This window comes from Marinobacter sp. P4B1 (assembly GCF_001447135.1).
GTDB classification, from domain to species: Bacteria; Pseudomonadota; Gammaproteobacteria; order Pseudomonadales; family Oleiphilaceae; genus Marinobacter; species Marinobacter vinifirmus.
In genome coordinates this window covers 285,519-342,780 of record NZ_LLXM01000005.1, presented here as the reverse complement: position 1 = coordinate 342,780, position 57,262 = coordinate 285,519, and the positions used below count along the sequence as shown (strand labels likewise).

51 protein-coding genes and 2 pseudogenes (2 of these 53 only partly in view) are annotated in these 57,262 nt (G+C 58.0%); 29 read left to right on the top strand and 24 right to left on the bottom strand.

From position 1 onward, the window contains the following. A protein-coding gene (locus AQ621_RS03310; RefSeq protein ID WP_058340255.1) for a YaiI/YqxD family protein crosses the window boundary here: on the bottom strand, nucleotides 1-393 show its 5' portion. The gene continues 60 nt to the left of window position 1, outside the view; only the first 393 of its 453 coding nucleotides appear in the window; its start codon is at nucleotides 391-393; the stop codon falls past the left edge of the window. A 127-nt stretch (nucleotides 394-520) separates the two neighbouring features. On the opposite strand from AQ621_RS03310, the gene AQ621_RS03305 reads away from it, so the two are divergent. Next, a complete protein-coding gene (locus AQ621_RS03305) occupies nucleotides 521-859 on the top strand; it encodes a zinc ribbon domain-containing protein YjdM (RefSeq protein ID WP_058340254.1) in 339 nt (112 codons plus the stop codon). A gap of 98 nt (nucleotides 860-957) precedes the next feature. On the opposite strand, the gene AQ621_RS03300 is transcribed toward AQ621_RS03305, so the two are convergent. Next, nucleotides 958-1,677 (bottom strand): tellurite resistance TerB family protein, encoded by a 720-nt coding sequence (locus AQ621_RS03300; RefSeq protein WP_058340253.1) that lies wholly within the window; start codon nucleotides 1,675-1,677, stop codon nucleotides 958-960. Between the two features lie 301 nt (nucleotides 1,678-1,978). On the opposite strand from AQ621_RS03300, the gene pdhA reads away from it, so the two are divergent. The 4 genes from pdhA to AQ621_RS03280 all read left to right on the top strand — a co-directional run bounded on the left by pdhA (nucleotide 1,979) and on the right by AQ621_RS03280 (nucleotide 5,821). Then, entirely contained in the window at nucleotides 1,979-3,058 is a 1,080-nt protein-coding gene (pdhA, locus tag AQ621_RS03295) for a pyruvate dehydrogenase (acetyl-transferring) E1 component subunit alpha (RefSeq protein ID WP_058340252.1), read from the top strand. Continuing rightward, nucleotides 3,055-4,059, top strand: a complete 1,005-nt coding sequence (locus AQ621_RS03290; protein ID WP_058340251.1) for an alpha-ketoacid dehydrogenase subunit beta — start codon at nucleotides 3,055-3,057, stop codon at nucleotides 4,057-4,059. Before pdhA ends, AQ621_RS03290 begins: the two co-directional genes overlap by 4 nt. Before the next feature lie 10 nt (nucleotides 4,060-4,069). Then, nucleotides 4,070-5,194: a dihydrolipoamide acetyltransferase family protein gene (locus tag AQ621_RS03285; protein WP_058340250.1), complete on the top strand. Its 1,125-nt coding sequence runs from the start codon at nucleotides 4,070-4,072 to the stop codon at nucleotides 5,192-5,194. Between the two features lie 111 nt (nucleotides 5,195-5,305). Next, complete coding sequence (locus AQ621_RS03280) at nucleotides 5,306-5,821, top strand: copper chaperone PCu(A)C (RefSeq protein ID WP_058340448.1); 516 nt, start codon at nucleotides 5,306-5,308, stop codon at nucleotides 5,819-5,821. A 32-nt stretch (nucleotides 5,822-5,853) separates the two neighbouring features. Here the strand turns inward: AQ621_RS03280 and AQ621_RS03275 are convergent, their stop codons facing one another. Further along, the gene (locus AQ621_RS03275; protein WP_058340249.1) at nucleotides 5,854-6,597 is read right to left on the bottom strand and encodes a class I SAM-dependent DNA methyltransferase; all 744 of its coding nucleotides are present in this window, start codon (nucleotides 6,595-6,597) and stop codon (nucleotides 5,854-5,856) included. Nucleotides 6,598-6,900: 303 nt separating this feature from the next. On the opposite strand from AQ621_RS03275, the gene AQ621_RS03270 reads away from it, so the two are divergent. Then, complete coding sequence (locus AQ621_RS03270; protein ID WP_058340248.1) at nucleotides 6,901-7,278, top strand: nuclear transport factor 2 family protein; 378 nt, start codon at nucleotides 6,901-6,903, stop codon at nucleotides 7,276-7,278. A gap of 70 nt (nucleotides 7,279-7,348) precedes the next feature. Here AQ621_RS03270 and AQ621_RS03265 read toward each other — a convergent pair whose 3' ends face one another. After that, nucleotides 7,349-8,101: a THxN family PEP-CTERM protein gene (locus AQ621_RS03265; protein WP_058340247.1), complete on the bottom strand. Its 753-nt coding sequence runs from the start codon at nucleotides 8,099-8,101 to the stop codon at nucleotides 7,349-7,351. A 321-nt stretch (nucleotides 8,102-8,422) separates the two neighbouring features. On the opposite strand from AQ621_RS03265, the gene AQ621_RS03260 reads away from it, so the two are divergent. Further along, a complete protein-coding gene (locus AQ621_RS03260) occupies nucleotides 8,423-9,316 on the top strand; it encodes a diacylglycerol/lipid kinase family protein (RefSeq protein ID WP_058340246.1) in 894 nt (297 codons plus the stop codon). Here the strand turns inward: AQ621_RS03260 and AQ621_RS03255 are convergent. Next, nucleotides 9,313-11,505: an OsmC domain/YcaO domain-containing protein gene (locus AQ621_RS03255; RefSeq protein ID WP_058340245.1), complete on the bottom strand. Its 2,193-nt coding sequence runs from the start codon at nucleotides 11,503-11,505 to the stop codon at nucleotides 9,313-9,315. The genes AQ621_RS03260 and AQ621_RS03255 overlap by 4 nt on opposite strands. Nucleotides 11,506-11,529: 24 nt before the next feature. Here AQ621_RS03255 and AQ621_RS03250 point away from each other — a divergent pair, with 24 nt between their 5' ends. Beyond that, nucleotides 11,530-11,757, top strand: a complete 228-nt coding sequence (locus AQ621_RS03250) for a hypothetical protein (RefSeq protein ID WP_022988633.1) — start codon at nucleotides 11,530-11,532, stop codon at nucleotides 11,755-11,757. On the opposite strand, the gene AQ621_RS03245 is transcribed toward AQ621_RS03250, so the two are convergent. After that, complete coding sequence (locus AQ621_RS03245; protein WP_058340244.1) at nucleotides 11,754-12,587, bottom strand: M90 family metallopeptidase; 834 nt, start codon at nucleotides 12,585-12,587, stop codon at nucleotides 11,754-11,756. The two genes, AQ621_RS03250 and AQ621_RS03245, sit on opposite strands and share 4 nt — an antisense overlap. 12 nt (nucleotides 12,588-12,599) lie before the next feature. Beyond that, nucleotides 12,600-13,574, bottom strand: a complete 975-nt coding sequence (locus AQ621_RS03240) for a ribonuclease Z (protein WP_058340243.1) — start codon at nucleotides 13,572-13,574, stop codon at nucleotides 12,600-12,602. Between the two features lie 71 nt (nucleotides 13,575-13,645). On the opposite strand from AQ621_RS03240, the gene AQ621_RS03235 reads away from it, so the two are divergent. The 3 genes from AQ621_RS03235 to AQ621_RS03225 all read left to right on the top strand — a co-directional run bounded on the left by AQ621_RS03235 (nucleotide 13,646) and on the right by AQ621_RS03225 (nucleotide 15,769). Continuing rightward, a complete protein-coding gene (locus tag AQ621_RS03235; protein WP_058340242.1) occupies nucleotides 13,646-14,500 on the top strand; it encodes a crotonase/enoyl-CoA hydratase family protein in 855 nt (284 codons plus the stop codon). Between the two features lie 27 nt (nucleotides 14,501-14,527). Continuing rightward, entirely contained in the window at nucleotides 14,528-15,097 is a 570-nt protein-coding gene (locus AQ621_RS03230; protein ID WP_058340241.1) for a CPBP family intramembrane glutamic endopeptidase, read from the top strand. A 66-nt stretch (nucleotides 15,098-15,163) separates the two neighbouring features. Next, nucleotides 15,164-15,769 (top strand): LysE/ArgO family amino acid transporter, encoded by a 606-nt coding sequence (locus AQ621_RS03225; RefSeq protein ID WP_058340240.1) that lies wholly within the window; start codon nucleotides 15,164-15,166, stop codon nucleotides 15,767-15,769. Here AQ621_RS03225 and AQ621_RS03220 read toward each other — a convergent pair. From AQ621_RS03220 to AQ621_RS03205, 4 genes are all read right to left on the bottom strand, one after another. Beyond that, nucleotides 15,743-16,822 (bottom strand): alpha/beta hydrolase, encoded by a 1,080-nt coding sequence (locus AQ621_RS03220; RefSeq protein ID WP_058340239.1) that lies wholly within the window; start codon nucleotides 16,820-16,822, stop codon nucleotides 15,743-15,745. The genes AQ621_RS03225 and AQ621_RS03220 overlap by 27 nt on opposite strands. A gap of 182 nt (nucleotides 16,823-17,004) precedes the next feature. Continuing rightward, complete coding sequence (locus AQ621_RS03215) at nucleotides 17,005-17,850, bottom strand: DUF6160 family protein (protein ID WP_058340238.1); 846 nt, start codon at nucleotides 17,848-17,850, stop codon at nucleotides 17,005-17,007. A gap of 98 nt (nucleotides 17,851-17,948) precedes the next feature. Next, nucleotides 17,949-19,775: a choice-of-anchor D domain-containing protein gene (locus AQ621_RS03210; protein ID WP_058340237.1), complete on the bottom strand. Its 1,827-nt coding sequence runs from the start codon at nucleotides 19,773-19,775 to the stop codon at nucleotides 17,949-17,951. 244 nt (nucleotides 19,776-20,019) lie between these two features. Further along, the gene (locus AQ621_RS03205; protein WP_058340236.1) at nucleotides 20,020-21,042 is read right to left on the bottom strand and encodes an AraC family transcriptional regulator; all 1,023 of its coding nucleotides are present in this window, start codon (nucleotides 21,040-21,042) and stop codon (nucleotides 20,020-20,022) included. Between the two features lie 132 nt (nucleotides 21,043-21,174). Here AQ621_RS03205 and AQ621_RS03200 point away from each other — a divergent pair, with 132 nt between their 5' ends. Beyond that, the gene (locus tag AQ621_RS03200; RefSeq protein WP_058340235.1) at nucleotides 21,175-21,852 is read left to right on the top strand and encodes a class I SAM-dependent methyltransferase; all 678 of its coding nucleotides are present in this window, start codon (nucleotides 21,175-21,177) and stop codon (nucleotides 21,850-21,852) included. A 6-nt stretch (nucleotides 21,853-21,858) separates the two neighbouring features. Here the strand turns inward: AQ621_RS03200 and AQ621_RS03195 are convergent, their stop codons facing one another. The 7 genes from AQ621_RS03195 to AQ621_RS03165 form a co-directional block, all read right to left on the bottom strand. Further along, nucleotides 21,859-22,854 (bottom strand): PA2778 family cysteine peptidase, encoded by a 996-nt coding sequence (locus tag AQ621_RS03195; protein ID WP_058340234.1) that lies wholly within the window; start codon nucleotides 22,852-22,854, stop codon nucleotides 21,859-21,861. A gap of 11 nt (nucleotides 22,855-22,865) precedes the next feature. After that, complete coding sequence (locus AQ621_RS03190; RefSeq protein WP_058340233.1) at nucleotides 22,866-23,267, bottom strand: PA2779 family protein; 402 nt, start codon at nucleotides 23,265-23,267, stop codon at nucleotides 22,866-22,868. A 92-nt stretch (nucleotides 23,268-23,359) separates the two neighbouring features. Then, nucleotides 23,360-24,805, bottom strand: coding sequence for a phospholipase D family protein (locus tag AQ621_RS03185; RefSeq protein WP_058340232.1), 1,446 nt, complete (start codon nucleotides 24,803-24,805; stop codon nucleotides 23,360-23,362). A 35-nt stretch (nucleotides 24,806-24,840) separates the two neighbouring features. Then, on the bottom strand, nucleotides 24,841-25,587 hold the full coding sequence (locus AQ621_RS03180) for a glutamine amidotransferase (protein WP_058340231.1): 747 nt from the start codon (nucleotides 25,585-25,587) through the stop codon (nucleotides 24,841-24,843). A gap of 33 nt (nucleotides 25,588-25,620) precedes the next feature. After that, complete coding sequence (locus AQ621_RS03175; protein WP_022988648.1) at nucleotides 25,621-26,349, bottom strand: YebC/PmpR family DNA-binding transcriptional regulator; 729 nt, start codon at nucleotides 26,347-26,349, stop codon at nucleotides 25,621-25,623. 124 nt (nucleotides 26,350-26,473) lie between these two features. Continuing rightward, nucleotides 26,474-27,274 (bottom strand): oxygen-binding di-iron domain-containing protein, encoded by an 801-nt coding sequence (locus AQ621_RS03170; protein ID WP_058340230.1) that lies wholly within the window; start codon nucleotides 27,272-27,274, stop codon nucleotides 26,474-26,476. Between the two features lie 165 nt (nucleotides 27,275-27,439). Next, entirely contained in the window at nucleotides 27,440-27,868 is a 429-nt protein-coding gene (locus tag AQ621_RS03165) for an SRPBCC family protein (RefSeq protein WP_058340229.1), read from the bottom strand. 187 nt (nucleotides 27,869-28,055) lie between these two features. On the opposite strand from AQ621_RS03165, the gene AQ621_RS03160 reads away from it, so the two are divergent. Further along, nucleotides 28,056-29,726 (top strand): AMP-binding protein, encoded by a 1,671-nt coding sequence (locus AQ621_RS03160; protein ID WP_058340228.1) that lies wholly within the window; start codon nucleotides 28,056-28,058, stop codon nucleotides 29,724-29,726. A 70-nt stretch (nucleotides 29,727-29,796) separates the two neighbouring features. Here AQ621_RS03160 and AQ621_RS03155 read toward each other — a convergent pair whose 3' ends face one another. After that, complete coding sequence (locus AQ621_RS03155) at nucleotides 29,797-32,001, bottom strand: xanthine dehydrogenase family protein molybdopterin-binding subunit (protein WP_058340227.1); 2,205 nt, start codon at nucleotides 31,999-32,001, stop codon at nucleotides 29,797-29,799. Between the two features lie 24 nt (nucleotides 32,002-32,025). Next, complete coding sequence (locus tag AQ621_RS03150; protein WP_058340226.1) at nucleotides 32,026-32,478, bottom strand: (2Fe-2S)-binding protein; 453 nt, start codon at nucleotides 32,476-32,478, stop codon at nucleotides 32,026-32,028. 266 nt (nucleotides 32,479-32,744) lie between these two features. On the opposite strand from AQ621_RS03150, the gene AQ621_RS03145 reads away from it, so the two are divergent. From AQ621_RS03145 to AQ621_RS03130, 4 genes are all read left to right on the top strand, one after another. Further along, a complete protein-coding gene (locus tag AQ621_RS03145) occupies nucleotides 32,745-35,240 on the top strand; it encodes an amidohydrolase family protein (RefSeq protein ID WP_227508209.1) in 2,496 nt (831 codons plus the stop codon). Between the two features lie 16 nt (nucleotides 35,241-35,256). Next, on the top strand, nucleotides 35,257-38,256 hold the full coding sequence (locus AQ621_RS03140; protein WP_058340225.1) for a parallel beta-helix domain-containing protein: 3,000 nt from the start codon (nucleotides 35,257-35,259) through the stop codon (nucleotides 38,254-38,256). 80 nt (nucleotides 38,257-38,336) lie between these two features. After that, complete coding sequence (locus AQ621_RS03135) at nucleotides 38,337-40,436, top strand: CocE/NonD family hydrolase (protein WP_058340224.1); 2,100 nt, start codon at nucleotides 38,337-38,339, stop codon at nucleotides 40,434-40,436. A gap of 210 nt (nucleotides 40,437-40,646) precedes the next feature. Continuing rightward, nucleotides 40,647-42,320, top strand: coding sequence for a hypothetical protein (locus AQ621_RS03130; RefSeq protein ID WP_058340223.1), 1,674 nt, complete (start codon nucleotides 40,647-40,649; stop codon nucleotides 42,318-42,320). 714 nt (nucleotides 42,321-43,034) lie between these two features. On the opposite strand, the pseudogene AQ621_RS17950 reads toward AQ621_RS03130, so the two are convergent. From AQ621_RS17950 to AQ621_RS03115, 4 genes and pseudogenes are all read right to left on the bottom strand, one after another. After that, nucleotides 43,035-43,337, bottom strand: a pseudogene (locus AQ621_RS17950) (thrombospondin type 3 repeat-containing protein); the annotation flags it as partial. Beyond that, nucleotides 43,332-43,544: pseudogene (locus AQ621_RS17945) on the bottom strand (hypothetical protein); the annotation flags it as partial. The pseudogenes AQ621_RS17945 and AQ621_RS17950, both read right to left, overlap by 6 nt. Nucleotides 43,545-43,773: 229 nt before the next feature. After that, nucleotides 43,774-44,865 carry an OmpA family protein gene (locus tag AQ621_RS03120; protein WP_058340221.1) on the bottom strand — a complete coding sequence of 364 codons (1,092 nt, stop codon included), beginning with the start codon at nucleotides 44,863-44,865 and terminating at the stop codon, nucleotides 43,774-43,776. 332 nt (nucleotides 44,866-45,197) lie between these two features. After that, nucleotides 45,198-45,815 (bottom strand): hypothetical protein, encoded by a 618-nt coding sequence (locus tag AQ621_RS03115; protein ID WP_058340220.1) that lies wholly within the window; start codon nucleotides 45,813-45,815, stop codon nucleotides 45,198-45,200. 133 nt (nucleotides 45,816-45,948) lie between these two features. Between AQ621_RS03115 and AQ621_RS03110 the strand changes: the two genes are divergently transcribed. The 12 genes from AQ621_RS03110 to AQ621_RS03055 all read left to right on the top strand — a co-directional run. After that, nucleotides 45,949-47,325 (top strand): hypothetical protein, encoded by a 1,377-nt coding sequence (locus tag AQ621_RS03110; protein WP_058340219.1) that lies wholly within the window; start codon nucleotides 45,949-45,951, stop codon nucleotides 47,323-47,325. 256 nt (nucleotides 47,326-47,581) lie between these two features. Continuing rightward, nucleotides 47,582-47,776 carry a hypothetical protein gene (locus tag AQ621_RS03105; RefSeq protein ID WP_058340218.1) on the top strand — a complete coding sequence of 65 codons (195 nt, stop codon included), beginning with the start codon at nucleotides 47,582-47,584 and terminating at the stop codon, nucleotides 47,774-47,776. 118 nt (nucleotides 47,777-47,894) lie between these two features. Then, a complete protein-coding gene (locus tag AQ621_RS03100) occupies nucleotides 47,895-48,341 on the top strand; it encodes a TadE/TadG family type IV pilus assembly protein (protein WP_158499521.1) in 447 nt (148 codons plus the stop codon). 67 nt (nucleotides 48,342-48,408) lie between these two features. Continuing rightward, nucleotides 48,409-49,338, top strand: a complete 930-nt coding sequence (gene cpaB, locus AQ621_RS03095; protein ID WP_058340216.1) for a Flp pilus assembly protein CpaB — start codon at nucleotides 48,409-48,411, stop codon at nucleotides 49,336-49,338. Beyond that, nucleotides 49,328-50,506, top strand: coding sequence for a type II and III secretion system protein family protein (locus AQ621_RS03090; protein ID WP_227508208.1), 1,179 nt, complete (start codon nucleotides 49,328-49,330; stop codon nucleotides 50,504-50,506). The genes cpaB and AQ621_RS03090 overlap by 11 nt, the downstream gene beginning before the upstream one ends. Nucleotides 50,507-50,519: 13 nt before the next feature. Next, nucleotides 50,520-51,710 carry a CpaE/TadZ family protein gene (locus AQ621_RS03085; RefSeq protein WP_058340215.1) on the top strand — a complete coding sequence of 397 codons (1,191 nt, stop codon included), beginning with the start codon at nucleotides 50,520-50,522 and terminating at the stop codon, nucleotides 51,708-51,710. 3 nt (nucleotides 51,711-51,713) lie between these two features. Next, the gene (locus AQ621_RS03080; RefSeq protein ID WP_058340214.1) at nucleotides 51,714-52,907 is read left to right on the top strand and encodes a TadA family conjugal transfer-associated ATPase; all 1,194 of its coding nucleotides are present in this window, start codon (nucleotides 51,714-51,716) and stop codon (nucleotides 52,905-52,907) included. Next, complete coding sequence (locus AQ621_RS03075) at nucleotides 52,904-53,821, top strand: type II secretion system F family protein (RefSeq protein WP_058340213.1); 918 nt, start codon at nucleotides 52,904-52,906, stop codon at nucleotides 53,819-53,821. The genes AQ621_RS03080 and AQ621_RS03075 overlap by 4 nt, the downstream gene beginning before the upstream one ends. Then, a complete protein-coding gene (locus AQ621_RS03070; RefSeq protein WP_058340212.1) occupies nucleotides 53,814-54,686 on the top strand; it encodes a type II secretion system F family protein in 873 nt (290 codons plus the stop codon). The genes AQ621_RS03075 and AQ621_RS03070 overlap by 8 nt, the downstream gene beginning before the upstream one ends. A gap of 40 nt (nucleotides 54,687-54,726) precedes the next feature. Next, nucleotides 54,727-55,437: a tetratricopeptide repeat protein gene (locus tag AQ621_RS03065; RefSeq protein ID WP_058340211.1), complete on the top strand. Its 711-nt coding sequence runs from the start codon at nucleotides 54,727-54,729 to the stop codon at nucleotides 55,435-55,437. Further along, on the top strand, nucleotides 55,434-55,703 hold the full coding sequence (locus tag AQ621_RS03060; RefSeq protein ID WP_058340210.1) for a hypothetical protein: 270 nt from the start codon (nucleotides 55,434-55,436) through the stop codon (nucleotides 55,701-55,703). Before AQ621_RS03065 ends, AQ621_RS03060 begins: the two co-directional genes overlap by 4 nt. Next, nucleotides 55,696-57,262 carry the 5' portion of a Tad domain-containing protein gene (locus tag AQ621_RS03055; protein ID WP_145840239.1) on the top strand. Its footprint extends 149 nt past the window's final position, so the window shows 1,567 of its 1,716 coding nt (coding positions 1-1,567); the start codon lies at nucleotides 55,696-55,698; its stop codon lies beyond the right edge, outside the window. The genes AQ621_RS03060 and AQ621_RS03055 overlap by 8 nt, the downstream gene beginning before the upstream one ends.

Here is a 57,262-nt window from a genome sequence, read left to right as displayed (position 1 = left end):
GGCCTGGCCCAAGGGTGCGGGGCCGCCGGTGACTTGACCGGCACTGCGCATTTCTTCCATGAAGTTACGCATGGCCAGGCGCTGGCGGATATTCTCTTTGGTAAAGGCCTGTCCCCGGGGGTTGAACACATCGGCACCTTTTTCGATCGCTTCCGCTGCCAGGGGGATGTCTTGGGTGATCACCAGGTCGCCTTTGCTCATCTGGTCCATGATTTCGTTGTCGGCGACGTCAAAGCCCTGGGGAACCTGGCGGCGGCTGATGTAGGAGCTCGGCGGCAGAGTGATGACGTGGTTGGCGATGAAGGTGGTCTGGACTTGCCAGCGGGTAGCGGCGCGGCAGAGGATTTCCCGGATGGGTACGGGGCAGGCGTCGGCGTCGACCCAGATTGGCATTTAACTTTCCTTCGGTAACTTGGTGTATTGTCAGTTTAACCGTTCAGTGCGGGTGCGGGTTAGTTTTGGCCCGCTGATTCCTGGTGGTGGTATAATTCGATACTCATTCAATTAACAGGAAATGATAATGTCTCAACTGCCCCCATGCCCCCAGTGTAATTCTGAATACACCTATGAGGACGGCGTTCAGCTGGTTTGCCCCGAATGTGGCCATGAGTGGACCGAAGCGGAACAGGCGGAGGCCGCAGCTGGCAAGGTGGTTCGCGATTCCAACGGCAACGAGCTTCAGGACGGTGATACGGTAACAGTGATCAAAGACCTGAAGGTGAAGGGTTCCAGCCTGGTGGTGAAAGTCGGCACCAAGGTGAAGAATATCCGGCTGGTAGATGGCGACCATGATATCGATTGCAAAGTGGATGGCGTGGGTGCCATGAAGCTTAAGTCAGAGTTTGTCAAAAAGGCCTGACCGCTTTGATGGCCATTGCCGCAACCACCCTGGCTTTTGTGGTTACCTGTAGGCTGTTGCGGCAAGGCCTGCCATATGAGCGGTGGGATGATTGAGTCTCAGGCCTGGCTGACGGCCCGCACTTGTTGATCAAGCTCTTTGGCCAGGCCGGGGTCGAGGTTCAGGGCCGCGGCCAGTTGGTCCAGCCACGCTCTTTCCATGGCGTTCTGATCATCAATCATAACGGCGCTGACCACATAGATTTCCCGGCTTGCCTGGGGGGAATCCGCGTTTTTGGCAAGCGCCTGGGCGTCCAGCGGGGCATCAAACTGTTGCTGAATCCAGTTGTGTAATTCGTCGTCTGGTCCCAGTTTTTCGATTTCCTGAGTGAGCAGTGCGCGTTCGTTGGCATCTACGTGGCCATCAGCCCGGGCCGCCATGATCATGGCCTGCAGTATCTCAAGGCCGCGCTTTTCCTGCTCGGCACCCTGCAGTTGTTCCAGTGGCCGGCCCTGCTGGGCTGGCGCTTGCTGAGGGGCGCCCTGTGCGTTGCTCTGGTAATTCTGGTAGGCCTTCCACGCCAGCGCGCCTACACCTGCAAGCGCGCCATATTTCAGCGCCGTGCCGCCCATCTTCCTGCCGCGTTTGGAACCCAGCATCAAGCCCAGAGCACCGCCGCCCAGCAGACTCTTGACATCAATCCCGCTGCCGCCATTCCCGCCAGAGACCTGGTTGCCAAGGCTGCCCATCAGGCTGTTTATATCCATTCCACCGCTGCTTCGGGATTGGCCACCTTGAGCCTGGCCCATGATCTGATTCAGTACCGACATAACGTTCATTGTTCAGCTCCTTCGAGGGGCGTTGCCCGTGTTTGCTCATTGAGTTTAGCCACAACAAACCACAACCAACATGAATCCGGGATGAACGTATTGTCAGGCGCTTGCCCGTAAAGTTCCTTTGATCATTTCCGAACCATCGTCTAAATATTAAACAGGGTGCCCGTTAGCACCCGGAGAAATCCCGCAGCGCGTAACCCGCGCCAACAACAAGACGAACCACCCCACCGCTGCCGTTGCCCGCCACAAGCAGGCTTTAGTGCAGCCAGGCTTTTATCGCGAAGCCGGGGGACAGGAGGATGGGATGAAAGAAGTCCACGAGTTTCATGTGGATAGCACCCGCTATCTGGATGATCACGGCAAGCCCCTGAGTGAGCTGCCGCCCCAGGCCGGGAACACCGACAGGGTTCTGGCCGCCTACCGCAACATGGTGCTGACCCGCACCTTCGATTCCAAAGCCATTGCCCTGCAACGTACCGGAAAATGCGGTACCTATCCCTCTGTGCTGGGGCACGAAGTGGTGGGCACGGCCATTGGCCAGGGCATGGCGAAGTCTGATGTGTTTGTGCCTTACTACCGGGACCAGGCTGCGCACATTCTGAGGGGCGTCAGCCTCAGGGAGTTGCTGCTGTACTGGGGCGGCGACGAGCGCGGCAGCGCCTGGCAGAATTGCCCGGAAGACCTGCCAGTCTCTGTACCCATTGCCACCCAGTGTTGCCATGCCGTAGGTGTGGCCTCTGCCATGAAAATTCGCGACCAGCAGCGGGCGGTGGTGTGCTGCATTGGCGATGGCGGTACCTCCAAGGGTGACTTTCTGGAAAGTATCAACCTGGCCGGTGCCTGGCACCTGCCGGTGGTGTTTGTGGTGATCAACAACCAGTGGGCGATTTCCACCCCGCGCAGCCTGCAAAGCGGCGCCGAAACCATCGCCCAGAAAGCCATCAGTGCAGGGTTGCCGGGCCACATTGTGGATGGCAACGACTACTTCGCGACGATTGAAGCACTGGACGCTGCTCTGGAGCGGGCCCATGGCGGCAAGGGCGCAACCGTGATTGAAGCGGTGACCTACCGGCTGGGCGACCACACCACCGCAGATGATGCCACCCGCTACCGCACCGCCGAAGATCTTAAACGCGCCTGGGAAAAGGATGGCATCAAGCGCCTGCAGAACTGGCTTCATGACTGCGGACACTGGAGCCCGGATAAGGAAAAAGCCCTGCAGGCGGACTGCAAGCAAGCCGTAGAACAGGCCGTGGAGGAATACCTGGCCACCGAGGCTGAGCCACCCACCGCTATGCTGGATTATCTGTTTGAAATCCTCCCCGCGGCGCTGCAACCCCAGCGTGATCAGATTGCCAACAAATACCGGGGAGGTGCAGCATGAATGCGGCAAAGCGTTCGAATGAAACCCGTGACGTGACCCTGGTGGAAACGGTCAACATGGCCCTGCACCGGGCCATGGCGGACGACGAAAACGTGGTAGTGCTGGGCGAAGACATCGCCACCAATGGCGGCGTGTTCCGCGCTACGGTGGGCCTGAAAGAGGCCTTCGGCTTCAAACGGGTGATGGATACACCGCTGGCGGAGAACCTGATCGCCGGCACCGCCATCGGTATGGCTACCCAGGGCCTGAGGCCGGTGGCAGAGTTCCAGTTCATGGGCTTTATCTACGCCGGTATGGAGCAGATTGTCAGCCACGCTGCGCGCATGCGTAACCGCACCCGGGGCCGGCTGCATTGCCCGCTGGTGTTCCGGGCCCCGTTCGGCGGCGGTATCCATGCGCCTGAACATCACTCCGAAAGCACCGAAGCCCTGTTTGCCCATATCCCCGGCCTGCGAGTGGTCATCCCCAGTTCGCCACAAAGAGCCTATGGCCTGCTGCTGGCGGCCATACGAAACCCGGACCCGGTGATTTTTCTGGAGCCCAAACGTATCTACCGGGCAGTGACCCAGAGCGTGGAGGACAACGGAGAGGCGCTGCCGCTGGATACCTGCTTCACCCTGCGCGAAGGCGATGACGTCACCCTGATCACCTGGGGTGCCTGCGTGATGGAAACCCTGCAAGCGGCCGATAAACTGGCAGAGCAGGGCGTGAGTTGCGAGGTGATCGATGTAGCCACCGTCAGCCCGCTGGACCGGGAAACCCTGCTGTGCTCGGTCGCCAAAACCGGCCGGGCGGTGATTGTCCATGAAGCCTGCCGAAATGGCGGAGTGGGCGCGGAGGTAGCCGCTTCCATTGCCGAAGCGGCTTTTCTGGACCTGCAGGCCCCGGTGGTGCGGGTAACCGGCTACGACACTGTGATGCCTTACTACCGGAACGAGCAGTATTACCTGCCTCAGGTGGAAGACATCGTAAACGCCGTTGAACAGGTGATCGCGCTCTAGGAGGCCAACCATGAAAAACTTCAAACTCCCGGACCTGGGCGAAGGCCTGCCGGAAGCTGAAATTGTCGAATGGCATATCAAGGTGGGCGATGCCGTAGAGGCGGACCAGATACTGGTCAGCGTAGAAACTGCCAAGGCCATCGTGGAAGTGCCGTCGCCGCAGGCCGGCACCATCGCCAAACTCTACGGCGAGTCCGGCGACATCATTCACACCGGCGAACCCCTGCTGGCCTTTGAAGGGGCGGGTGACGACACCGGTACGGTGGTAGGTGAGCTGAAATCCTCCGGCAAAGGGGATGGGCAGGGCGCGCAGAAAGACCAGTTCATCGTCGGCGCTGCTGCCTCCAGCAAGCGGGCCCGCGCCAACCGGGCCACTCCTGGAGTGCGGGCGCTGGCGGAGCGACTGGGTGTCAGCCTGGAAACCATCAAAGGCAGCGGCCCCGGCGGCCTGATTACCACAGACGACGTACACAAACAGGCCAGCCACCAGAAACAGCTGGGCGATGCCGAACCCTTGCGCGGCACCCGCCGCACCATGGCGAAGAACATGGCGTTGTCCCACGCCCAGGTAGTGCCAGTCTCCATTTTTGAGGATGTGGATATCGGCGACTGGAAAAAGGGCGCCGATACCACCATGCGCCTGGTCCAGGCCATCGGGAAAGCCTGCGATGCGGTGCCGGAGCTGAACTGCTGGTTTAATGGCGACAACCTGAGCCGCCAGTTACTGAGCGAGGTGCACGTAGGCATTGCCGTGGATACGCCCGAAGGTCTGTTTGTGCCGGTGCTGAGAGACATTACCCACCGTAACCTGAAAGACCTGCGCAAAGGGCTGGAGAACCTGCGGGAAGCGGTGGCCACCCGCAAGATTCCGCCCAAGGAGATGCAGGGAGCCACCATCACCCTGTCCAATTTCGGCACCATGACCGGCCAGTATGCCAACCCCATCGTCAGCCCGCCCCAGGTGGCTATCGTGGGCGCCGGGCGTATTCGGGAGAAGGTGGTGCCATATGATGGCGCTGCGACTATTCGTCGCATTCTGCCCCTGTCCCTGACCTTCGACCACCGGGCTGCCACCGGCGGCGAAGCCTCGCGGTTTCTGGGCGCGCTGGTCGATGCGCTGAAGAAAACCGGCTGAACGGGCGGGCCGGTGGTCGCCGGCCTGCTGTTCCGGCCACTTGCCATCCGGCGCGTTGGCGACAACACTAAGGGCCTTCAAATGCCTGAAACCATCACAGTGCGAGACACCATGAACCGATTCAATAAACTGACCTCCGCGTTGCTGTTGGCCTGTGCCACCCTTGCAACACCGGTACTGGCGGCTGATCATGGTAAACATGCTGGGCACAGCAAGGTCCAGATCGACAACCCCTGGAGCCGGCCAACCCCGCCCGGCACGCCCATGGGCGTGGGCTACCTGGCCATCACCAATAATGGTGAGCAGGCCATCACCCTGGTGGCGGCACAAAGCCCGAGAGCCGGCCATGTTTCCATCCACGAAACCTCCATGCACGAAGGCGTAATGCGCATGCAGCCGGTGAAGGGTGGCCTGGCCATTCCGGCCGGCGAAACCGTGGAACTGAAACCCCGCAGTTATCACCTGATGTTGGAGCAGTTACCCCAGCCCCTGGTTGAAGGCGAGAAAATTCCGGTGCAGCTGGACTTCGACGGTGCGGACGACATGGATATTGAGCTGGTGGTTCAGCCGTTGGATGGCATGCCTGTGGACCACTCGAAGATGGATCATTCCAAAATGAAACACTGAGGCGGCCTGAGGGTGTTCTGGTCCGGAAACGCTTAACGCTTCACGCAGGCAAAGATCGCGTTTCCGGACTCTCCATCCCAGGGCAAAATGCGTTCGTAGTCGTGCTCGAAGATGTGTACCTCGAACCACGGCTTCAGCAGCGCTTCGAACTCGCCGAAGCTGAGTGCCACCATCGGGTGCTCATCCTGCCAGGACTCGCAAACACCGTTGGTGTTGCGGTCAATACTCAGCCGCAATGATTGCCGCTCACCGGGGCCGGCATAGTGCCAGCCGGAACGGAAACTGAACTCGCTGCCATCATGCTGCGCTGTGTGGCTGACATACAGGTTGTTATTGATGCGGGTTTTGTCCACCGCATTGAAACAGAACAGCCCGTTTTCTGATAACGCCTGGTGGGCACTGCGGATGCAGCCTTTGAGTTTCTCGATGCCATCGCTGTAGTAGATGGAATACAGAAAGCAGGTGACCAGGTCGAACGGCTGCGCTACCTGAAACGCACACATATCCCCAACGCCGAATACCGCCTCCGGGCAACGCTGCTGCGCTACATCCAGCATCGGCTGGTTGATATCCAGCCCCTGACACTGAAAACCGTCATCCAGGAAGTGACGAATATGCGGGCCGGTACCACAGGCCAGGTCCAGGTGGCTGTTGCCTCCGTTACCGAACAACTGATGCAGGCGTCGGATACCCCGGCTTTGCGCCCGGTAGTCGATATCTGCACACATCAGGTCATAGTACCCGGACAAGTCCGTGTATAAGGCGTTGGTAGACAATGGCAAGCCTCTGCAGGATTAACTGGATCACCTCTGGCGATCAGCAGCTGCAGGGCAGGTAAGGCGCAGCGGGCGGGCGTTTCGAGGGCGGGGTATGGTACCGAATTTGCCCGTTAGCCGGTAGCACTTCCAGAAGCGGTTTCCGACTTATATTGACGGGTGGCATAAAGTCATTGTGGTCACTCTCCTTCGCTATTACGGCACCGCCTTGCACCTCGGGGCGTTGCGGCGGTTCTGAATTGAATGCAGAATGCCGTAACGGTTTAATCTGCTATTCAACAGCCCCGAGAGTGGAGTGCAGCTATGTCGCCAAAGGATATTGTGGCGCAGTTTATTTCAGACATTCACGCCCAGCGTTTTGACGAGGCCAAGACCCTGTTGGCGGAGGATGACTTTGAATATGTGGGGCCCAACATGCGCTTCCTCAGCCGGGACGACATGCTCGCTTACCAGTTCGGCATGGCCGCTATCCAGAAAGACCTTGTGCTGCGGCAGCTAAGCGCAGACGGCGAGCACGTGTTTGCGATCCTGGACTACCGGACGCATTTTGAACCCATCGGAGATGTGCGGCTTGCGGTATGGTTTCGCGTTCGTGATGACAGAATCCATACCATGGAAACTTTCTATAACGCCGCAGTTGTAGAGAATATGTTGGGGGGTAACCTGCCAACGGCAGGCTGAACAAGGCAGGGTTCCCCTGTTCAGCCTTAGCAGACTGCCTTCAGGCACACTCCCTGAAGGCAGGTTCTGATTACTGCCTTGCGCGCTTGCGGGCAGCGCCCAGGCCAAGCAGGCCCAGACCCAGAAGTGCCATGGTGCCGGGCTCCGGCACGGGCAATTCGGTGACGTTGAGGCGAGCTAGCAGATTCACGGACGTAATGGCGTTCTCTGCAGTCAGGAAGGTTTCAAGGTCGCCTTCAAAACCGAGAAGGTCCAGGCTATAGAGGTTGTTACCCAGCTGGAAATCCGTGCTGGTTACGTATTCATCGAGAATCCAGATCTGATCGTCCACGTCTCCGGAATTCGAAACGATGTCTTGCCATTTGCCAAGACAGAGACCAAAAAAGGGAATTCCAAGGCACCACTGCCCTGTGACTTCTGGCGCTGTGTTGGGCGTTTCGTCGTGGGCAAAGACGAACGTGCCCGATGAGCCGCCATTATCACCAAACCCGTCAAAGCCAAGATTGACCGCCAGGTCCACCCCGGTAATGCCATCACCGGTAACCGGCTTGTTGATGTGAGTCAGGCTGCCCAGCACAAAGGCATCGCTGTCCAGAATGGTCTGAGGCAGCGGAGACGTACCATTGAAGTTATAGCCACTCTGGCCGGCGCCTGAGCTGTACCCCCAGCGAATCTGGCTGGTGCCTTCACCGTTGACGTTGGAACCGCCAACGGCATTTTCAAAGCTTCCGGATACAGAGGTCAGGTTAACTGGAAAGGCAAACGCAGCGCTGGCGGTCAGTGCGGTTGCAGTTGCGACTAAGGCTTTTGCTAGCATTTTCATTATTCGTTCCTTCGTTTTGAGTGAGTCCGTTCTCGTTTAGCAAGTTAAGTGCCATTTCTTTAGGTTATTGATTTGTGGCTGTTTTTATGAGGCCCTGAAAATATGTGTCAATTAACCTGACATTTGCGTTGTTCTTAGGCTGTTCCAGCGCTGCTTATCGCTGCTGGGAGCGGTAATGTGTCCACATTATTTACAGTATTTTGGTCGCGCCTGGACTGTAGCGATCTCTCGTTGCCATACGGTAATGCTCCCGGCATGAAGAAACCGGCAAGCCGTGCTATCAATTGAGAGGGATTATTATTTTCTTCTGAAGGAATGGGCATGGCTTACTGGTTGGTGGACAGCCCGGGTTCTGGCGATGGCTCTCGCGACAGCGATTTCTGGCTGAAGCACCTGCGCGAGCAGGGCATAAATGAGGTAACCGTTTGCAAGCTGGGTGATGCCGAAAATTGGATTCGTCATGTGTCTGAAGGCGACTGCCTGATGGCTGCAGGTGGTGATGGCACGGTGAACGGGGTGGCTTCGCTGTGCCTGCGTACCGGGGCGACCCTGGCGGTTCTGCCATCAGGCACTGCTAATGACTTCGCCCGAAACCTGGGCCTTCCTGAGGATCCTTCAGAGGTTGTTCGGCTGGTGGCAGAGGGTGGCTCGCAACGGATTGATGTGGCGGAGTTTTCAGATCGCATTTATTTGAACGTGGCTCACATCGGGCTTGGAACCTTGCCCTCCCGAAAAGCCAGTTCCCCAACCAAGCAAGCTTTGGGCAAGTTCAGCTACCTGGCCACCCTGTTTCAGCAGGTGGGTGCCAAGCGGGGCTTCCGGGCCAGGATTCAGACGGATCGCTCATCGCTCGAAGGCCGCTGGCTCTCCATTGCGGTTGCCACGGGAGCCTACTTTGGCGGCGGCCAGGAAATACCGGAAGCCTCGGCTGACGATGGACTGCTGGATATCATTGCTATACGCCCCCGCCCGCTAGCCCAGTTGTTACTGACCTTCCTGACGGTCCGATTGAACCGGAAAACGCCCCGGAGAACCAGCACGGTTATTCAAGTCAAAGGCAAGTGGTGCCAGATAGACACCCAGCAGCCCAGAACCGTAACCGTAGACGGTGATGTAGCCGGCAAAACGCCCTTTCGGGCGACTTGCCGGCCGGGTGCTATCCGGGTGATTGGCAAGAGGGTAGTGCATACCGGCGAGCAGCCGGCATCGGGTTAGACTGAAATGCCGGCTTTACGGGCCCGGGCCGCGTGCAGCTTTTTGTAGCTCTCGATCATCTTCAGGTGGCGGTCGAGGCCGCGCAGGTCCATGCCGGTTTCTTCAAGGCCATAGAAACGCACGGTGCCGTTGATGGAACCTTCGACGGCATCCATCACCTCGTTGCCGAACATGCGGCGGAAGTTGTAGAGGTAGTCTTCCAGCTCCAGTTCTTCGTTCAGCGTAGCTTCCAGGGCTGCGTTCATGGCCTGGTAAAACAGGCCGCGTTCAACGGTGTTGTCGTTGAACTGCAGGAACATCTCCACGAGCTCCCGGGCTTCTTCCAGTTCACCCAGCGCCAGGTAGATCAGCAGTTTCAGTTCCAGAATGGTGAGCTGGCCCCCCACGGTGTTTTCATCGAACTCGATACCGGTGAGAGTGACGATGGTCATGTACACGTCCAGCTCGGCCTCTTCCAGCCGCTCCACCAGGCTGGTTAGTTCGTCCTCATCCAGGCGGTGAAGATTGAGGATGTCTTCCCGGAATTCCAGCGCCATGTTGGTGTTGTCCCAAACCAGGTCTTCCACCGGGTACACCTCGGAATAGCCGGGTACCAGGATGCGGCACACCGGCGCACCCAGATAATCGAAGCCGGCTACGTAGCACTCCTTGCCCATATCCGCGAGCATCTGGAACAGGGTGGCCGCTTCTTCTTCGTTGCTGCCGGAGAAGTCCCATTCCACGAAGTCATAGTCAGACCTGGCACTGAAGAAACGCCAGGACACGACACCGCTGGAATCGATAAAGTGCTCCACGTAGTTGTTGGGCTCGGTCACCGCCATGGAGTTGAAGGTGGGGGCGGGCAGGTCGTTCAGGCCTTCAAAACTGCGGCCCTGCAGCAGTTCGGTCAGGCTGCGTTCCAGCGCTACGTGGAAGCTGGGGTGAGCGCCAAAGGAGGCGAACACGCCGCCGGTTTTCGGGTTCATCAAGGTTACGCACATCACCGGGAACTGGCCGCCCAGAGAGGCGTCTTTTACCAGAACCGGGAAGCCCTGTTCTTCCAGGGCCTTGATGCCTTCGACAATCCCCGGGTATTTGGCCAGTACGCTGTCCGGCACATCCGGCAGGGCGATTTCGTTTTCGATGATTTCTTTTTTCACTGCCCGTTCGAAGATCTCGGACAGGCACTGCACCTGTGCTTCCTGCATCGTGTTGCCGGCGCTCATGCCGTTGCTCAGATACAGGTTTTCGATCAGGTTGGAGGGGAAATACACGGTTTCCCCATCGGAATGGCGCACGTAGGGAATGCTGCAGATGCCCCGCTCCGGGGTGCCGGAGTTGGTGTCGAACAGGTGGGTGCCCAGCAGTTCGCCATCGGGGTTGTAGATGGCCAGGCAATGGTCGTCCAGGATACCTTCGGGCAGCTCGCCTTCCGGCCCCGGCTGGAACCATTTCTCGTTCGGGTAATGCACGAACTCGCTGTTGGCGATGTCCTGGCCGAAGTACTGGTCATTGTAGAAGAAGTTGCAGTTCAGGCGCTCAATAAACTCGCCCAGGGCCGAGCACAACGCGGCTTCCTTGGTGGCACCCTTGCCGTTGGTGAAGCACATATGGGCGGCGGTATCGCGCACGTGTAGGGACCAAACATTGGGCACGATGTTGCGCCAGGAGGCAATCTCGATCTTCATACCGAGATCCGCCAGGATGCCGCTCATGTTGGCAATGGTCTGTTCCAGCGGCAGGTCTTTGCCTTCGATGTAGGTGCTGGAGTCTCCGCCCGGGGCGGCAGTCAGCAGGGCCTGGGCGTCTTCGTCCAGGTTCTCCACCACTTCAATCTGGAAATCCGGGCCGGTTTGCACCACCTTTTTGACCGTGCAGCGGTCGATGGAGCGGAGGATGCCCTGACGATCCTTTTCGGAAATGTCTTCCGGCAGTTCCACCTGAATCTTGAAAATCTGCTTGTAGCGGTTTTCCGGGTCTACAATGTTGTTCTGCGACAGCCGGATGTTGTCTGTGGGAATATCCCGGGCATTGCAGTAAACCTTCACAAAGTAGGCTGCGCACATGGCCGATGAGGCCAGGAAGTAGTCAAACGGGCCAGGCGCCGAGCCATCGCCTTTGTAGCGGACGGGCTGGTCTGAGATGACGGTAAAATCGTCAAACTTGGCCTCAAGCCTCAGGTTGTCGAGATAATTGACTTTGATTTCCATGGGCAGCTTACCGGATTCAGAAATATGAGCAGTTTACGCGGAATAGACGAGGTGATCCCCGATGCGCGGGATGGTCTCACAAAAACGGAACGGACGATACTTTACGTCCTGAGCGAGACCCAGAAGGAATTGGGCGGCCGTAATGTGCCGACGGTAATGCTGTATGGCCGGGTGCTGGAGTATGTGAACATCAGCGTGGACGAGCTGCACCTGTACCTGGATCGCCTCGGTGTGAAAGGAGACGGGCTTTAGAGCTGGTGAGCGCTGAAGTCCCTTGGGTCTATCCGGTAATAGCCGCACATCGCCTTGTAGACCTCCGGTTGTACCTCCAGCAGGTGTTCCGGTTGCTGAAAGAAGGTTTCCGTCAGCACCGCAAAGAATTCCGCAGGTTCGGTGGCGCCGTATGGGTCCAGCCAGGGTTTATGGTGGTGTTCCAGCCGGTGTTGCAGGTGGTCCCACGCCCTGGTCATGGTTTCCTGCCAATGCTTTGCGTCTTGCCCGCTCAGTGGCGGAGCCCCGTCTGCCGAGCCATCCAGGTAATCCAGCTGATGGGCGAATTCGTGAAGAATTACATTGTGCGGGCCATGAGGATTGGCGATGGCTTGTTCACACTGGCTCCAGGCCAGAATCACCCGGCCGTGAGACCAGGCCTCCCCGGCCCGGGTTTCTTCACTGGTACTGACCACCAGGCCATCGCTGTCGGTGTCCTGTACCCGGTAGATATCGGGGTAGACCAGAATGCTCTTTACATCGTCGTAGTTCGAGAAGGCTCGTTCCAGCAATAACAGGCAGGCATGACCGGCGATGGTCACCCGTACCCTGTCATCGATGTGAAAGCCTGCGCATTCGTAGAACTCCTTTTCTGCGATAAACAGCTGAACCAGGTTCTCCAGCCGGGATTTGTGGCTGGTGGAGAGCCGGTTATAGATGGGGACATTGTCCTTGAGGTGGCGCCGCCAGGGCTCAGGGAAGGGCTGTTGCAGTTCTCGCTGGCGTCGCCAGTTGCGGTAGAAGAACAGGTAAAAGACCGTTCCGGAAAGCAGAAGGATAGCGGCCAGGGAAAAGATCAGTGCGGGAGACATGGGTAGGTCTGTTCAATGGTCATGATTCAGCCTGTGCAGTTGCAGGTCTTTCTCCAAACGGTAAGTGTCAAAATCCCGGGCCAGGAAAAGTTGGCCCTTGAAGTGCTGCAACGCCTCGGCGGCGAGCTGATTGATATGAGGCGTGCCCCCCGGGGCGGACTGGTAACGGGAGCTGAAGTGGGTGAGTACCAGGTTGGGGAGCTTTACGCTCTGGGCAAACCGGGCGACCTGCTGCGCCGAGCTGTGTTGGGGCCATGGGCCGACCCGGTCGGCGACGTCCTGGGTGTAAGTCGCTTCGTGGATGAGTACATGAGTTCCCTGGCTGGCCTCTTTCAAAAGCTCTGGTGTGTCATTATCACCACCCACAATGATGCGCCGGGCGGTTCTGGGTATCTCCGTGTAGTCATCGCTCCTCAACAACCGGCCGTCATCCAGCAGCACGTCCTTGCCCTTCTGCAGATCGCCCCAGGATGGACCAGCCTCTATGCCGTCCGCCGTCAGTTTCTCCTGCCTTAGCTGGCGCTCCAGATTTCGTTCAGTAAAGACATAAGCGCGACAGGCAACCCGGTGCGAAAGCGCCACGTTGGTAACCCCCACGTTGTCATCCTGCCAGTAAAAATCGTGCGCTTCGGAATTGATGAAGTTCAGCGGGTAGCTCAGGCTGGAGTCGCTGTTGTCGATGGTGGCCTCTATGAACCGCCGTACCTGGGGCGGGGCGATAATGTCCAGGGGCTCTGTGCGGCCAAGCATGGAGGCACTGGTGAGCAGCCCGGGCAGGCCAAAGATGTGATCACCGTGAATGTGGGTGATAAAAATCGCCCGCAACTGCATCACCGAATAGCGGGTGCGCATCAGCTGGTGCTGGGTGCCTTCTCCGCAATCGATCAGGTACCAGGGTTTGGGACCGGACCGGCAAAGGGCCAGCCCGGTGACGTTACGTGACCGGGTTGGTGTTCCGGCAGATGTGCCCAGGAAAGTAAATTCCATCGTGCCTCGTTTCGCGGTAATGTGCCCCCTAATAATACGAAACCCTGCTCTGAGATGATACGGAACCCATCATGTCTGAACTCGCAAACTACGAAAGCTTTAACATCGAAGTAAAAGACCACATCGCCCACGTACAGTTCAGCCGTCCTGAAGCGCTGAACTCCATGAACAAGGCGTTCTGGCTGGAGTTGCCCCGCTGCGTGCAGGACATCGAAGCCAACACAGACGCCCGGGTGATTGTGATCTCCTCCACCGGCAAGCACTTTTCCGCCGGTATGGACCTTGGTGTGTTTTCTGATCCGAAATCCGTGCCAATGAGCGGTGATCCGGGCCGTATGGCCGAGAACCTTCGCCGCGTTGTCTTGCAGTTGCAAGATACCCTGAGCTCTCTGGAAAAAGTACGCCTGCCGGTGCTGGCGGCGGTTCACGGCGGCTGCATTGGCGGCGCGCTGGATCTGGTGTGTGCCGCTGACAGCCGTTACTGCACGGCGGATGCCTACTTCACCATCAAGGAAACTGAGCTGGGAATGACCGCCGATGTAGGCACCCTGCAGCGTTTGCCCAAGCTGATGCCCGAAGGCGTAGTGCGGGAGCTGGCCTACACCGGCCGCAAATTCGGCGCCGAAGAGGCCCAACGTCTTGGTTTCGTGAATACCGTTTACGAGAACCAGGAAGCCATGCTGGAAGGTGTGATGGCCATTGCTGCCCAGATTGCGGCCAACTCGCCGCTGGCGGTGACCGGCTGTAAGGAAATGATCAATTTCAGCCGTGATCACAGTGTGGAAGACAGCCTGAAGTACATGGCTACCTGGCAGGCCGGCATGTTCCGTCCTGGAGACATGATGAAATCCTTCCAGGCCAAGGCCCAGAAACAGGCTCCGAGCTACGATGCCCTGTTCCCCGTCAAGGATCTGTTCGACAACTGATCCATGCCTGAACGCGGAAGTCCCTCCATGCCTTCAGCCACCGCCCTGCTGTTTCAGGGCGGTATTGGTTTAATCGGCCTGTTTGCTGTCTGGCTGTTTGAGATCCCACTGCTTCTTGATGGCCTGAATGCTGTTGAGGTGGCGCTGTTCGGCACAGTGGGGGCGGTTGGTACCTACCTGGTGCTGGTGTTGTTATCCCGCGTGCCCTGGCTTTTTCCGGATAACCTGAGCAGCCAGATGCAAGCGCTCTATAACTTTGCCGCCGGTTATCGCTGGCCGGTACTTGTGGCGTTGTCGGTGCTGGCGGGTGTCGGGGAAGAGTTGTTGTTTCGCGGGGCCATTCAGGGCTGGCTGCTGCAGCACACTGGCCCCTGGACAGCGGTTATTGCGGCTTCCGTGTTGTTCGGCCTGGTGCACTATGTTTCGTTCACCTATTTCGTGATGGCCACGGGCCTGGGCGCAGTATTGGGCGCTGCCTACCAATACAGCCAGAGCCTGGCGCTGGTCATGGCCTGGCATGCGCTGTACGACATGGTCGCGCTCTATTGTCTGCTGCGTTATCCCCACTGGTTTGGTGTTCGCCGGCCCCGGCCCTGAACCAGATGAGTTCCCACCTGTGAGACGCGCGGGTATCCTTGCGCCAGTTTTTTCGGAGTAGTTGGAATGCTTGAGAGTTACCTGACCGGCCTGCTGGTGTGTGGCGGTATTATCGTGGCCATCGGTGCCCAGAACGCTTACATCCTGAGCCAGGCCATTCGCCGGGAGCACCACTGGTGGGCAGCCGGGTTGTGCATGGTGTCAGACGTGCTGCTGTTTACGCTCGGCATGTTCGGCGTGAGTGCGGCCCTGATGGCGGCACCCCAGGCGCTGGAAGTCTTGCGCTGGCTGGGTGTTGCCTTCCTGGGCTGGCTGGCCCTGCAGGCGTTCGTGCGGGCGGGCCGTGGCCGGGCGGCGCTGAAGGCGTCGGGTGATGTAGGGCGAAGCCTGAAACGGGTTATCCTGACGACCCTGGCCGTAACCCTGCTTAATCCGCAGGTTTACCTGGATACCCTGTTGCTGATCCCGGCAGTCGGTGCCCAGCAGAGTAGTGCCGTGACTTTTGTGGCCGGCGCCAGCAGCGCGTCGATCCTCTGGTTTGGTGGTCTTGCCTGGTTCGGATCCAGGCTGGCACCGGTTCTTTCCAAACCCGGTGCCTGGCGAGTGATTGATGGCGTTATTGGCCTGATGATGGCGGCTATCGCTTTAAAGCTGGCCCTTGGCGGCCTTTGATATCTCGCCTTTCTCAATTTGTTCCAGAAACGCCCGGATATCTTCGAAGGCTTCTTCGGCTTCCGGCAATAGCGGCGTGAAGATGTGCCACACATGGACCATGTTCTGCCAGGTGTGCAGTTCAACCGGAGAGCCTTCGGCCCTTGCTTTCGCCGCATAACGGGTGGCGTTGTCCAGCAGCATTTCGGTGGTGCTGGCATGGATCAGCGTTGGCGGCAGGTTGTTCAGGTTGCCGCGCAGCGGTGAAGCCACCGGGTTGGTGGGGGAGATCCGGAACGCTGCCAGGGTGCCCCACCAGAGCACCGGCAAAGGAATCTTGGATAGCCCGCCAAACACCGGTCCCAGCAGGGGATCGGTGCGGATGTTGTCGCGGTTGCTGGGGGCCGTCAGGGTGAGGTCTGTGGACGGCGACAGTGCCACTGCGGCATCCGGCTGGCGGATACCATTGTCCCGAACCCAGGCAATCAGCGACAGGGTATGGCTGCCGCCTGCGGAATCACCGGCAACCACCATAAAATCTGCAGTTTCTTCACCGTCCGGGCCGTGGGCTAACAACCAGGTATAAGCCTGGCGGCAGTCACGGATGCCATCCATAAATCGGTGCTCCGGCATCAACCGGTAGTCGAGGGCGAAAACGGCGGCATTGGCCAGCTGCGAGAACCTGTCGGTAATCGCCCGGTGGCTTCGGGGGCTGCCGGCGGCCCAGGCGCCACCGTGGATATACAGAACCCGTCGGCGGGTGTCTACGCCCGGGGCGATAACCCATTCGCCCCTGGGCTGGTCGTTATGACGAATCTCTGAAGTTACTTCAACATCCTCACCCAGACTGTCCAGGTGATTCCTCAGGGCAATCAGCCTGGCTTTGCCTTTCAGTCCCTTCGATGCCCGGCCCATATCTTTAATGCGTGACAGCACCTCATCGTGAGCCGGATTGGGTGCGACTTCCTTCACTGCCCACTCGTTGCCGTCAAATTCGGACAGGTCTTTGACCCGGAACAGCAGGAAAGTGGCAACAACAATCAGCGCGACAATGGCGAGCAAGGTCCAGAGCATGGGTGTTCCTTTTCGGGGAGCAGTGGTTTTATTCTGTGGATCACTGAAATCCTAACACGGCAACTATCACATCCGTGCGTTGTGTTGCCATTGGCCGGGCGGCCGGGGTGCAGGGCAATGTTCGGGAGGCTTGCAGGAAAGGGGGCAGAGAAAAAGGGCCCGGAGAACCGGGCCCAGGGGCCTTAGTGACCGTAAATACGCATAGTGGTGTCCTGAACCACGAGGTTATCCAGCATCACAGAACCAATATTGGCGCCGCCTACCAGAACCTCGCCGATGGACATATCCGCTGCGAAGGTATTCAGGTCGATGGCCAGCGCATCGCCGGAACCGCCCAGACGGGTTGCCTTGTAGACGTCCATATCAATGGTGGCGCCGAGTGTCAGCACGTTCGCGGCTGCAGCGGTGCCATCCAGCTTGGTGCCCATGTAGTCGGCGCCGGTCATTTTCAGGTCACGGATGCCGAGGCCCAGGAAGTCGATGTCAACGTCCAGGTCAGAGATACCTACCTTAGTGTTCAGGTTCAGTCTGTCCGTAGCGGTGTCAACGGTGATGCCTACCTTAGTGAAGGCACCGACCATGTTGAAGTTGCTGGCCAGCAGGGTGGAATCGGTGTGGCCTTCCAGGGTCCACTCGCCCGTGCTTACGCCGAAGTCGATCGGCGCAGCGGTCAGCGGCAATACGTTGATGATTGCGTCGCCGTCAGCAGCTACATCGATCTCGATGGCAATGTTGTCGATCAGATTAGTGGTGGCGTCCAGTCCGAGTGCATCCCGGAAATCAGTGATTTCAGAGAACAGACCGGTGGTATTCGCACCGCCAATCGAGATGTCTTTGATAGACAGGGAGCCCTCATCGGTGTATCGGAATTCGCCGATGTCCACACGGGTTTCCAGCTCGATAGTCACACCCGCCTGACCGGTGATGCTGCCCATCTGGGCGTCATCAATGGGTTTCAGGTCGGCCTGGGCCACAAACGGGAGGCCTGCCATGGCCAGCACTAACGCAGATTTATTCAGGCTTTTCATTTCGTCGTTCCTTTTTTGGTTTTGTTTTCTCTTCTTTCCTGATTCGGGTTACAGCCGGCGGATACCGGCTGCAACCCTTTCCGGCCAAGCCGGAACTTTTAGAACTGAGGAGTCAGGTCCAGGCTGATGGTGTTGCCCGGGCCAGTCATGAACTGGTTAAGCAGGCTGGTCAGCAGGCCGCAGTTTTCCAGCGCGCCCAGCTCGTAGACACCGCTTACGGTACCGCCAGTGGCCGGTGAGAAGTTGGAGCCTTCAACCGACTTCAGCTCGATGTTGATCGGATCGCGGGTCTGACACTCGGAACCACCACCAATGCGAATTGGCAGCCAGCCGATCTTGATAGCAACCTTGGGTACTTTCACATACAGCTGGGAGTTGGCAGTCAGCTTGCCGTTTACCAGGGAGCCGGTGGTTACCGCAGCCTGCTCGAATTCCACGTTGGCGGCAGCATTGATCTTGCTGAACAGAACCTTGATGGAGAAGTTGCCGGAGGTTGGCTGAACTTCCAGGTCTGCTTCAAAGGTGCCGGCAGCCAGGTCGAGAAGGGTAGCGATAGAGCCAGTCAGGGGCAGGGAACCGCCGGTTGCCTTGATCAGTGTGGAGCCTTCCAGGCCCAACAGCAGTTCAATGGGGTCTGGGCCGCCGGTGCTTTCTTCATAAGACTCTGCGCGCACCGGAATGGTTACGGTGGTGTTTTCTTCGTCGCTGGAGTTCACGACCAGGGCCGCGCTATACACACCCGGTGCACCGGCAGCAAAGCTCAGGTCGACAGAGCAGCTGGCGCCAGCGGCAACCGTGGTGCAGTTATTGGTCTGCAGGAAGTCAGCGGCATTGGCACCTTCCAGGGCAATGCTGTTGATTTGCAGGGCGGCATTACCGTTGTTGGCAATGGTAACCTGCGCGGATTCGCTGGTTCCGGACAGAACGCGACCCAGTTCGACCGATTCCGGAGATACCGAGATTTCCGGTGTCGGAGCCAGGGTGCCGCGGCCAGACAGGGCAACGTCGATGCTCGGGGTTTCGGCATCGGTAGACTCGATGGTCAGGGTTGCGCTACGGGTGCCATCGGTGCTTGGAGCAAAGGTGACATCAACCGCACAGGAAGCGTCCGGCGCAAGGCTGGAGCCACACTGGTTATTCAGGGTGAAGACGTCAGCATCGTTACCACTGATGGCAATGTTGTTCAGGCCTAGGGCTGCACTGCCGGTGTTGGTGATGGATACGGACTGCTGAGCGCTCAGGCCGGCCTGTACGGCACCGAAGGCCAGTTCTTCAGCGCCTACGGTGATGCGCGGTGTTTCAACCACTTCACCACCCACGGTGATGGTTTGAAGCAGGTTGTCCTGGCCTGGCAACTGAACACAGTCAGTCAGGATTTCACCGATCGGAGCCGGGGCAATGGCGCCATTGGCGGTGCGCGCAGTCAGGTCCAGCTGCAGGGCGCCAACACGGATGACCAGTTCGCCAATATCATCCTCTGTAACCAGGAATTCCGGAGACATGCCGGAGGCCGGAACATTGAATTCGCCTGACGTTTCGGGAACCGGCGTGGGCGGAATGTCCAGCTTCACAATTTGTTCAACGGTTCTGCCTGCGGTCACAACACTGTTGTAACTGGTGGCAACGCCTTCGAGTGTGGCGGACTGAACCAGTTTAAGGCCGGTGCGGGCATCGTCATTGACCACGGTGATAGCATCAACGGTGAATGCGGGGATGGTGTCACCCACAGACACTACGGAAGGAATATCCGCGCTGATGGTAGCCCGGATGGGCTGGTCGCCAATCAGCGGGAATGGGCATTCAAAGGCCAGTTCGGTAGAGACCTGTTCGGCTGCCGCATTTGACGCACCGCCGGCCATCAAGGCCGCCGCCGCAACGGCGGGACCGAGCTTGCGAACGCTCGTTTTGAGGTTCCTGAGTTTCATGAGTTCGTCCTCTGTGTATCTTCTTTGTTGTAGTTGGGGTTGCAGACAACACCGATAAGGACTGCTCGATCGGACTTGCAAAGATCCCGTGCCATACGCGTTTACGCATGAATGCAGGGTTATTAGACGGGGAGTGGGTGCCGCCGGTCATTGCTGGTGGCGGCACCATTTTTGTCTTAAACGGAAATCAGGGTGGGTTATTGTTCAAACCGTGAACGGTGTCAAAACGGCCGGGGAACGCCGGTCACTTTTTACTGCGGGCCTGACGGCGAATGTCGCCAGGGGTCTGGCCGGTCCAGGAACGGTAAGCCTTGGTGAAACCGGCCTGGTCACTGAATCCCAGTTTTTCTGCAATGGATTCCAGCGGCACATTGGTGTCTTTCAGGTACAAAGTGGCAAAGTTTTCCCGGATTTCGTTACGCAGTTCCCGGAAGGATGTGCCGGCGCTGGCAAGGTGCTGCCGCAGTGTGCGGGGGCTGATCTCCAGGCGGCGGGCGATATTCTCGGTGGTGCAGGGGCGCCCGGGCTGGCTCATGATCAGTTCCCGTACCTGCATAACGGTCTCGTCTGCTTCCCGGGGTGTCTCCCGGGCACCGTGCCGGGTCCTGGCCACCAGGAATTCCAGGCTGGCGTCGTCTTTTCGAATCGGGGTGCCGTTCAGGGGCATGATGACCTGGCTGATGCCGGCATCGAATTCGAACTCGCTGTCTGGTGCCAGCAATTGCCAGTCTTCCTGGCTGGCTTTGCCCGGAAAGTCGAACTGGAAAGTGAAATGGCTGCATACCTGGGAGGAGACCCGGTGAATGCTGCCCATGTAGATCTTGGTCAGGCAGGGCCGAAGATCGCCCACTCCCCAGGTATCGATCAACCGGATGCGAATGGTGGAACCGCTGGATTCCAGTTCCATATCCATCAGTGGCAAGCCCACCCTGAGGTATTGAACAATCATGCTGACCAGGCGGCGGGGATTTTCCTGGCCCAGCACGGCAAAGCCGAGCAAGCCGTGGCTGGGCAGGTCCAGCTGCTGTCCGAATTCGAAGGCGGCCCGTTCGTCGTGCATCAGCCAGTCGGCCTGGCGGAGCAGGAGCAGCACCTGGCTCATGGTTACGCTGGCATCGGGGTTGTTCAGAAGGTCGTCGGTAATGCCGGTTTCCGCCATGATGGCGTGGCGTTTAACCCCGCGGTTTTCCATAAACCGGATAAAACGGCGGGCATAGCGGGCCGAGATGATCGGCACCTCCAGTGCAAGGTTGTTCAACGAATCCATGTTTCCGTCTCTGTGCCGAGGCTGTGTACGGGGTTAGTATAGGCGCGGTGTTACGGTGGATATCCGGCAACGGGTCACAAATTGGCCGCATGGCCGGATATGACAATAAAACTTCAGACAGGTTTGTCCCCCATGATTTCAGGTGGTGCCACAGCATCCAATACAGAGTTGTCCGAGCCCTGTTCGGTTTGTGAGAGCCGCACACTCGCACCGTTTATGGAGGTAGAAGGCAAACTTTACCTGCGTTGTGGCACTTGCCAGGCAACCCTGATGGCGCCGGGGTTCTACTTGTCTGAGCAGGAGGAACGGGCCGTCTACCAGTTGCACGATAATCAGCCAGAGGACCCCGGCTATCGAAAGTTTCTGTCAAAGCTTGTCGGGCCTCTACTGGCAAAGCTTTCCCCGGGCGCCCACGGGTTGGATTTTGGCTGTGGCCCCGGGCCCGCGCTGGCTAGCATGTTTGAGGAGGCTGGCCACCCGATGTCGGTTTACGATCCGTTCTTCAGTCCAGAAAGGGAAGTGCTGAACCAGGCCTATGATTTTGTGACCTGTACCGAAGTCGTGGAACACCTGCACCAGCCTGCCCAGGTGTTCAGACAGCTCGACGCCTTGGTAAAGCCCGGAGGCTGGCTGGGTATCATGACTTGTTTCCAGAACGCGGATGACCGCTTTGCCACCTGGCATTACCGCAGAGACCCGACCCACGTGGTGTTCTACCGGGAAGAAACCTTTGCCTGGCTGGCCGCACATTTCGGCTGGGAGCTGGAGGTGCCGAGAAAGGATGTTGCGCTGTTCCGAAAGCGGGCCTGACCCGGTTCAAGGCGCCTCGGCGGGACATTGGGGAATGGCCGGGCATTGCTGCGTGGCGTTTTGGATGGGGCCGGGCAGGTTGTCTGCTTTATTTTTGAAGCGGTCAGGGGCAAGGGCGCTTGCGCAACCCCGGGCTTTCCCGGCTGTTTCAGGACAGCCATTGGCCGACAGGGCATAGGCCAGGTTGTTCCAGCCTTCAGGGGCTTGCGGGAATAGCTTCACAGCTTTCAGAAAGTGCTCGATCGCTTGTTGCGGCTGTTGTTGCGCATAGGCCAGGTTACCAAGTGCCATGATCGGGGCAGAGTGTTCGGGCCAGCGTGTTTGCGCGGTCTGGTAGGCCTCCCGTGCCGCACGGCTGTGACCGGTGGTTTCCAGGTCATGGGCGGCCCGCAGCCAGGGCAGGGGTTCGGAAGTTGCCGGTAACGTGTCCGGTGGCAGGATTACCACGGCCCACCGTTCTGCCCGGGTCCAGGTGGCGTGAAAGGCTTTGTAGGGCATCCGGTAATGCTGGCGGGTGTCGGTGTTCAGTACCAGCTCTTCCTCCCGGGCGTCGTAGCCCACCACCACTGCAAAGTGCCATTGCGGCCACCAGTTGAAGCGCAGGTTCTGCATAACCAGTACCGGGTTGCCCGCCGTAACTTCCGCCAGTACGGCATCAATTGCCGGTTGCAGTGGATACACCACCATATTGTGGGAGCGCGCCCCGGCAACCATCTCCACCTGCAACGAGCCTTCCCGGCCAGGAATGTACACCAGCTCTTTCAGGATGTCCGGATCGGTGGACAGCCCCTGACTATTGAGCATGGTGGCCAGCGAGGCCGGGCCACACTGGTACTTTTCCTGGGGATAGAACGGTACTTTCTCCAGCAAGGTCGATGCGGGCTGTGCATCATTGTTGGTGGCTGATGGTTCGGGCCAGGGCGGGGTAGTTGCGCAGCCGGCCAGCAGGACCAGGCCCGTGAGGGCCATCAACCTGCTGAAACCGGAGAGCTTCCTGAGCATGGTTCGGTGGTTTACCGGATACAGTTAATGAACGAGAAGAGATCGGTGGCGCACAGCATGTCGGTGATGATGAACACCAGCAGGAACAGGACGATCACACCGACAACCCCTTCACCGGTGGGTGCTTCGGCCAGTTGCTGCTCGAAGTCTGCCAGTTCGGCGGGGGTCAGGTTCTGGATGCGCTCGGCCACCTGGTCTTCACTGACACCAAGCTCGGCCAGCTTTTCTTTCACTTCCTGCTGCTCCAGCATCTCCAGCAGCTGTTGCCGGTCGATGTCGGTCTGTTGTTGCTGGATCAGCTCACCGGTGCCCACCATGCCGGCGTGGGCAGAAACAGAGAAGGTGGTGGCAAAGGCCATCAGCAGGGCCATCACCAGAGAAAACTGCTTGGTGTAACGTCGCATGGCGTTCATGACAGACTCCTTTCTCAGTTGTTTACAAAGACACTAGTTTGAACTGTGTCGCTGTTCAACATACAAAACGTTCACCAGGAAGAAAGGGTTCCTCAGAAAGTGGAAAGCCCGGTGGCTTCCATCACCCGGTACTGCCAGTAACGGAACCTGGACGCCTCCTGCCACCGTGCCCACGGCAGGCTGAGTACCGGATTGCTGTCCGGGCCATGGTTCCAGTGCAGCTCAAAGTAATCAGTCGCCTTAGTGGCAACGGGGTGGTCGGCCGGGAGCTGCACCCATGCGTTGGATTCCAGGTTCAGGTCGTCCAGGTTGCGGCGGGTGAAGTTGGCAGAGCCCAGCAGCATTTCCTGTTGGCCATCGCTACGGGTTCGGATCAGCAGCTTGCTGTGGCACTGCTCCCCGTGGGTGTTACACCAGCGGACGGCAACTCCTGCCTGGTTCAACTCGTTAGCCACCGGGCGGTTGGGAATGCCGTTCTTCTCGTGGCCGAAGGCGTCTTTATTGGCATCCAGCAACAGCCGGACGCTCACGCCCCGTTGCTGAGCGGCTATCAGGGCTTCGATGACAGGGCGGTGGGAGAGGTAGAACATGGCCATGTCGAGGCTTTCCCCGGGCTGGCTCTGGTCAATCATCGCCAGGGCCTTGTCCCGGATGGCGGATTCGGTGAGTACCTGAATGCTGCTGCCGGATTCCTGGTGTTCGCCGGCCATGGCCTCCAATGTGTTGATCCAACGGTCAATTGTGGCGGTATCTGCGCCGGACATCTGCATAACCGCGCGTTCGCTGCGAACCACATCGGTGACTGCCGGGCCATTGAAGGCCAGGGCGGTGTTGCTGTGCCGGCTGCTGCCATCGTGGGGGTTGGCGGAGGTGATCACAGCACGGAAGCGATCTCCCTCGTCGGCAACCAGTACCTTGCGATGGTTGGCCTTGAAGTTGGGCAGGGCCAGGTAGCTGCGAACGGTGGCGGGCTCCGTGCCCAGTGCGTTTGGCAGCCAGCCACCATCGGGGTTGTTGCCCAGCCACTGGCAGCAGAGCCGCCATAATGATGACCAGGCCGGGTTGCTGTCCCGCAGGGGGTCAAGCCGGGTGATGACCAGTTGAATGCCGGCATTTTCGAGGGCTTCGAACAGCGTCGATCGGGTGCCGCCGTAGAAGGTGTTAAGCGGGTCTGTGATGACCACAATGTCGATGCCGGGCTGCGCTTGCTTTCGGGCAATCAGCGCATCGACGGTCTGCTGTGCCAGGGGCCGTAATCCCTTGTCTTCGGGGCCGGTGCTGTTGAACAGGAACATGTCCAGCAGGATGAATGTTTCGGCCTGTCCGATCAGCCGGAACATCTCGTCGAAAATTTCGTGGTCCAGCTCGGAGCGGCCATCAGGGAAGTGCAGGGTGGTGTCGGTCAGCAGTTCAGGCGCTTCGAGGGGCAGAGCATCGCCCTGATAGGCAAGGCCGGCCGGCAAGGGCTTGCAGGTGTGCCATAGCCCGAGGCTGACCAGAATCAATAACAGGGCTGCGGCGAGTAACTTCATTGTCATGGCAGCATCATTCCTTTGAGTGTGGGGCGCCTGGCTCAGGTTTCGCTGTGACGGAGGATCCGTTCCGAAAACAGCTGCAGCAGGCGGGCTGCGTCGTCGGCCGGTTGCACCAAGGCCATCAAGCCATTGGCATCCAGCCCCTCGGCCTGAAGGTCAGGGTGCTGGATTTCCAGATACGCCTTCATGATGTGTTCGGTGAACTCGGGGTGAAACTGCACACCCCAGGCATTGTCACCGACCCGGAAAGCCTGGTGCGGCTCAAAGTCGGACTCGCCCAGCAAAACAGCGCCAGGGGGTAGCTCCAGCACAGATTGCTTGTGAGTCAGCTGAGCCGGAAAGGTTTGCGGAAGCTGGCTGAACAGGGGATCGCTCTGTGCAGCAGCAAACAGGCGAACCAGTCGGGTGCCGGTTTCACGGCCTTTGGGATGGTAATCCACCTTGCCGCCCATGGCATGTGCCAGAAGCTGGTGGCCGTAGCAGACACCCAGAAGCGGAACATTGTCTTCTACTGCCTGGCGCACCCAGTTGGCTGCTTGTTCGCTCCAGGGTTCCCGGTTACTGACCATGGCCGGCGAGCCGGTGATAACGATGCCTTGCCAGTCCGAGGGGTGGCCCGGAGGTGAAGCACGGGTTACGTCGACGACTGTCAGTTGCAACTGGCTGGACAAGCCACGGGTAAACCAGGCATCAAAGTCTCCGAACTGATCCTTGATTTGCGGATAGGTGCTCCCTGTTTTCAGGATAACCACCCGCGGGGCCTGTGTGTTGCCTGTGCCAGCCATACTGCGCTCCGGTGACAGCTAAACGGGAGAGGGTTATTCCTCTTCCGGAAGTTCCGCGTTATGGAACACGTTCTGAACGTCGTCCAGGTCGTTCAGCATGTCGAGGAATTTCTCGAACAGGGGGATGTCGTCGCCCTGAACAACCGTGGTGGTCTTCGGCAGGAACTGGATCTCGTCCACATCGAACTCGATGCCTTCGAAGGCTGCTTCCAGTGCCTGTTTGGCCTTGGCGTATTCGGTGTTGGGCGTGAATACGGTGATCTTGCCGTCTTCATTTTCGATGTCGGTCACGTCAACATCGGCTTCCATCAGCGCTTCAAGAACGGCTTCTTCATCCTGGCCGTTGAACGCGAAAATAGCGCAGTGGTCGAACATGTGGGCAACCACGCCGGGGGTGCCGATCTTGCACTTGGTCTTGGTGAAGGCCAGGCGAACGTCGCCGAAGGTACGGTTGGGGTTGTCGGTCAGGCAGTCGACAATCACCATGCAGTTGCCGGGGCCATAACCTTCGTAACGGGCTGTCGAGTAGTCTTCACCCGCGCCGCCCTTGGCCTTCTCGATGGCTTTTTCAATAACGTGTGTGGGGACCTGGTCTTTCTTGGCGCGCTCGATCAGGCCGCGAAGCGACAGGTTGGCCTGGGGGTCGGGGCCGCCAGACTTGGCGCTCATGTAGATTTCCCGGCCGTACTTGCTGTAAACCTTGGTTTTAGCCGCGGCCGTCTTGGCCATGGATTCTTTACGGTTCTGGTAGGCTCTGCCCATCGTTGGTGCCTCTCGGATTTACGATCAAAAGCGGGATTTTACTGAACCTGAGGGATTTGCGACAGGGGTGATTGCGCAAGGAATGCAGAAGGAGGTTTCCGCATCCCTGCGGAAACCGGGGAAATCACACAAAATCGACCGGCGGACGGTAGTTGTCCTGGGTCATCAGGTCGATGCCGCAGTCCATGCTGCTGACCCAGTTCAGGAAGCGGTCAACCATGGCCGGCCCCTCAAAACGCTTGCCGTGCTGGGGCACGATCATGGCTACGTCCATATCGCGAACCATGTTGGCCCACAGCTGGCACACCTTTTTAGAGGCAATATACCGGCGGTGGAAGCCAATCATGTGCTGGATGTGGTTGTCGAAGTCTTCCACCGGTTTGTGATCGTCTTTACCCCCGAGCGATGCGCCCAGATCGCCGGAGAACAGAATCTTCGAGACCGGATCATAGAACTGCAGGTTACCCACAGAGTGCATGAAGTGGGCTGGCAGGCACTGGATATGGGAGTCGCCGAAACGCACTTTCGCACCCTGGTCCGGAATGCTGATGATGCGATCGTACACGCTGCCGCTGAGCTGGTTGGTTACGTAACTGGACACCAGGTGGGGCAGGAAACGGGCCCACAGCTTGGAGGTTACGATGCTGGCCTTGGTGTGCACAATCCAGCGGTCAATTGCACCGATGATGTCCGGGTCCTGGTGAGAGGCAAATACATAGTCCATCTCACGGATGTTCATGTACTTGGAGGCAGCCACCGACAGCGGGGTATAGGTAAGGTCTCCGCCGGGATCCAGCAGGGCTTCGTGGTCACCATCTACAATCAGGAACTGGTTGGACTGCACGCCCTCGCCGGTTACCAGGGAATCAAACATCAGGCACTTGTGGTGCCCGTTGTCGAACAAAACGATCGGCTCAACTGCCATTAGGGTCTCCCGCACAACAATAAGTTACAGGCCATGACAACGGTGCTCATGCACCGCCATGGCCGGATATTGCAATAAGGTTTGGAGACTACCGAACGGCGGGAAGCCGGGCCTTGCCACAGGTCAATTATCTGATATTCATCAAGTAACGGATTGTTGCTATGGCTACGCCAGCTCCGGAACCCGGCGGATGCCGCGCTTCAGGCCCTGCTCCAGCGCCGCACTGACCACCTTGCCTGAAAACGGCACGATATCTTCGAAGGTGATGGTATAGCTGACCCGGGTTTGACCTTCCTGCGTGTCATAAAAACGAATACGCCCCATATGATTTCGAATCGGGCTAAGGCTGGTGATGGTGTATTCAATCAGCGAGTCAGGCTCGAAAACCAGTACGGTTTCCTGCAGCGACAGGGGGCCAATGCCGATTTTACGTACCGAGCCGGTACCGTTCGGATCGGCCTGGTCACTGTCTTTGATGCGTTTTACCGGAGCACCGATCATTTTGCCGAAACGGTGATGGTCGGCAAACAGGGCGAAGACTTTTCGCCTTGGCACATCAAAAGTTTCATCAATTTCAATGGTGTAGCTGGCCATCGTCATGCTCTTGTTGTTGGTTGTGGCTGCCAGATTACCTGTTTACGGTATTAAACAAAAGTCGAATACTGTCCGGCCTGACCCCAATGTTTCCGAAGTCCGGCTTTGCGGTCAATTTATAAAGTATTTGAGTGGCTAAACTACACATAACACTAACAATGAACCTTCAGTGCGAGAGGGAAGAACCATGAGCACCAACGCCAAGCTGCCACTGGATATGCTTTACCAGTGGGAAAACAACCACAAAGACCGGCTCTACATGACCCAGCCCATGGGCGACGGCACGGTGGATGAATTCACCTGGGGCCGCGCGGTGGACGAAGCCCGGCGCATGGCGGCTTACCTGAAGTCTCTGGACCTGCCGGAGAAGAGCCGGGTCGGGATTATCTCCAAGAACTGCGCCCACTGGATCATGACCGACTGGGCTATATGGCTGGCAGGGCATATTTCTGTGCCCCTGTACCCGATGCTGAATGCCGACACGGTAAACTACGTACTCAACCACGCCGGCTGTGAAGTGCTGTTTGTGGGCAAGCTGGATGACTGGCCGAGCATGAAGCCGGGTGTTCCGGATTCCGTTCGCTGCATTTCGTACCCGCTCAGCCCGCCCAACAACTATGAAACCTGGAACGCAATTGTTGCCGGCAACGAGCCGCTGCAGGGCAACCCGGTGCGGGATGCGGAAGAGCTGGCCACCATTGTTTATACCTCCGGCAGTACCGGGCGGCCCAAGGGTGTGATGCTCGGCTTCGACAACATGGCCTTTGCCGCAGAAGGCGGCATCAAAACCCTGAACGTGGGGCCGGATGAGCGCATGCTGTCTTACCTGCCCATGGCCCATGTGTTCGAGCGTACGTTTGTCGAACTGGGTTCGCTGTACGCTGGCTTCCAGCTGTTCTTTGCCGAATCCCTGGATACCTTCGTGCAGGATCTGCAGCGGGCGCGGCCCACGCTGTTCCTGTCTGTACCTCGCTTGTGGGTGAAGTTCCAGCACGGCGTGCTGCAGAAGGTGCCCAAGCACAAGCTGGACCGCCTGCTGAAGATCCCGCTGGTGAACAAGCTGATCAAGAAGAAGGTGCTGAAGAACCTGGGCCTGGACCAGGTAAAGCTGGCTGGCTCTGGCTCCGCGCCCTTGTCCCACGATGTGCTGGACTGGTACCGCAACCTGGGGCTGGAATTGCTGGAAGGCTACGGCATGTCTGAAAACTTTGCCTATTCCCACATGAACAAGCCGGGGCGCACCCGCACCGGCTACGTGGGCGAAGCATTGCCGGGGGTAGAAACCCGCATCAGCGAGCAGGGCGAAGTCCAGGTGAAGAGCCCGGCTACCATGATGGGCTATTACAAGGATGACGAGAAAACTGCGGAAGCTTTCACCGAAGATGGCTTTCTCAGAACCGGTGACAAGGGCGAGATCGACCAGATGGGGCGTCTGAAGCTCACCGGCCGCCTGAAGGAGATCTTCAAAACCAGCAAGGGCAAATACATTGCGCCTGCCAAGCTGGAAAACCTGCTGATGGCCCACGAGTCCATCGAGGTGTGCTGTGTATCCGGTGCCAACCAGACCCAGCCCTTCGCCATGGTGATGCTGAACGAAGAGCTGCGGCCCCAGGTGCAAGACGATGCAGCATTGAAACAGGAAATCGAGGACAGCCTGAAGCAGCTCATCCAGGACATCAACAAGCAGGTTGATCCCCACGAGCAGCTGGCGTTCATTATCGTGATGCAAGACGAGTGGACCATCGAGAACAGCTTCCTGACCCCGACCCTGAAGCTCAAGCGTAACGTGGTGGAAGACACCTACCAGCAGAAGGTAGACGCCTGGTACGGACAGAAGAAACCGGTTATCTGGCAGTAAGTTTTGCCAGCATAAGCAGTAACGAAAAGAGCCCCGGTCGGGGCTCTTTTCAGTTGAGGTGTCAGGAACTTCAGCCGATGGCTTTCAGGGGCAGCCTGCGCTGGCGAACGCCGGTCAGCCGGAACAGGGCGTTGCCCAGAGCAGGAATAACCGGTGGCACGCCCGGCTCGCCCACACCGGTGGGTGCCTCGTTGCTGTCTACGATATCCAGTTCAACATCTGGCAAGTTGTGCATGGCCATCACCGGGTAATCGTGGAAGTTGCTCTGCTGCACCTTGCCATCTGCCAGGGTGATCTCACCCCACAGCGCTGCTGACAGGCCGAACAGAATGCCGCCCTTGATCTGGTCGCTTACCACCGACGGGTTTACCACCTGGCCGCAATCCACGGCGCACCACACCTTGTGTACCTTGATCTCGCTGCCTTCAATGCTCGCCTCAACCACCTGGGCTACGAAGGTACCGAAGCTCTGGAACACTGCCACGCCCTTGGCACGCCCGGAAGCACTGGCGCTGTTCCAGCGGGACATCTCTGCCACCCGGTCAAGTACCTGAAGGTGCCTGGGCTGGTTCTGAAGCCTGGCCCGGCGGAACGCAATGGGGTCTTCCCCCAGTTCATGGGCGATTTCGTCCATAAAGGTTTCCACCGCAAAGCCGTTATGGGAATAACCCACCGAGCGCCACCAGGTGATCGGGAAGCCCGGGTCGCTGTGGGTATGTCGCAGCTCCACATTAGGCACCTGATACGGATAGTCGATGGCGCCTTCAATGGCGGAGACATCTTTCGGCGTGGCTAACCCTTCGGCAGCCAGGCCCACCCGCCCCAGGGTGTTGTAAAGAATTTTCGGAGCCCAGGGGTACTGGGCCGGTGCCGCGTTGGTGATATACCAGTCAAGGATCTGCGGCCCGACAATCTGGTGGTGCCAGCCTTCGAGCCTGTTGCCGCTGACCGCGGCCCGCATCCGGTGCAGCATGGCCGGGCGGCAGGGGCTGTGTTGGGTATCTTCCTCCCGGGACCAGACCAGCTTTACCGGGGCCTTCATGCGGTAAGACACAGCAGCGGCTTCCTCGATGTAATCGTTGGTCAGCCTCCGGCCAAAGCCGCCACCCAGAAACGTGGTGTGTATCGTGATATCGCCCGGTGAAAGATCGCAGCCCCGGGCGGCAGCAATGCGCCCGAGGTCCGGGGCCTGGGTAGATGCCCATACTTCCATGGCGTCGCCCTTGTACCAGGCGGTGGCATTCATCGGCTCCATGGCAAAGTGAGCGAGGTAGGGTTGTTCGTAGTCAGCGTGCAGAACCTTGCCGGCTTGCTCTTCGGCCTGCGCATAGTCGCCGTCTTCCCGTTCGCTGACACCGGCATCCTGTTCCGAATCCTTGTAGTAATGGTGGAACACGCTCTCTGTCGACAGGGTGATGGCGTCGTCGTTATCCCATTCGACCTGAAGGGCTCTCTGGGCCTTACGGGCACGCCAGTAGGAGGTGGCGACCACCGCCACACCCCGGTCAATCTCGAAGACATCCTTTACGCCGGAATGGATGGTGACATCCGCCTTGTTGAAAGATTTCACCTTCGCGCCATAGCGGGGCGGGCGGGTAACCACTGCATACAGCATGCCCGGCTGTTCGATATCAATGCCGTACACGGCGGTGCCGGTGGACTTGGCTTCGGCATCCAGCCGTTTCATCTGCTTGCCGATGTACTTCCACTCGCTGCGGGGCTTCAAGGGAACCTCGATGCGGGGAATTTCACTGGCCGCCAGGGATGCCAGCCTGGCGTAGGGCAGGCTGTCGATGCCGTTGGGGTGTACCACCCGGCCATCCTGCGTGCTGCAGTTGTCGGTTTCTACCTGCCAGACGTTCGCTGCTGCCATCATCAGCATATAGCGGGCTTCTGCGCCGGCCCGGCGAAGGGGTTCCCAGGAGGTAGCGACACTGGTGCTGCCGCCGGTAATCTGTAACTTGTAGGCAGGGTTCAGGTATTCCTTCGCTACCGGTGCAAAGCGGGGCTTGATAGAAGCCGGCTCTACATCCAGCTCTTCGGCAATCAGCGTGGTCAGGCCGGTGTAGGTGCCCTGGCCCATTTCAACCCGGGCCAGAGTGAAGTAGATGTTTCCATTGTCCTGGATTTCCAGCCAGGCATCCGGGCGCCAGGTACCGGCGTTTTCAGAGTAACCGGTATCAACAGTGGCACAGCCGGGCAGTGACAGTGACAACACCAGTCCACCAGATGCGCTGGTGGACACTTTCAGAAAGTCCCGTCGGTTCATCGCCATGGGTAAAGCCTCGAATTCTTGTTATCAGGTGGAAGACGCCGATTTAACTGCTTCGACAATTCGGTGATAGGTGCCGCAACGGCACAGGTTGCCGGCCATGGCATTCACAATGTCGTCTTCACTGGGGGACGGGTTCTGCTCCAGCAGGTGGGCGGCGGTCATGATCTGGCCAGACTGGCAGTAACCGCACTGGGGCACACCATGTTCTACCCAGGCCTGCTGCAACGGGTGCAGTTCACCGTTTTTGCTGAGGCCTTCTATGGTGGTGATCTCCTGACCGTTTACGGCCTCTACCGGAGTCTGGCATGCGCGGGTGGGGGTTCCGCCCACGTGCACGGTGCAGGCACCGCAAAGCCCTGCACCACATCCAAACTTGGTGCCTTTCAGGTTGAGCTCGTCTCTGAGCACCCACAGCAGCGGGGTGTCTGAGTCTACATCCAGGGACCGTTTTTCTCCGTTTACGACAAGACTGATCATTGCGGAAAACCTTTTGTATTTGTATGTCGTTGAATCAGCATATTAGGGGCGATCATCAAATTTTGTAAACCGGCGATGCTCGCACAGTATGCTGAAAACCTTCCGGATTCGAACGCTTATTTGAATTTGGCCCGATATGACCGCCGTCCTTACGTGACGACCTATTACTTTATCCGGCATGATTGAAAAGTAAGTATACGTACTGCAGTACGATACAGATCATAATCAAAACAAAAACGGGGATTACCCCGAACAGGAGGTCTGCTGTGGCTGCTGAATTCCGCCCGCGTGGTCTGGCATGTTTTGCGTTAGCCGGTTTGGTTCTGGCTTTGTCCGGTTGTGGAGGGGGCGATGGAGGCTCCGATGCGGTTGCTGATGAGAGCGACGCCGCGGCACAACAGCCTGCCGAAAAGAATCCGCCCCAGGCCGGGGCCGGTTCGCAGCCTGAGGCCCGTGCCTACGCCTGGAAAGATACCCGTTACCAGTTTGCCAACGGTTGCTACAGCCTGCAGGCGGATGGTTTGTATGTATCCGAGGTAGCTGATGGCCAGTACAGCGTAACTCCGGATGCCGGAAAGGCCGCCCGCTTCACCATGCGGCCCACCGAGCTGGGCTCTTACCTGATGATGTCCGGTTTCTCCCGGGAAGACAGCCAGGTTGGCCAGTTTGAGTTGCTGGGCATCAGCGATCCGGGCGGTGAGTTCCTGGATACCGGCGGGCACTTCATCGGTGAACTCAGTTACCTGGTGTCCGGGTTGGGAGATACCGCCAACCTTGTGCTGGATCCGGTATTGCCATTGGGCGGCATTCTGCGGGAACTGGGTGAAAGCCTGGATTTTGCCGGCGGGCAACTGGGTAATGTAGACATGCTGCCCCGACTGGCCGCAGTCGACCGACCCAGTGACCTGGCGGTCTGGAAACTGAACAAGCACGAAGGTGCAGACCAGTACACCATGACCTCGGCGGTCACCGGTCTTCTGTTAGGCACCTCGGAAGAGGGATTAACACTCTCGTCGCCGTCCCTGCGCAATGCCGCCAATACCTTTACCTTCACTGAGGCCGAAGGCTGCACCGAATACCCGGAGGCCGGCCTGAACCTGGAGGTGGCCGACCACCGTGGCCCGGCCATCTACCTGAAAGAAGTGGATCGCTTCAAAGGTATCAAGGGCATCGATAACGACGACATCTACGGCTACGTGGATACCCATTCCCATATTTCCGCCTACGAGTTCATTGGCGGGCGCATCAACTACGGCGCACCCTTCCACAAATTCGGCGTAACCCATGCGCTGGAAGACTGCGAAGTTGCCCACGGCCCCTGGGGCACCACCGGCTTCCTGGAACTGGTCACCAGCGGCACAGGCCCCCACGATACCCAAGGCTGGCCAAGCTTTAACGACTGGCCCCGGTACAACTCCCTGCAACACCACCAGAGCTACTACCGCTGGCTTGAGCGGGCCCACTATTCCGGTATGAAAATCCTGGTGAACCACCTGGTGCACAACGAGATCCTGTGCCGCATCAATCCCCAGAAACAGAACGACTGCGACCCGATGGAGTCCATCCTGCTGCAGATCCAGCGCATGTATGAAATGCAGGACTACATTGATGCCCAGCATGGCGGCCCCGGCGAAGGCTGGTTCCAGATGGTCACCAGTTCCGGCGAAGCCCGGGACGTCATCGACGATGGCAAGCTGGCGGTGGTACTGGGCATTGAAATGTCCAAGGTGCTTAAGTGCGGCGAATTCCTGGATGTGGCCGAATGTACCCGGCAAGACATCGTGGAGCGGCTGGACAAGCTGTACCAACTGGGTGTGCGCAACATTTTCCCGGTTCACAAGTTCGATAACGCCTTTGGCGGCCACTTGCCCGATCTGACCTCCGGTGTCGGCATTGGCCCGGTGCTCTATGCCGGCAACCTGCTGGAAACCGGCCACACCATCGAATTCGAGGAATGCCCCGAAGGCACTGAATTTGTTGGCGATGAAACAGACCAGAATGCTGCCATGCAGCCCTTCGGCATCCTTGACCAGCTGCTGTTCCAGATGGACTACATCGGCGACCGTTTCCCGGAAACCCCAGAACAGCTGCAAGCGCTGGACCCGCGCCAGGGCACTGAACACCTGTGTAACCGCCGTGGCCTGACAGATCTGGGCGATTTCCTGGTCCAGGAGCTGATTCGCCGCAAGATGATGATCGAAACCGACCACATCAGCCGCAAGGCCGCCGCTCGCATCCTCGACATTACCGGCCGGCTGGATTACCCGGTGATTAACAGCCACGGCAGCTGGGGCGGCACCGAAGCCCTGCGCGACCGCATTGCCAGCCAGGGTGGCATTACCGCTTCCTTTGGTGGCACCCGTGAGAACTGGGTCGACAAACTGCTGCGCGACGGCAACCGCCCCCGCACCGAAAACCTCAAGGTTGGCCCCTTCGGTGGCGCCGGCTTCGCCTCGGACGTCAACGGTATCGCCCAGCTAGCCAGTAACCCCGGTACCCCGGAAGACGACGCCCGCCTGTACCCGTTTGAATCGGTTGATGGCCGGGTGGTCTTCCACAAACAGAAAACCGGCGACCGCGAATTCGGCCTGTACGACGGCCGCGGCGTGGCTCATTACGGCCTCTACCCGGACCAGATCGCCGACATGATCCTCAACACCGATCGCCCGAAAGAACAGGTCGACGAAGCCGTCAACCAGCTCTTCACCTCCGCCGAGGCCTACCTCCGGATGTGGGAACGCATCGAAAACGCCCCCCTTTAAAAAGGACGCGACTGCTATGAAACTCACAAAAAGAACTCACTTACCCTGGCGCACCGGCGCCACGGTGCTGGGCATCAGCGCTTTGCTTTCCCTGAGTGGCTGCTTTGGCGGCTCGGGAGGCTCCTCCGGCAGCCCAGCAGCAGAGAGCGATAACCAACCGGAGCAGGAAGAAACCGTCGCCAGGTTCAGCGAAGGCCGGGTGTTCAAGGTGGAACCCGGTGAACGGGCCACCGAAGACATGGTGGCCGCGATGATCCAGCTGCGCCCGGGGGATGCCCTGGAGTTCGGTTGTGGTTACTTCGACCTGTACCACGGCCTGTTGATCCAGGCCACGGAAGATGTAGAGATCCGCGGTTGTGGTAAGGATGAAACCGTCCTCAACTTTCGCGACAGCGATAACGTAACCGGCCTGGAAGCCCTGAACGTTCGTGGTATCACCGTGAAGGATCTCACCATCCTCGACTCACCAGGCGATGCCTTCAAGCTCAAGGGCGTGAAGTGGGGTACTTTGCTGAACGTGCGGGCCATCTGGTCCGGTGGTGGTGAACCCATTACCCGGGAAAACTACGCATCCCGCCTGCACGTGGAATGCACCACCCCGCCGTTCAACGAAGGCGACCCGGCACCCGATTACGTGCCCAGTTCTGACAGCGGCCGTTACGGCATCTACCCGGTGGAATCCGAGAACATCCTGGTGGATAACTCCGAATCTATCGGTGCCTCGGACGCCGGCATCTACGTTGGCCAGACCAACACCGCCATCATCAGAAACAGCCGCGCGGCCTATAACGTGATGGGCTTTGAGATCGAAAACGTCCAGGGCGGCGAGTACGACAACAACCTAGCGGAATGTAACACCGGCGGCTTCCTGATCTACGACCTGGAAAACATCACCCAGTACGGAGACACCTCGGTGATGCTGAACAACGTCTCCCGCAACAACAATACCTACAATTTCGCCCACAGTGGCCTGGTGTCTGCCGTGCCCCGGGGTACCGGGTTTATTACCCTCGGTTACGACAACATCGAGGTGTACGACAACGTGTTCGAAGACAACAGCACCGCAGCGGTGATCTACACCAGCTACGAGCTGATTGATGGCAAGGGCAAGACCTCGGACAAAAAGCTGGACCCGTATACCGAAGGCCTGCACATCTACAACAACGTCATGAAGAACTCCGGCTTCGATTTGCCGGCTCCGAACCTGGAGAAAGTGATCGGCGAAGGCGAGGTGGAAACCCTGCTGCCCACGCTGATTGGCATCAAGAACATCCATAACCCGGGCAAGGGTGCCCACATTGTGTGGGATGGGCTGCTGGATGACTACGATGCCGAGTGCCCGTACCCGGTGGATGCCAGTGGCCAGCCGGTGCCGAAAGATGAGAACGGCAAGCCCATCCACACCAACGAGCACCCGAACCCGGCGTGCCATTACAACGCCTATAAGTTCAACGCACAGGGCGAGCGCAAGCTGCCGGAGTGGGGTTCGTGCATCTACGACAACGAGATGTCGTCAGACAGCCAGGATTACATCAATTTCCACGGTATGCGTGGCCTGGAACTGGTATTGAATGTTGTGGATTTTGACTTGGGGGCGATCTTTTCGTGGCAAGGGCTGCAGGACACGCTTACCGGCCCGCTCGAATTCTTCGCGGACACCGAGCTGGAAGACCACGACTGCAACGCCCGTTTCGGCCGTACATTGGCCAGCCTGCCCCGTGTAACCATTCCACCGTTCGAACGCAGCGGTTCAGTAGACCCGGCACCTACCCAGGAATACATCAACCAGCTGTGTGAAGCGTCGGTGAAACCGGGCGAAATCAACCGCGAAGCCCTGGCGGTAGACTGTCCGCGCCTGGACCAGTACAACCTGTTCGCCAACGCGCAAGACCCGCGCAGCATGCCCCATGAAGGCGGCGTGCCGTTCGTGCTCAACTCCAAGCTGTTTTCTGATTACGCCACCAAGTACCGGGTTGCGTTCATACCGCCCGGCACTAAGGCGGTGTATATGGATGGCCAGAATGGCGGCAACCTGAACGGCACCATTCACTTCCCGAATGGCACCGTGATCGCCAAAACCTTCGCCTTCACGGATGAAAGCAAGGGCACCGAAGAGCTGGTGGAAACCCGCTTGCTGATCAAGCGCACCTCCCAGAGTGGCAAGGCAGTCTGGAGCGGTCCCACCTACAGCTGGAGCACCGACGCCAGCGGCAAGAAAGTGGCAAAACTGATGCCGGGCGGCGAAACCCGCAGCGTAAGCTGGCACTATGAAGACCAGCACACCGGCAAGTTGCTGGCCGGCTCCACCGACAGCTACGCCATTCCCAACCAGAACCAGTGCATCACCTGCCATTCCAATGACGACCTTGAAGCGGGCGCCGCGCCCATCGGCCCGAAACCCCGCAACCTGAACCGTGCCTACGTTCCGGAATCCCGCTTCATGGGCACCGAAGGGCAGGGCGGTTTCCCGCAGGTGAACCAGCTCAAGTACTGGCAGGATCAAGGCATCCTGGCCAACGTGCCGGCGTTGCAGATTGATGGCCGCGGCATTGCCACCAACATCGAGCGCCTGCCTCACTGGAACGTACCGGGCGACAGCGGTGCCACCGCCGGCTCTGATGCCGACGTGGAAACCCGCCTGCGGGCCTACCTGGAAGTAAACTGCCAGCATTGTCACAACGATAAGGGCGCGGCCTCCAACACCGGCTACTACCTGGACCACTACCGCAAGATCGACGCCGGCTACGGCATCTGCAAGAAGCCCACCGCCACCGGCGGCGGCTCCTGCGGCCGACAGCACGTGGTGGTGCCCGGCAGCCCGGACCAGTCCATCGTCTCCTGCCGCGTGGAAAACGCCGACGACCCGCAGCGCAAAATGCCGCCCATCGCCAAGAGCGTAAGCCACACCGAAGCCGTCGAACTCCTCAACAGCTGGATCGCCAACGTCGTCAACTCCGACTACGAAAACGGCGAAGCCTGCAGCGGCACCGGCATCTTCCAGTCCCTCAACCAATAACAACGGCGGGTCAGACCCCCGGTACATTTCGATTGGTGAAATGTATCGGGGGTCTGACCCCGTTTAGAAAAGGTGAAAGCATGATGATTAACAGAAATACGTTACGGGGTGCCCTGGCGCCGCTGGTGGCGCTGACTCTGGTGGCTTGTGGCGGTGACTCCGGCTCGGACCCGGTTACTGAGCCGTCAGTTCAGGCGTCTGCAAACCCGAAACCTGGATCGGCGCAGCCGGGGAATAATTCCGGTGCCGGCAATGGCTCAGGCGACACCTCGCCGGAAGTCGAGTTTGGCCCGGTAGTACCAGCGGTGGCCTACGCTACAGACACCCGCACTGAAAACCGGGATCCTTTCCCCAACGTTCAGCCGATCATTTCCGATGCCCCGCCCTCATGCGCGCCGGAAGGCCGGCCCCTGGCTTCCGGCCCGTCCTGTGATGACGTGAAAGCCGCAAGCTATTACCAGGACAGCCCTACCACCTGGCTTGATGCCCAGGTGTTCGTTCCCGAGCACCGGGAAGGGGAGAAACTTCCGGTTATTCTGCACAGCCACGGTTGGGGCGGCAGTAAACTCACCAGCCTGCCAGAGCAGCCTTATTGTGAGGAGCACCTGAAACCCTATAACTGTCCGGTCAACGAGGGCGGTGGCCTGCTATCGATGTTTGGTCAGCTGGATGATGTGCTGGCAGACCTCCACAACAGCGGTTACATCGTGGTGAGCTTCTCCCAGCGGGGCTTCGGCGATTCCGAAGGGCAGGTTATGGTGATGAACCCGTACCACGAAACCCGTGATGCCCAGGCGGTGATCGACTGGATAGCCCAAAGGGCGAGTGATGGTCGCCTGCCGGTAGCCGTGGATGAGACCGGAGACTTCCCGCTGGGCCTGTTTGGTGGCTCATACGGCGGTGGCTTTCAGTTAACACTGGCAGCGCTGGATGAGCGGGTAGACACCATTGTTCCGGTAGGCACCTGGCATGCCCTGGAGCAAGCCATTATGCCGAACGGCGCCGTCAAAGGCGGCTGGGGCAACCTGCTGTGCCTGTTGTCGACCGGAAAATCCCGCAGCCCGCTGCTGGATGAAGCCTGTACGGGCATGTTCTTCCCGTTCATCCGCACCCGAGATGCGGTAGATCCGACCGGCGAAATCCTCAAGTTCATGAGTCAGAACGGCCTGCACTACCTGAAGTCCCTGGAAGTGGCCCAGCAGCCGTTCCGCGAAGGGGATGCCCCGTTCCAACTGCGCCCGATCGATACGCTGTTGATTCAGGGCAACCGCGACGTACTCTTCCCGCTGCAGGAAGCCATCAACAACTACCACTACCTGAAAATCGCCGGTGGCGATGTGCGCTTGCTCTCCAACCAGTCCGGCCATATGAACCCCCTGGCCAACCAGGTGGATGGCACCACTTCCTGTGGCGGTGTGGATATGTTCAAGGCCATCCGCATCTGGTTTGACGTGAAACTGCGCGGGGCGGATGAAAGCCTGCTGGAGCAGATACCCGGCGTGTGTATCACCCTCGACAACGAAAAAGCCCTGATTGCCGACGAAGTGCCAGGCCTGAAGTTTGAGGCAGACCAGGCCATGGGCCTGGACCAGACCTGGCGTTCATTCCACATGGACATCGGGGCCCTGAGAGGCGCTCAGGAATGCCAGACCATTTACGACGTTCCAGCCGGCGAGCGCAAAGTACTGGCGGGTATCCCGAGGCTGCGTGACTTCAAGGTAAACGGAGACCTGGTTGGCGGACTGGGCGTGGCCTATATGGGCGTTTGTGTAGTCCGGGACGGCCAGACCTTACTGGTGGATGACATGCTCACCGGCTTCATCCCGGGTGACTACCCGAACCACGAACTGGTGGCAGTGGGCGAAGCCCTTCGCCCCGGCGACAAAGTCGGTGTAATGGCGTTCAAATCCCAGGAAAACATGAACTTCATGAGCACTGCCACCGTTGGCCAGGTTACCGAACTGCTGCTCAACGGCTTCAGCCCCGGTAGCGGCCTGCCGGGCAGTACCGTTCAAGGATTGCTGGATCCCTTGCAGGGCCTGCTGAGTTCAGTAATCGTCAACGCCTACACCGTTTCCGGTGAAATCCAGCTACCCGTGCTGGGGTCTGAACTCCTGAGCCAGCGCACTGCCGATCCTTACTACGGCATTCCCGAAAACTTCAACCAACAGCCCTGGTAACAACGGCGGGTCAGACCCCCGGTACATTTCGAGTGGTGAAATGTATCGGGGGTCTGACCCGGCTGTACAAAAAGTGGACAATTTGGCGGTTGGCTGCCATACCTAAGCTGAAGCCAGTTGTGAACTCGCATCAGGCACAACTCTATTGCGCAGTGGGTTGGGCTTGTCCGGGGGATGGCAGGTCTGAACTTGTGCACAGAGGAACGTGTCATGAAAAACATAGTGTTTAACTATCTGTTTGCTTTGGTGGTTGCACTGGCACTGGCCGGTTGCAACAGCGACAGCTCTTCCTCAGGAGCTGATGATGTTGCTTCTCCCACGCCTACCACACAGCCCCAATCTCCAACCCCCTCCGAAACCGACCCAGAAACTGATCCACCGATGCAGTCCGCTGATCCATTGGTGCCGGTAGCGGGGGAGGGGTATGCCCAGAAGGGCCCTTATCAAACCGGTGCGACGGTTACAGTGCAGGAGCTTGATAGCCAGGGCAGTTTGACCGGGCAAACCTGGTCTACCCAAACGGACGCGGACGGAAAAATCCGGTTCGAAGGAATTGGCTGGCAGGGGCTGGCCATGGTGACGGTAAATGGTCATTACTTTAATGAGTACAGCGGTGCCTATACCCCCGAGCCCTTCCGGTTGCGGGCAGTCATGTATGTATCTGACGAAACCCTGGTAGGAAACGTAAACCTGTTCACCCACCTGATCGCCCGTTACATGGAATATTGGTTGCCTGAAGGTTATACCTATGAGGAACTGCGTGGTTGGGCAAATGACTACATCATGACCTGGTTTGGCCTTATGACTCCTCCGGAGAATCTGAACCTGCTCGACAGCATCGATTCTGCAACGGATCGCGACAGCTACATGCTGCTGTTGTATTCGGCCGCTATGGCGAAAGCAGGCCTGACCCAGGCAGACGTTGATGCGCTGGCAGAAGATTTTGCGGTTACCGATGCCGGCTGGGAGGATGAGTGGCCTGAGGGCCCGGGTAAGCAAGCCCTGATGAAAATGTTCAGTGAAGCCCAGAACAATGAAGCAGCGTTGATAGAGCAGGCCCGTCAGGCGCTGCAACAGGAATTTGGCCGGGTATTCCAGGCTACCGAAAGTGGCGCTAACCGGGTGGCAGGAACCATTTGTGTCTATGCCGGAGTGCTGTGCCCCTGGGGCGAACTAACCAATATTCCGGTCAGCCCGGAACTCAGGGATATTCCGGTAAGTGTGCCGTATTCCGGCTCTTACGGCTTCCTCATGTATTTCAATGATAACGGTTCGGGCGCAACAGCCAGGTTTGGCCGGGCTCCGGGAGATAACTCTATCCGCAGTGTGTCAGGCAGCGTGAGCGATTTTCTGGAGTTTATGATTCAGCCCATCGAGGGGGATCGACGCTACAACCTGGGCCTGAGCAGCACCACCAACAAAACCGTCACCAGTGTGAGAATGTTCCAGCTCAGCCAGGGTATCAAGAAAGATCCATACCCGCTGGTTGTTGGCGATAACGCCGGGCTGGTCGGGATTGAGTGGGGTACCTTCAGAAATACCGACAGCTACTACCAGCTGATCGCGGGCCCTGGGCGCTATCGTTTCACCATTGGCGGCTACACCTGCGGCACCAGCATTGCACCGGTGGTCGTCAGGGGCTATCAGTGGGATTGGGATATCCGCGAGCCCTTGCCGGAGGACCAGGCCGGTAGAACGCCGTTCGATACGGCTTCGAGTGCACAGTCCAGTGAAAACCAGTGCTCGCATCAGATCGAGTTGATAAACGACACCCATCCCAACCGCCTTTATCTGCATGTGGAGGCTGTAGGTATCCGGGATACAAACATCAACGCCAACCGTGCAATTTCTGAGGATTTCACGATCAGGGTTGAGCGGCTCTAAGGGAGGCGGGTCAGACCCCCGGTACATTTCGAGTGGTGAAATGTATCGGGGGCCTGACCCCGTTTTGGTACTTGGGGTTAGGCTAAACTACCGCAACCAACTGGCCGAGCATAGTATGGCGGGTTACAGATCGGGGATGCCGGTCTTGGCTGCACAAACTCGGCTGACTTCAAACTCTTCCAGCACTGATAGTAGCTCAAACCCCCCGCTGAAGATCTCAACTGCGTCGAAGGGTTGGCTGGTTTCAAACACCAGATACTCAAAGTCACCGCTACCGATAAGTTGCGATAGACCTAGCAGATCCAGGTCTGCACCCACGCTGCCGCCGGTTTCTTCCTGTACTTCACCGTTGAGCAAGGTTCTGACCTGAAGCCCGCCATTGGTTAATAGTCCGAGTTTGACAAGTTGTGGAGCATTGCGGATAGCAACTCCTACATAGTTGTTGGCCGGATAGACAAAGTTCGTACCGCTAGCAATGCGCAGGGAGACAGAAGACAGGCCCAGCAAGTTGGTGTTGTAGATCGCTGCAGTGTTGGTTAAGTCATCATCTACTACATTATTGGGGTTATTGACTCCGCAAAGCAGGCTGCCAGCATCACCTGACAACAGACACCCGGTGGTGTTAACCGATGTCGTAGCCTTAACAGCACTATCGTTGGCCCGCATCGGGCTATAGATTCCCTCGACAGAGCAAGAGAAACCGTCTTCAATGCCCGGATCGCAAGCATCACCAATGCCGTTGCCGTTTTCATCGTTTTGTCCGGGATTTGCAACAACTGGGCAGTTATCGGCGTCATTCAGCACGCCGTCACCATCAATGTCTTTATCGCAGGCATCTCCAACGCCGTTCCCGTCCAGGTCTGACTGGCTTGGGTTAGCGATATCCGGACAGTTATCCCATGGCTGGCCAACTATGTCTTGTGAAATGAACGGCTCAATGGTCGGGTACAGGGTGGGAAAACCATCGCCGTCCGGATCAACTGATTCATTACACAGCGCCGGATCAACGCCCGGCACACGGGGGCATGGATCGTCCTCGTTCGGAACGCCATCGCCATCCCAATCATCTTCCGTGGGCTGAAGAGGCAGGTAGGGGTTTGACGAGTTTGACTCGTCACTATCTCCACTCCCTTCTCCTCCGGCGCTGCCATCTTGTTCGGTGCCAGCCGAGAGTTCGTCGAGTGGTAGTCTGGAGTCGCTGTTGTCCGAGCGGCAACCCAGCATGGTTGTTGTGGATAAAACGAGTAGAGCGAACGTGAAGAAATTCAGTTTTCTGAGCATTTTTGAAGTCCTTGTTAGAAAATATTCCAAGTTTATATGTAGAATAGGGTCTCTTATGCGAAACAAGTTTGTAGATATTTAATGTGGTGATTAGCAAGATCGCGCCTTGAACCTGGCTATCACTGGATCATGTTTGAGTGCCGCCCGGTCGGGCGGCACGATCCTGAACGGGTCAGTCCTGATCCTTCTTTATGATTTCGGAGTACTGCCCGGAAACTATTGCCTCAACCCGGCGATTCTGGGCCCGGCCAGCTTCTGTTTGGTTGCTTGCGATTGGCTGTGATTCGCCCATCCCTGTCGTGCGAATACGGTCCGGGTTGATCATGTACTCGTCAACCAGAACTTTCATCACTGCGCCTGCCCGGCTTTTTGACAGCCGCTGGTTGTATGAAGCTGGCCCAGTGCTGTCTGTGTGGCCTTCGAGCAGAATACGCGATGTAGGGTACTGCCGTAAGATGGTGGCAAGCTTGCCAATATCGTCGAAGTATTCAGGGCGCACCATGGTCTTGTCGTGCTCAAATTCAACATAAAGAGTTTCTTTTATGTCCCTCGTTAGCTCTTTAGCACAGCCGTCATCGTCAACCAGAGCCCCGGTTGGTGTATTCGGGCACTTGTCGCGATAGTCTGGTACACCGTCGCCATCCGAGTCTGCTGGCGGTGTGGAAATCTGTGACAAGTCAAGCGCCTCCCGGCTGGAAGGAGCTTTCCGGAACTTCCGCCCGAACATATAATGAACGCCAGCAAAGAGCTGGGCGTCAAAAAATTCGTCTTCAACTTCCAGCATGCCCCTTGCGCCAGCCTCCGCCAGGAAGCGTGGGGCGATCATTTTCTGCAGACCCCCTTCGGCGTATATCAGGTCTTCATTTTTGGAAGTAAAACCGGCGTCTATGTTCTGGTAGGTATAGCCTGCGCCGGCAAAGGGGCGCCAGCCACCAAGCCGATAGTGCGTGGGGTGCAATCGGCCGCCCAACATTCCTCGCCATAGCTCGGTGTCGACCTTTGTATTACGGGTTTCTGGCTCGGCATAGCCGCCCTGCAAGAGCATGCTGACATTTGGGTTAAACTGGTGTGTGAAGTTAACGCCCAGCGACCAGTAATTGGACAGATCACCCACCGAGCTGGACTTGTTCTCGGAGTTACCAGAGTCAAGATAGCTGGTTTCAAGACCCAGAGTGCTGTATCGCTGGGGGAAATCCTGCGAGGCTAGCGCCAACGAAGGTAGGGTAAGTGCTGCGGTGAGCACTACAGACTTAAAATCCGGCATGGCTGAAATTCCTTGTAGTCTACTGACATTGCTTGTCATTTCAAATCTGATTCGGAAGGTATAGTACTATACATATGATATTTTTGTTAAGTGTTGGTTTATCGTGTCAAGCCGGTCTTTATGGATTCGCGGCCAGTTTGATAGGGTAGCTACTGAGGAGCGCCATGAAAGCTCTCCTGCTCACTGTTAACGCTAGCATGATCATTCTGTGGTCGGTTGTTTTGAATGCGGGGAAGTAACCCGCTACCGGCGGCGGTTCAACCGGCTTTCCGGCGAGAGGCTTACACCCGGAACTGGGTATCAGAACTAGTGCTCGCGAATGGATAGGGTGGCTATAGCGATGCCATATCAGGACATTCGGCTCCCGGTGTCTGGAACATGACGTTAGTGCCAGGCGGAATCACGGTGGTTTCGTCGGTACGAATGGCGTCCATGTTGAACACGGTGAGGAATTTGGCAGCACCAAAGCGGGTTTGCACATCGTAGGCGATGGCGTTCAGCTCGTTGTAGGGCGGCAGGGCAACCAGCTTGTCCAGCAGGTCCATCCGGTTGGAGGCTTTGCGGGGGAAGTCTTCGTTGGGGGCGCCTTCTTCATCCAGCCAGCGATTCCAGTGCTGGTTTATATCATCCAGCACTTCCCGGTTAGCCCGCTGGGGCAGGTTCAGGAACCGGCAGTGGCCAAAATTATCCAGCTTCTGTTTGTTGGCATCCCACTCGCCGATATCGATTTTAACGTCGGCAAAGCAGACCCCGGCGCCAGAACTGGCGCTCTGGCGGACCGCAGCGCCAATCAGGCTGCCGGGGCCTTTGTGGCCGTACAGCAGGGTAACGCCACTGGCCGGCAGCCGGAAGCCGTCTTGCTGGAAGTAGTCTGGCCTGCAAATAATATGTGTGTCGGGCTGGGAATCACCCTCAAAAAAGAAGAACGTTTTGGCCCCGATAACAGACACGTTAGTGAATCCTTGTGACAGTTCAGTGCGCCCCACACGGCGCTACGGCAATATTGCCAGACTCAATAATTGGTTATGTTAACATCGTACACATTTTTGGAAAAACATACCCTATACCATACAGGTACTGTACATGCAGCAATCCAGAAGCCGGCAATCCCGGAGTGAGCTGACCCATCCCTCGGCACCGATCAGTGGTAATACGCTGATGAACCTTAAACTGGTTCTCGAAAGTGTAGTTGGTGATGGGGAAGTCCGGGACCTTGACCTTGCCATGTTGCTGAACGTGCCGGTAAACCGCCTGGGCCGCCTGAAAAAGGCCGGTGCCCCCGCGGGCGCTGCCGAAACGCCGGATCCGGATGACGAACAGGACGATGCGGTCGCCGCGACGATTCGCCCCAACCAGGCCATCCTGGTACGCCTTCTTCTGAAACACCCGGAATACGCGCCGCTGACCATGCGCCCGGGTAATGCCGAGATGTTCGAACTGATTGCTCCGCTGATGCCCGGCACGGGCAGCAATGGCAAGATGGTCGGCAAGCAGGGTTACGCGCCGCTGTTTGGTCGCTCCTACGTGTCGTCCTACAAAATGCTGGCCGAGGCGGAATCCACCAGCTTGCCGGTTGTCCGTTTGCAGTTGTTGATTGTCGGCCGGCTGGGGGAAATGTTCCGGGAGCTGTGCCTGGCAAAAGTGCAGCAGGCCGCCAAAAAAGTGCCGGACTATGTCTTGCAAAGCCTGAAGCACGATGCCGGCTGGCAGTTGCTGAGAGCCCGTGACTCGCTGACCGACTGGATGCCGGATGTGGTTTTCGAGGAATTCAGTGCCGAGCTGCTCAGGCAGTGGCGCACCTGGTTCAACGAATGCTACCTGAACGTGCTGCGGGATGAAGCGTTGTCACGGGATCTGGACCCGGACAAGGTCTTGCTTAAAGGCAACTGGACCAACCGGAAGAACGTAGAGCCGGCAGATCTCCAGAACTACGACCGGGCCACGCAACCGATTCTCGGCTGTGAAGACAGCCTGTTCAGTATTTTCCGGGAAAGCTTCGGGCTGACCAGTGCCGAGGCGTTCTGGGCGCTGGGGCTGCAGGTGAAAGCTTTTTACCGTTTCCGCCAGCGCGCCCGGCAGCGCATCGACGCACCCTCAGCCCTGCTGGTCCGTTACCTGTTCCGTTACCCGGACGACATCCGCCACATTATTCCTGCACCACCCAGTGGCGAAAGCATCCTGCAAACTATTCAGCAGGACGATCCCGCCTTCCGCACCAGCCAGCTGGGCCCGATGTTTGGCGCCTCCCGGGTGATGAGCTACGAGTTTGCGGCAGACCAGCACTCGAGTCCCTTCTTTGCCCGTCGCCTGGCCACTATTTACGCCGAACAGAAGCGTCGGGGCCAGCCGATTTACAGTCAGTTGCGGGAATGTGTGGAAGACGAGCTGAAAGCCAGAGGGCTGGATTCCAGGGAATTCTGGCGTGACGGGCGGTGGAACCCTTCAGTTTCATGTAGTTAGAAGATGCAGGTTTGTGTAACAGCGTGTGTCAGTCGTGTTGCTGGGCTGGCCCTGTACGACAACAGATGAAGAACGGTTCACGTTTCTTTACAAGATTTTGCACCCTTGGGGCTGTCCAGGTTGCAATAAGTAGATACCATCAGGGTATAAAGATGATCCAGGTCAATATTGGATAACTTGATCGATGTTAAGCGGCGACTTTGTCGCTTGGTGGTTTGAAGTTCAATCAACAACAGTAAGCCAGAGGTGATCAGTTATGAAACTTGATAAAGCAGCAGTTGCTCGGATTAGGAATGCTACGCCTAAGAAGCAAAAGGGGGCGTCAGCTATTGAGTATTTGGTTCTTGCTGCGGTGGTTGTCGGTATTGTTATTGCTGTTTTCACGCTTTTGGATGGCGAAGATAGCTTATTGAGTGGTTGGATCACCGATCTAAAAACATTCTTGGAGTAATAGTGAGTAGGGGGCGTAGCTTTGCTAGGAGTCAGTGGGCGGAGTTCTCCACTAGCCCTTTTCGTGATGGACGGGAGTTAAAAGAATGCTCCGGCGATCTGTGCTAGGTGTTATTAGTTTGGAATTTCTATTGGTTTTTCCGTTGCTAATAGCTTTGCTATACGCAGGTCTGGTCTACGGCATCCTGTTCTTTCATAAAGTCCAAATGCAGCGAGCCGTAGACATGGCTTCCTCAGCGGTCTATTCACTGGATCGCCGCAACTTCTCAACATACAGCGACAAGGTGGTAACTCACAGCAAGGATGTGCTCGATAGGATGGTAGCTAGTTTGCCCGAGCGCATTCGGACAAAGCTAACAACTCAAACCTGTGCACCAGACGGTGGCAATGCCGATATGGTGATGCTGAAGTGCACTTTGGTAGCCGGAAGCGTTGATCCTGAGAGTTGCGGATCAGACGAGGCCGACACCGGCTCACCGTTCTTGCCCCAGCTCAGTATCGGCCCGCTCGGAGATTTTCCGCCGCAGCCAAAATGTTTGAAAGCAGTAGCGGCCGTGACCTTCTGACGGCGTTTACTGCCTGCAGTGCTCCAAATAAACACGGACGGGAATACAAAAAATGAGGACAAGGCTCGTGTCCACCCTGCCAGCCCTTCTGCTGGCTCTGGTGGCGATCATTCTGGCGGTTGTGGGGTTGGTCAGGTACAACGATCAGCCTGCAGCTACCTCATCATCGGCAACCGGTCAGGTTGCCCGGTCTGAGCCGGCCGGCGAGAAGGAGCCGGAAAAGCCGACATTCACCTACCTGTTCGCTAAAGAGGATATCGAAGCCGGCACCGAGCTGAAGCCGGAGTTGTTCTCTGAAATAACCACCACGGTTGAGCTGCAGGGCGCCCTCGCTAAAGACTCAGCGACCTTCGGCGAAGCTATCCCCAATCCTCTCAAAGCGGGTGCCCCGCTGACCGATTACGCCATGGAAGACGCCAGCATTCTGCAGCGCGAGCTGCCGGAAGGCATCCGTGCCGTGGCCTTTGACCTGAACCCCTTGTCTGGCATCGGTGGCCTGTTGCGCCCAGGCGACCTTGTTGATGTGGTAGCCACGTTCAAGGGCAACTCCGCAGATAGTGCCCTGAGCACCGTGTTGCTGCGGGAAGTCGAAGTGCTGGCTATGCGCGGAACCACCGATCCATCAGGCGGGGCTGATGACGATGACCGTCGGCGTAACAGCACCATGGTGTTGGCAGTGCCGGAAGCCGAAGTGAACCGCCTCGCCCTTGCGTCTGCGGAAGCAAACCTGCGCTTTGTTGCCACCCGGCGCGGAGTATCCATGGCGGAGCCTGTGGAGGGTGACGGCGAAACCGAAGTGGTCGTCCAGGCTGATCAGAAACCGCAAGAGCCGGAAGCCATCTTCCTGGCCGACATTCGCCCTCTTTCTCCGGAAGCAAAAGCCAAAAAAGAAGCGGAGGAAAAAGCCCGGCGCCAGGAAAAGCAGAAAGAGACAGACAACGGGCTGAAGGTCCAGATCTTTGAAGGTTCCGACACAAGGACAGTCTATGTTCGCTGATAAAACGAAAATGGCCCTTCGGGGGCTGGCTTGTCTGATGCTGGCGGGGTTGCTGTCTTTCACCGCCCATGCCCGGGACGAAGCCCCGGTTGCGCTCAGCCCCGGACAACAGCATGTGCTGGTGTTTGCAAAAGAACTGGAGAAAGTAGCTGTGTCCAGCCCGGATGTGGCGTCCGTTCAGGCCAGTGCGGAAAAAGAGGTGTTGGTAACCGCGAAGGCAGCGGGTGAAACAACGGTCCGTGTATGGCTGAAGGGTGATGACACCCCTCGGGTGACGGACTACGCGGTGTCGGCCATGGCGGGTAAGCGTCAGCCGGTGCCGATGCAGGTGCAAACAGACATCCGGGTGGTAGAAGTAAACCGCCAGGAACTGAATACCCTTGGCTTTCATTACTCCAAACTACTTAACGGTGGGGAGAATGCGTTTGGCCTGTCTCCCAATGGTGGCGGGTTCACCAGCCCTGCTGGCGTCCCCGGAAGCGCTCCCGGGCTGGGAACTGAGGGCTTTAACCTTTTCAGCTTTGGCCCCAGTTCGCTGACCGTCATCAACGCCCTGGAATCCGGCGGTTTCGCCTATACCCTGGCCGAGCCATCGCTGGTCAGCCTGAGCGGCCAGAACGCAACCTTCCTGTCTGGCGGTGAGTTCCCCGTGCCTATCTCCGGTGATAACGGCGAGGTGGAAATCGAATACAAGGAATTCGGTGTCAGCCTGTCTTTGACGCCCACCGTGGTAGACGAAAACCAGATCATCCTGAAAGTCGCGCCGGAAGTGAGCGACCTTGATTTCACCTCCGGCGTATCCTCCGGCGGAGTCTCTGTCCCCGGGCTTCGGGTTCGCAGAACAGAAACCATGGTGTCCATGGCCCCGGGTGAGAGTTTTATCATCAGTGGCCTGGTTAGCCGCAGCACCTTCAACAACAGCGACCGTCTGCCGGGGCTGGGTAACATCCCGATTCTGGGCGCACTGTTCCGCTCTGACCGCATTTCCAACGAAGAGCGCGAGCTCATCATGGTGGTTACCCCCAGGCTGGTCAGCGCCGTGCGGGAGCTTCCGGAATCGGCGAAGAATTTTGGCAAGAAGTACGAGTACAGCAGCACGGAGTGGGGCGATATGGTCATCAACCCCAGAGAAGGAACCGAACCTCTGGAACATGGCCTGAGCTGGTAAGGAGCCCGACACCATGAGTGAAACCCTGATTTGCGTTGTTGAAGATGTCGGAGTGCGTGTCTGGCTTGAGCGTGTCCTGGAAGATGAATGGAGCCTGGAATTTGTTTCCGCCTCTGACCTTTCCCGGGTAAGCCGGCTGGCTTCGGCAAGCGGTGCCAAACTGGCCCTGGTGGCCATCAGCGAGGATGACCCGGAAAAAGCCGTAAAGCTGTTTTCGGCGCTGCACCAGTCCAATCCGGGGGTTACCCTGGTTGGGGTCGCCCGGCATATTTCCCAGGATGCGCTGCTACAGGTAATGAGGGCAGGTGCCCGGGATTGCCTGATCACCGCCGTGGATTCAGACCGGGCGAGGGAACGGGTCCAGAGCCTGGTCAATGAGGCGGCAGCCGAACGCCAGCAAAACGGTGAGCAAAAACGCCGAAGCATTACCCTGGTGGTTGGTGCGTCTTCGGTGGTGGATACCCGTTTCTTTGCCCAGAACCTGGCAAGCGAGCTGAACGACCTGTACCCGGAGCAGCGGGTGCTGGCGGTAGACACCATGGCCACAGAGAATCACGCTTTCTACTTCGACAGCCTCAGCCGGTTGTCGCTGAATGACCTGGTCAACCGCACGGATTCCATTGACGAATCCTTCGTTAACACCGCGCTGGAAGAATGCAGGCCGGGGCTCCGGCTGTTGTCTGGCCAGATTATGGCGGACCAGCTCTCCGGTGACACGGCAGCGGACCTGTTCATTGCGATCTCCCGGCTGGCTGAGTTGTTTGATCACCTGATTATCCGGGTAGTGGAACACCAGTCTGCAGATTGGCTGAAAATTCTCGGGGCTGACCTTTCACGGCTGATGATTGTGGCCAATCCCATGGTCGAGCATGTGCAGTACGTGGAGACCATGCTGGCCGGCACAGCCCAGTTGCTGGGCAGCAATTGCCAGACCAACGTGGTGATCGACGGCTTCGACAAGAAAGCCACGCTGGCGCTGGCCGATATGGAAAAACGGATGGGCACCCAGGCAAGCCTGAAACTGCCCCTGGACTGGCTCAACCGGCTGGACTCCATCAACGCTGGGGTGCCCCTGTCGGCCTTGCTGCGGCGCTCTTCCTACCAGAAAGGCCTTGCCGAGTTTGCGAAGCGACAGTACAGCGAGCAGTCGTCTGGTGCCGGTGCTCTCGGCTTCTTCAAAAAACGTGCGGCGGGCAAGGAGTAAACCGTGGCTACTCGTATCGATGAAGAGTACCAGCAGCTGAAAAAGCAGGTGCACAGTCATCTGATCGAGCGGCTGGAAGAAGAAGGCATCGAAGTAGAGCTGGCTGAAAAAGCCCAGCTGGAGCATTTTGTGCAGGCCAATGTGGGCCAGTACGTCGCAAGCCAGCGAATTCCCCTGGCTACCTCGGATCAGTCTATGCTGGCCCGGGAAACCCTGGATGAGATTGTCGGCTTTGGCCCGCTGGAACCGCTGCTGGACGACCCGCAGGTGAACGACATCCTGGTGAACGGGCCCAACAGTATCTTCGTGGAAGTGGCCGGGGTACTGCAAAAAGCCCAGACCCGCTTCATCGACGACGACCACGTCATGCGCATTATCCGCCGGGTTCTGGCGCCGCTGGGCCGGCGCCTGGATGAAAGCAGCCCGATGGTGGATGCCCGCTTGCCGGATGGCTCCCGGGTGAATGCGATTATTCCGCCTATTGCCCTGGATGGCCCGTCTATTTCCATCCGGAAGTTTACCCAGAAACACCTCACTGCCAGCGACCTGGTCAACCTGGGTTCCATGACCCGGGAATGCCTGGAGCTGCTTACCGGGATTGTCCAGAATCGCCGCAACCTACTGGTCAGTGGTGGTACCGGTACCGGTAAAACCACCATTCTGAACCTGCTCAGCCAGTTCATCCCCAAGGATGAACGCATTGTGACCATTGAGGACTCGGCCGAGCTGCAGCTTAACCACCCCCATATTGTCCGGCTGGAAACTCGGCCCGCAAACGCGGAGGGAACCGGTAAAGTGGCCGCCCGGGATCTGGTGGTCAACGCTCTGCGTATGCGGCCAGACAGGGTCATCGTGGGCGAGGTGCGTTCCGGCGAAATTATCGAGCTGCTTCAGGCCATGAATACCGGCCATGAAGGCTCCATGAGTACCATTCACGCCAACTCCTCGAAAGACGCGCTGATCCGGATTGAAACCCTGCTGGCGGTGAATGGCTATGATGCCGGTGAGCGGGCCATTGGCCGGCTTATCGGTTCGTCGCTGGATGTGATTGTGCAGCTTGCGCGCCTGCCAAATGGCCGGCGCCTGGTGAGTGAGGTTGTCGCCATGACGCCTACCCGCGATGACCCGTACCAGATGGAAACCCTGTACCGGGCCAAGGAACTGGATGCCCAGGACATGGCGGGAGCTCAGCTGTGAGTGTTCAGGTGATCTGGCTGGCAGCGCTGTTCTTCGGCGCCCTTGCGGTGGTGGTTATGCTGCTGCAGCTGGTGATCGGCCAGGTCCGCCATGACCGCAACCTGAAAAAGCTCAGTAAGAACCGGCTCTATCCGCAGATTGTCACAGAAGACCAAAAGAAAGCCGGTATCGATATCGGGCCGCTGGAGCAGTTGCTGATTCGCGCCGGTATCCGCATGTCGGTAACCAGGGTGGTTGTCGTTGCGGTACTTTTCTTTGGCTCCCTGATTGGTGTTTATGTCTACCGTGGGCCCATTGAAGCCCTGGTAGCGCTGGTGGCCGTTGTGCTGATCGGCGTTACCCTGTGGCGGGTGAAGTTCGAGCGCCTTCGCCGGCAGATCTTCGAAGAGCTGCCGGGTATTGTGGATGCGGTACTTCGCTCTTTGGTGGCCGGTCGCTCACTGGAGCAGAGCCTTCTGGTGGCCTTTGCCGATGCCTCCGATGTTTTCCAGCCCCTGAGCTTCCGTTTGCGGGGCGCGGTCAGCCAGGGCCGGGATTACACCCGCATCTTTGACGACTTCGCCGAGTTGTACAGTATTCCTCCGTTTACCCAGATTGCCATTGCCCTGCGCACGTCTGCCCGGTTCGGCTCGTCGGTTCGCCCGGTTCTTCAGGAAGTCTCCAAGGCCATTCGTGCACGGCAGGAACTGCGCCGGGAGTTTATGGCAGCAACGTCAGAAACCCGTTTCACGGCCGTGGTCTTCGCCATTTTGCCGCCTGCTATGGGGGCTTACATCGTTTTGATGAACGAAGAGTTCTCGGTGGCGCTGCTGCACACCAGTACCGGCCACACCATGATGATAACCGCCGGTGTGCTGCAGGTACTGGGCACCCTGTTGATCTGGAACCTTATCCGGGGGGTGGGCCGTGGATAACCTCTGGTTTGCGGCGGCTATCGTGTTTGCCATGGTGTCTGTGCTGTATGCCCTGGTCTGGGCGCCTGCCTGGGCCATGCGGGCGCGGGTGACGGCTCGGTTACAGCGCCGGCATCTGTCGGCAGATGATGCCCGCGAGGATTCCCCGCTGGCAGGTTTTCTGTACTGGCTGGTAGAGAAACCGCTGTTTGCCGGGGATTTCCGAGAGCTGGAGCCGGCACTGGATGCCACTGGGAAAACACCGCTACAGGCCCGGGGCCATTATGTGTTGATGTGCTGGGTGGTTCCGGTTGTGGTGGGGGTGATTGGCTATATCACCAGCGACTTGCTGACCTTACTGATTGCGTTTGTGCTGGCCTTTTATATTTCACGGCAGCTGATTCGTGCGGCTGGCCGCACGGCGGAAAAGCAGCAGAACCGTGAAGCCATCGAGCTGTGCCAGATGACCCGCATGCTGATGCAGGCGGGCCTCAGCCCGGAGCGGACCCTGAAGCTGATTGCCCACCAGGCCCGGGACCTGATGCCATTACTGGTGCGCCGTATTGACCGGTTTAATCGAGTGATGGAAAGCGGTGCAGACCGAACCCGGGCGCTGGATGAGCTGGGCCACAACCGCAACCTCACCGTGCTGCGTAACTATGTAACCATTCTGAAGCAGGCCGGCAGCCTGGGGGCTGGGGTGTCCAGCGCCCTTGAACAGATTATTACCGAGGCCCACCACGAAGAACGCAGCAAACTGAAAGAAGAAACCAACCGTGTGGGCGCCAGGATGACCATCATCATGATGGTATTTATGTTGCCGTCACTGTTCATACTGATTGGCGGGCCGGCAGTGCTTTCCATTATGGATGCGCTGCAGCGGTAATCGACGAGTGATCACCAAGCTTTCCGGTAAGGAGCGTTAGATGAAGTACAAGAAAGTTGTCCGGTTACCAGCGATGGCGGTTTTTGTTGCGACCCTGGTGTCCGGCTGCGCCATGACACCTGAGGCAGACAGCTCCGCTGACAGGGCAGACCGGGATCAGGGAGCGCCGCTCTATGTGAGCTGCAAGACCAACATGACGCCAGAGCATCGGGTAGAGCTGGAAGCGATCGATTCCATGATGGAACGGTCCAGAAACTACGCGGCCTTGGCCCGACTGGAAGAGTTGCCATTCCAGACCCAGCATCACTGGTTGCGTTGGGCCCAGCTGCTCGCCAAAGTGGAGCAGTTGGACTATTCCGAAGAGGTTTACCAGCAGATCGCCGAAAGCTGTGACAGCGCACAGGCCTATCATGGCCTTGGAGTGGTGTATGTGAAAGGCAACAAGCTGGAAGAGTCCCTGACCGCACTGGGTACCGCCAAGGCCAAGGCGCCGGCCTCCTCCGATATCCGCAACGATTTTGGCGTGGTGTTGATGCAGACCGGTTTCTATGGCCAGGCAGCGTTCGAGCTGCGCACGGCCTACGAGTTGTCTGGCGGCAGCGAGACCACCGGCCGCAACATGGTAGCGGCTTATTACCTTCAGGGCGGAAACAGCTCCCTGGCCCGGTTGCAGCAGGACCTGGGGTTGAGTGACCAGCTGCTTGCCGCCGGTAAAGAATTCTCCAAACGCTTTGCAGGAGGTTCACGATGATCCGCATGACCTGCCTGGCTGGCGCACTGGCGCTGGCTGCCACGTCCGCGCTGGCAAACCCGCCGGATAATGATCTTGGGCTGGCGGGCGTAAGTTTTGACCAGGATGACCGGACAGAAGCCCGTAAAGCCATGGACGAACAGGCGCAGCGGCCTGCTCGTGGTGGTGAGCTGAGTTCCACCATTTACATCAAAACCCAGGAGCGGCTGGCGAAGTCTTTCGAGCAGTCAATCCCGGACAAGATTGGCGAGTCCACCAGTGAATAAGATCCGTCGTCAATCCGGGGTGCTGGTTTTCCTGACCCCGTTTTTGATGGTGGCACTGGCCGTAGTCGCTGTGCTGGCCATGGATGCTGCCCGCCTGTATTCGGTGAAGGCAGACATGCAGCGTGTGGTGAATGCGGCGGCTACGGCGGCGGCGGATTCTTCGCAGGCTTGTAGTATGGATGCTGATTTTTCTGAGATGAAGTCGCGAGCTCTGATGGCTGCCAAAGCGGTGGGTTTTTCTGGCGACGAAAGTGAGTTGGAAGTTTTTTCCGGGATATTGGTTCCATCTGATGAGGACTCGGCTGTGCTCGAGTTTGAGAAGAGGGTGGATATCCAGCAAACCAACGCCGCTGTTGTTCGATACACCCGGGAAGAGCCGATTTCGAAGTTGCTTCCGAGTTCTTTTTTTGACCCCGTTTCTTTGTCAGTGAATGCAGCCTCTCGGAAGGAGCTGTATGCGGTTATGAGTGCCAGTTCATCAACTGCAATGGTGTCCAACGGTTTGTTGGGGAATTTGTTGGATGCGGTGCTGGTCGGTAGTGGAGCCAGTATCGATCCTACCGATCTTGAAAGTTTAGAAGGAGCATTGCTCAGTGTAGGTGAGCTGTTGGACCAGGTTACCGGTATCTCCAGTGTAACAGCCCTGTTGGATCAGCCTCTCATTACAGCCCTTGATGGGATAGTCGATGCCTCTGGCGGTGCTCTGTCCGAGATAGGGGGCGTAGTCGACCGGATTACCAATGTTGCAGGGGTGGAAAATCTCAAGTTGAAAGATGTGCTTCATGTTAGTGGCGATCAGGACGCCGCTCGCAGTGCAAGCTTCCCACTCTATGACTTCGTGATTAGCGTGGTAATGAACAGCGCCTCCCAATTGAGTGAGTCGGGCCTGCTCGATATCGGTGTTGATACGGAGAGCATCGCCGAAGCGATAAGCGCTTCTAGTGACACCGAAACATACAAGTACCTTAAAGAAAACAGCCCCGTTACTTTGGCTGCGAGCATTAAAGTTAATGAGCCTGCCCCTGTTGTTATTGGTCCGGCCCGTAAGGGATCGGATGATCAGGGCGATTTACGGTGGGTTACCAGCATAGGGGCGTCCGATATTGAGCTTGCGCTGAATTTAGACGTCAAGCTGGAGATTGCCGGGCTATCCCTTTTGAACCTCTCCGTTCCTCTGGCCGTCAAAGCTGGTGATGGTTTTGGAGAGTTTATGGGGGCTAATTGCGCAAGGGGAGATGAGAACAGTGTTGAAATTGAGCTTGGTCTACAGCGAAGCGTAGTCTCAGTGGGCACTCCGGAAGGCGAAGGTGTCAAGTTGTCTATCGTTGGGGGTAAGCTTCTCGATTTGGGGCTGGACATTGATGTGGGCGATGGAGGAAGCCCCGTGCCTGTTAGCGCAACACGAAATCTTCACTGCTCAGATACTGAATGTGAGACAGTTTTTGAAGATCCTGGTTGGGATGATCCGAAAATAACGGTTACTGTCTCAAATTTATCAACTGATGGGTTGTCGGGGTTACTTGGTAAAGTGCTTGAGGGGCTGGTTAAAGGGCTTCAGG

Bases quoted from the DNA above. Each gene is read 5' to 3' on its own strand.
- AQ621_RS03305 (WP_058340254.1), top strand. From the start codon at position 521: ATGTCTCAACTGCCCCCATGCCCCCAGTGTAATTCTGAATACACCTAT.
- AQ621_RS03300 (WP_058340253.1), bottom strand. From the start codon at position 1,677: ATGAACGTTATGTCGGTACTGAATCAGATCATGGGCCAGGCTCAAGGT.
- pdhA (WP_058340252.1), top strand. From the start codon at position 1,979: ATGAAAGAAGTCCACGAGTTTCATGTGGATAGCACCCGCTATCTGGAT.
- AQ621_RS03290 (WP_058340251.1), top strand. From the start codon at position 3,055: ATGAATGCGGCAAAGCGTTCGAATGAAACCCGTGACGTGACCCTGGTG.
- AQ621_RS03285 (WP_058340250.1), top strand. From the start codon at position 4,070: ATGAAAAACTTCAAACTCCCGGACCTGGGCGAAGGCCTGCCGGAAGCT.
- AQ621_RS03280 (WP_058340448.1), top strand. From the start codon at position 5,306: ATGAACCGATTCAATAAACTGACCTCCGCGTTGCTGTTGGCCTGTGCC.
- AQ621_RS03270 (WP_058340248.1), top strand. From the start codon at position 6,901: ATGTCGCCAAAGGATATTGTGGCGCAGTTTATTTCAGACATTCACGCC.
- AQ621_RS03265 (WP_058340247.1), bottom strand. From the start codon at position 8,101: ATGAAAATGCTAGCAAAAGCCTTAGTCGCAACTGCAACCGCACTGACC.
- AQ621_RS03260 (WP_058340246.1), top strand. From the start codon at position 8,423: ATGGCTTACTGGTTGGTGGACAGCCCGGGTTCTGGCGATGGCTCTCGC.
- AQ621_RS03255 (WP_058340245.1), bottom strand. From the start codon at position 11,505: ATGGAAATCAAAGTCAATTATCTCGACAACCTGAGGCTTGAGGCCAAG.
- AQ621_RS03250 (WP_022988633.1), top strand. From the start codon at position 11,530: ATGAGCAGTTTACGCGGAATAGACGAGGTGATCCCCGATGCGCGGGAT.
- AQ621_RS03245 (WP_058340244.1), bottom strand. From the start codon at position 12,587: ATGTCTCCCGCACTGATCTTTTCCCTGGCCGCTATCCTTCTGCTTTCC.
- AQ621_RS03240 (WP_058340243.1), bottom strand. From the start codon at position 13,574: ATGGAATTTACTTTCCTGGGCACATCTGCCGGAACACCAACCCGGTCA.
- AQ621_RS03235 (WP_058340242.1), top strand. From the start codon at position 13,646: ATGTCTGAACTCGCAAACTACGAAAGCTTTAACATCGAAGTAAAAGAC.
- AQ621_RS03230 (WP_058340241.1), top strand. From the start codon at position 14,528: ATGCCTTCAGCCACCGCCCTGCTGTTTCAGGGCGGTATTGGTTTAATC.
- AQ621_RS03225 (WP_058340240.1), top strand. From the start codon at position 15,164: ATGCTTGAGAGTTACCTGACCGGCCTGCTGGTGTGTGGCGGTATTATC.
- AQ621_RS03220 (WP_058340239.1), bottom strand. From the start codon at position 16,822: ATGCTCTGGACCTTGCTCGCCATTGTCGCGCTGATTGTTGTTGCCACT.
- AQ621_RS03215 (WP_058340238.1), bottom strand. From the start codon at position 17,850: ATGAAAAGCCTGAATAAATCTGCGTTAGTGCTGGCCATGGCAGGCCTC.
- AQ621_RS03210 (WP_058340237.1), bottom strand. From the start codon at position 19,775: ATGAAACTCAGGAACCTCAAAACGAGCGTTCGCAAGCTCGGTCCCGCC.
- AQ621_RS03205 (WP_058340236.1), bottom strand. From the start codon at position 21,042: ATGGATTCGTTGAACAACCTTGCACTGGAGGTGCCGATCATCTCGGCC.
- AQ621_RS03200 (WP_058340235.1), top strand. From the start codon at position 21,175: ATGATTTCAGGTGGTGCCACAGCATCCAATACAGAGTTGTCCGAGCCC.
- AQ621_RS03195 (WP_058340234.1), bottom strand. From the start codon at position 22,854: ATGCTCAGGAAGCTCTCCGGTTTCAGCAGGTTGATGGCCCTCACGGGC.
- AQ621_RS03190 (WP_058340233.1), bottom strand. From the start codon at position 23,267: ATGAACGCCATGCGACGTTACACCAAGCAGTTTTCTCTGGTGATGGCC.
- AQ621_RS03185 (WP_058340232.1), bottom strand. From the start codon at position 24,805: ATGACAATGAAGTTACTCGCCGCAGCCCTGTTATTGATTCTGGTCAGC.
- AQ621_RS03180 (WP_058340231.1), bottom strand. From the start codon at position 25,587: ATGGCTGGCACAGGCAACACACAGGCCCCGCGGGTGGTTATCCTGAAA.
- AQ621_RS03175 (WP_022988648.1), bottom strand. From the start codon at position 26,349: ATGGGCAGAGCCTACCAGAACCGTAAAGAATCCATGGCCAAGACGGCC.
- AQ621_RS03170 (WP_058340230.1), bottom strand. From the start codon at position 27,274: ATGGCAGTTGAGCCGATCGTTTTGTTCGACAACGGGCACCACAAGTGC.
- AQ621_RS03165 (WP_058340229.1), bottom strand. From the start codon at position 27,868: ATGGCCAGCTACACCATTGAAATTGATGAAACTTTTGATGTGCCAAGG.
- AQ621_RS03160 (WP_058340228.1), top strand. From the start codon at position 28,056: ATGAGCACCAACGCCAAGCTGCCACTGGATATGCTTTACCAGTGGGAA.
- AQ621_RS03155 (WP_058340227.1), bottom strand. From the start codon at position 32,001: ATGGCGATGAACCGACGGGACTTTCTGAAAGTGTCCACCAGCGCATCT.
- AQ621_RS03150 (WP_058340226.1), bottom strand. From the start codon at position 32,478: ATGATCAGTCTTGTCGTAAACGGAGAAAAACGGTCCCTGGATGTAGAC.
- AQ621_RS03140 (WP_058340225.1), top strand. From the start codon at position 35,257: ATGAAACTCACAAAAAGAACTCACTTACCCTGGCGCACCGGCGCCACG.
- AQ621_RS03135 (WP_058340224.1), top strand. From the start codon at position 38,337: ATGATGATTAACAGAAATACGTTACGGGGTGCCCTGGCGCCGCTGGTG.
- AQ621_RS03130 (WP_058340223.1), top strand. From the start codon at position 40,647: ATGAAAAACATAGTGTTTAACTATCTGTTTGCTTTGGTGGTTGCACTG.
- AQ621_RS03120 (WP_058340221.1), bottom strand. From the start codon at position 44,865: ATGCCGGATTTTAAGTCTGTAGTGCTCACCGCAGCACTTACCCTACCT.
- AQ621_RS03110 (WP_058340219.1), top strand. From the start codon at position 45,949: ATGCAGCAATCCAGAAGCCGGCAATCCCGGAGTGAGCTGACCCATCCC.
- AQ621_RS03105 (WP_058340218.1), top strand. From the start codon at position 47,582: ATGAAACTTGATAAAGCAGCAGTTGCTCGGATTAGGAATGCTACGCCT.
- AQ621_RS03090 (WP_227508208.1), top strand. From the start codon at position 49,328: ATGTTCGCTGATAAAACGAAAATGGCCCTTCGGGGGCTGGCTTGTCTG.
- AQ621_RS03085 (WP_058340215.1), top strand. From the start codon at position 50,520: ATGAGTGAAACCCTGATTTGCGTTGTTGAAGATGTCGGAGTGCGTGTC.
- AQ621_RS03065 (WP_058340211.1), top strand. From the start codon at position 54,727: ATGAAGTACAAGAAAGTTGTCCGGTTACCAGCGATGGCGGTTTTTGTT.
- AQ621_RS03060 (WP_058340210.1), top strand. From the start codon at position 55,434: ATGATCCGCATGACCTGCCTGGCTGGCGCACTGGCGCTGGCTGCCACG.